Here is a 57,671-nt window from a genome sequence, read left to right on the forward strand (position 1 = left end):
TAGTTCTGCATTATCATGTCCACGCCTCTTCCTGTGGTGCGGGGTCTGCTTGGAACAGCCCCGTGCAACTGTTCAGGTTGATGGTTCACCGGTGGGAAGGGACCGAGCCATGCCACGGCCTGTCCGAGAGGACGACCAGGATTCATTCGGTCTCCTTCCCACTTCAACCATACACCAGAACCAACACACAGGATGTTCCGGTCTTGTCCAGATAAGGTGGCTGCTCCTGTTCTGAGCCCCCGAAGTGGATTACATGCGCGAGCGCCGAAACTCCGCCTCGGGTGAGTGATCGCTCATTGGTAAATGGCGGGCCTCGGATCATTCGATGGAAGCGCTACACGGCTGGCGGTCGCTCGAAGAAATGGCCGCAAAGGGTTTATAGGGAAGTTCTCAACCGACAGCAGTCTGCATGGCTGCTCCAAAGAAGTGGTGGATTGGACGAATAGACACGGTTCGGGGCCATTGAACTCGCCCGGCGATCTGTTAAAATTTTTCGACTGCCCGTCGAAGAGAGGAACTTACAGAAGCGCCATTCGAATTTGCCGGATTTTTAATCAGTTGAAGTTGAGGGATTCAACATATGAGCACCGCAGAGATTGCTCTTGGCTTTTCGCTCAGCGAGGCCCGGATCGGAACGGTTGATGGCGGAGAATCTGGACTTTTAGTGTGGAAATTCGGCCAGTTGGTCGCAGTTCTTACTCAGCTCGATGAGGAAGTCTACTCCACGAAGGGAAAGTGGTTTCTCGAGACAGGTTTCGGGCTGCTGACCGGGCAGCACAGGAGTTTCGACACAATCGACGAAGCCGTGCGTTGGGTGGCCGAGCACACGTTCTCGAACCACGATCGCACTGCAGATCGATCGGTCGTGTTTGCGGCCGGAAGGTAGTCGGATTGAGATCCCACGAAGGCGGCTCGTCGAAAACCCGTTATGGTCGCCCTCTTCTTATTGGTTTCGCTCTTCAGCCAGATTTCCTTCTGCGAAAAGATCGTTAACCTTGTATGCGACTTCGGTGCGATTGGTCGCCTTCAGCTTTCTCATGATGTTTCGGATGTGTACCTTTACCGTGCTTTCGCGCAGGTTGAGTTCGTAAGCTATGATCTTGTTCGCTTTGCCACGACGGAGCGCCTCGGCGACCTCGGCCTGCCTGAGGGTGAACATGTCCGTCAAAGGTTGGGCGTCGCGGCTGCCTGGATTTGTCACTGGATTGATCAGGTGCCGAATTGACAGGATGCTGCTCGCCGGGACGAACGTGCCTCCCGCCGCTGCAAGGTTGACAGCCTCGACACAGACATCGATCCCGACCGATGTCGGAATATACCCGCGCGCGCCGCACTCGACAGCCGCCATTATCTGCGCAAGATCTTCGGTGTCGGCCAGGATCACCACAGGGACCGAGTTGAATTCGGACGAAATACGCTTGATCTCGTCTGCGACACGATTATCGGTGACCTTCTGGCCACCAAGGTTGAAGAGAATAGCCACGAGGGGAGAAGCTGATCGCTTCTTGAAGTGCCATTCTTCGATCGAACGCATGGCGATTATCGCCATGCCGATTTCGTGGTCCAGGAGGGCTGATGCCAGGCACTCGCGGTCTAGTGCCCTTTCGTCCAGGACAAGGAGGCATCCCCTTCCTTCATTTTCGTGAAGCGCTCCCATCTCCCAGGATGTAGCGACTGATCGATCAGCAGCAGTGTCACTATGCAGTCCTATCATAGAGTTCATGACGCATCCCCAACTTTTGCCTCGCAGTCCGCCTTCGCGGCGGCCAAATACGGCACCTCGTTCCAATTTTTTGACAGTGGTTTTTCCCTCGTAAAGGATTCAGGCCCGACTGCTCCAACATTTTAGTTTTCGAGCTGTTTCTTCACCCGGCCCCTAACGAGAACAGCCTGCACAGCTTACGACTTTCATATAAGCAGGCGCTAACATGGATCAATTTGGCACATAATTTCTAAGCCACTGCCTGCGGTGGCCAAAGTCGCTATGCGCCTCCAGCCTCCCGGATGGTGGCTAACCGAATGCGTCCGAATTTCCAAATGGACGTTTTCATGACCACGAGCGAGGCTCTTAGCGAAACCCCTGATTCCCGCTCGGGAAGACCCAGTTCCTTACCATTGGCTGAGGATCATAACGCGAACGAAATGAATAAGTTAAGCCAGAACTATAAACCATACCTGAGATACTCGTTGTCGAATCCAGCCATTTTGACCAGTTTCTTGCGGTCGATCAGTTGCACATGGCCAGCCTTGAAAGAGAGGAGGTCGTCGGCGCGGAGTTCCCGCAGTGTGCGGTTAACATGAACAGCGGTTAGCCCGAGAATGTCGGCCAGATCATGCTGGGTGAGGGGACAATCGTATCGTCCCTGGGCAGACATGCCAGCAATGGAGAGTCTCTCCTCCAGTTCAAGAAAGAAGTGGGCTGTGCGGGTCATCGCATTTCGCCGCCCGATATTCGCTAGATGCTCTGCCAAGATCGCGTTCAGGCGGCCTAAGGAACAAGCAATCTCTTTCGCCAACAAGCCTCCCGCAAAGATCGCGTCAGTCAGTTCCTTCCTGGAAACGTCAAAAACGGCTAACTCGGTTATGGCCGATAGTGAAGCGTAGCGGGGGCCTTCTACGAAACGGAAGCCGACAATGTCCCCCCGAACTGGAGTGTCAACGATCTGCCGTCCACCATTAGGCAGATCGCGATAGAGCAGTGCCCAACCCGATTTTACGATGAATAGTCTGTCGTCTTCGTCGCCTTGGTGGCATACAATTGAATGAGGTTTGTAGCTTTTTGCGACAACGCCAAGAAAGCCGTTCCTTTCCGGTCCCGCCCGAACGGGATGCGAATGCATGAACTGCAGCAGCGTCTGCATGTAAGGCCGAGCTCTCCTCCCGTTCCCTTACGCGACATCATCTGCGTCTGGGCGAGACAACACTTCGACAAGCAGGGAGCAATCAAGTTCGTCAGCGGACAAAGCTTGCCGCCCAGCTTTAAGCAAATTAGCCATGCGAAGCGACTTCAACCTAGCCGTTTTAGCGGCGCGGTCGGCGCTCAGCCTCTGTGATCTCCTTTACGAACCGATCGGTTCGTTCATATGCCAATACATCAGTCAGATCTCGTTGAGTTGTTCAGAGAAACGTGTCGCAGTTCCCCCTCGCTCGAGGGCAGGGTTCAACAGGCGCCAGCAAATGTCGCCCTTCATTGTGATGAAGGTGGGCAAACGCAACGGCGCTGACCCGACTTGCTATGGCACGCTTTCCCCCCTTCTCGCGTCACCTCTTGATCTCCATCCTTTTCGGCAAAGCATCTGCTTTGCAGCTCCTGGTCGTTGACCGCGACGATTGATGCTGTCGCCTCTAGCTCGGCCGATCTGGGCGATAGACGGTCGCTCTGATGCCAGGCGCAGTGGTGCGGCGGCCGGTCGGATGATGCCGCCGAGGATTTGGCGCCGCTCCTCCGTGTCGACACCGCGCACATCGTGCCCGTCAAGTTAGAGTGTCCAAGGCGACGGAATATTGATCTTACGGACGCCTGTTGATGGCGATCTCAGAGCTCGGCCGGTCGCGATCGCCCTCGCCCCGTGTGTCGTATGCAGCAGTGCAGTTTCGCTCATTGAATGAGTTTGCGTCCATGAGCGATAATCCAAAAGGAGTGCCTACAAAGGGATCATTGTGCCGTTAGCGGTCAAGGCTCAAGGTGGCGTCTTGCTCGCTGCCCTATCAATCCGGGACCGGGTGGCCGCCAAAGTGAAAGCCACACGCCATGGCCATCGATGCAAAACGTAATTCCGAACCCGTCGCACCTCAGGCGTCTCGCGGTAAGGGGCAGGGAGCGAACGCGATCCTTCTTGTTGTCTTTGGGCTCTGCGGGCTCGCCGTGTTGGTCGGTGCAGCGCTCAGAAACTTGGATGCCGGCGAGGCCGTCTCCGCAGCCGTGGTGAAGAAAGCGGAGGCTGTCTCCATTGCCGTGGTGCAGACGACCGAGGCCGCCTCCGCAGCCGTGGCGCAGAAAGCGGAGGCTGTCTCCATAGCCGTGGTGCAGTGGACCGAGGCCGCCTCCGCAGCCGTGGCGCAGAAAGCGGAGGCTGTCTCGGCAGCCATGGCGCAGAAGGCCGAGCCTATCTCCGAAGCCGTGGTGCAGAAGGTATTTTCCGTTATCGATAGCTGGCAAGATCAACCGGCTCAAGCCACGACTGAACCGTCCCCTGCCGCTGCCGCGCCCAGGCCCGATACGCCGGCCGCGGTGTTAGTCGAACGGGGCATCGTCTCTACCCCCACAGCTACTAGAGCCGTCTCTAGCGCCCGCGCAGCTGCCGATTCAGGTGCCGAGCGCCCCAATACCGTCAGCACGGCGCGAGACGTGCCGACCGGAGGTCTGTTCGCCGTCGGCGACCGGCTCAAGATCGCGTTTTACGAGCGCGTAGACGTCGAGGAAGACAAGTGGGGGCGTGCGGCCTCGGCCTCGGCCCTGCGCGGCATCCTGCAGCGTCCGGAACTGAGCGGCGAATATACCGTCCAGGAAGACGGCACGATTTCTGTACCTTTGCTCGGCTCCATTTCAGTCGCCAACCGGTCGGCGCAACAAGTACAGGCCGACCTGCTGGAAACCTTCGATCAATTGCTGGGCCGCAAGGGGCTGGTCAACATCCTGTCACTGGAGCGCTCGCCCATTTACGTCCTGGGGCCGGTCAAGAATTCGGGCTCGTTCAAGTATGCGCCCGGCATGACAATCCTGCACGCCATCGCGCTGGCCGGCGGCCTCGACCCGGGCGCGAGCGAGCCGTGGCAGAAGATCGAAGCCGTGCGTGAAACCCAGAAGCGAAGCGGGGTGATCGATGTCATGGCGAAGTTGCTCGCACGCTCGGCGGTGCTGAAGGCCGAGCGCGACAGCACGCAGCCCAAAATCCCGGCCCAGTTGCTGGAACTGGTCGGCGTGACCGAGGCTGCCAACCTCGTTCAAGAGCAGAGTGACCGGCGCGAAGCCGCCGCCATGGCCCGCAAGAACCGCGAACGCGCGATCCTGAGCGAACTTGAGTCGGCCAAGCAGGACATAGTCGGTTACGGGCACATGGAGTCGCTCGACGAACTCGTCAAGCTGCGCCAGGAACGCGTCAACGCCATGCGTTCGCTCGTGGACCGCAATGTTCTTAGTCAGACAATGCTGGATCAGGTTCAAAGCGAGTTGTCCGACGCGGAGCAGCGTCAGCGGGACGCCCTCAACCAGTATGCGACGGCCAAGCGACGCCTCGCCTCGCTGAAATCTCAGGCATTGCAGATCCAGGCCGACATTAGGAACGATCTGGAAACCGAGATCGAGACCAACGAGAACCAGATCGCGGCCAATGAGAGCGAGTTGAAGGTCAGCGAAGGTGTGCTTGACACGTTGCCGGTGACTCGGGCCCAATTTGCGAAGGACCCGAACAAGGTAACCTATAAAATCGTGCGGCAATCGGCGGCCGGGCCCGTCAGCCTCGAGTCCGTCGGGATGACCCTCTTACAGCCGGGGGATCTCGTCAACATCATCGTCGACGGGAGCGAACCAGAAGAGCAGGCCGGTTCGCCGATCCCGACCTCGTCGCCGGGAGAGAGGTTGCCGGCTCGGTGCACCGTCAGCCAGATCGAGACTGGCTGCGTTGTGGCGGAGCAGGGGATCGATTCAAAGTGATGCCTGGCAGGGGATTGGTCACCGCGGGTTTGGTCTGATGGGTAAACTCGTTCGCGATGAAGTGGGAAGCGCGAAACCACCGCTCGCAGATAGCTTGATTGGGCCGCCCAGCGCCGCTCTGCGGGCGAGACGCGATGGCGCGTACTCGACAGGCAGGGGGCTCAGCCATGACGGATCGTTATACGAAGTTTGTCCTTACCGTAATCGCCGTGTGTTTGGCCGTAATTGCCTTTCGTGAAGTTGCCTCGAGCGGCCAAGTTCATATCGCCGTCGATTGGGTTGACCCAACTGCGTTCCATGAGCCTATTAAGGTCAGGGTGCAGCAATAAACGACGGCTACCCTGCCGGCGAGGTCGAGGGCCGGAGGCTAGTCATTGTGATTTTCACGACTTGACGAGACTGGTGCTGCATCTGCTGCAAGGCTGTGACCGACCGGAATCGTGGCGCTGCGTTGCCAGCGCTTGACGGGCAAGCACATCGTGCTCACCGTCGCCATTTCGCCGGCGACGTTGAGCCGGATGCTCGCACGGGCCAGACTGTCGCTGCTGAGGACCTTGAGCCGGACGAGCCGGTGCGTCGCTACGAGCGCGACGAGCCGGGCGACATGATCCACATCTCGGCCGTTTCGATTGTGTCGGCCATCACCGGCAGCCATAAGGGACAAAGCAACGCGCGAGGCATCGGCTGGGAATACGTCCACGTCTGAATAGACGACGCTTCGCCCGTCGCCTTCTCGCAGATATTGCCGGACGAAAGAAAAGAATGCGCCGTCGCCTTTCTCAAGGCAGCGGCGCACGCCTACCACGCAAGCCTTGGCGTCACCGTCAGCCGCGTAATGACCGACAACGGCCCCTGCTGCAGGTCTAAGGCTTTCGCCAATGGATGCATCGCTACAATTGGCATCGCCCACACGGCAGCTTAAGTCCAAAACACTCATCAATCGACTCGGACTGATCAGCGACAACCAGTTGAGGCTCCACAGCTAGCCGACGCCGCTAGGGGCTTGCGAGGTTTTGTCGGGCGGTGGTACCCGAACAACAACGGCGTCGCGTCCTTCCAGCACCCGCTCCTTCAGTTTGAGCAGCGGGGACTCCATCAGGAACCACGACACAGTCGGAACGCAAAGGCTTAGCACGATGGCGATCAATGCTTGAGCCCAAGGGGGGATGGTTCCGAACCGCTCGACCACCGCGCTCGACTGAAAAATCTTGAGGAAAAACACGTGCGTCAGGTAGATGCTATAAGAGATCTTGCCGACGAAGCGAACGAACCTGAAGCCGCTGAACCATGCGAGCGTGCCTGGCAGCTCTGCATCGGCCTTTACCACTAGCCATGCGAAAAAAATTCCGACCGTTAGATTGAAAGTGAGGTGACGCAGGACGCCATTGCCCGCGACGTACCAAGCGACGCACTGGAACGCGAGGCACATCAAGCCAGCCCACCACCAGTCGGGACCGGCTCGGAGCCGGCGCCCTTCCCTCGATGCGGCATAGGACAGGGCACCGATCAGCACACCAACCCCGAGGATCTCGAATTTGCCGAAGATCGAGAGTTCGAAGGCAAACCGGTCGACCGGGGTGGCCAGAACCAATATACGCAGCAGGAACCCGGTGCAGACGAAGAATACCGCCACGCGCATGGCATTGCGACCGGACAGCAGAATCAGCATCGGCAGCAACATGTAGAATTGCTCCTCCACGGCGAGGGACCAGAACACCAGGAGTGGGCCTCCGGTCGCGGCGAGGTAATTGCTCGTGTAGGTGAGATGCCAGAGAAAGAAGTCGTGAACGTCTGGCACGCTCAGCATGAACAGTACCAGCAGGGTCAGATAGTAGGCCGGCATCAACCGAACCGCCCGGCCAATGTAGAACCGGCGGAGGACTTCGCCCGCAGGCGCTTGCTCCAATCTGAACAGCAAGTTCCGCGTGATCAGGAAGCCGCTAAGAACGAAGAACAATTGGACCCCCAGGGCTCCCGCTCCGATGGGGAAATGCGCTCTGACCCACGGGCCGCCGAAGTGCTCTATGCCAACAAGGCCGATCGCGATGGCGCGCAGGCCATCGAGTTGCGGTCGATAACCTTGGGCCATGACCAGTATCTCCTCAAGTCTGGAGCGGCGAGGCGGACGGCTCTTCGTGCACAGGGCCGGTGGCAAAATCCTGTTTCATCGCCAAGGCCAAGCTCAGGGTCGCACACACGCCCTCGATACTGAGGGCGAGCGTCCAACCCACGACCAGGCCTTGAAGTCCATCAAGCCTCGCGCCCATGACCACGAAGCACAGCTCCAGCAGACCGCCAAGCGCGAACCAGCGAGATGCCTTGCGCATCCTGTCACCCAGCCGCGCCAAGGTGCAGGCATGAAATTTGAGCGTTGATCCCAGCAAGCTAAAGCCTAGGAAGCGCAGGCTCGAACTGGCGATTTTCGGATAGGCCGGATTGAAGAGCGCAAGGATCTCCTGCGAATAGGTAAAGACGAAGGCGGCGCAGACGAGCGAGAAGAGCAATGACGTCGTGAGCGATACAGTGATGTTGTGCCTGAATTGTTTCGGGCTTGCTCTGATCACTGGGAACAGGACCGTGGTCATGGTTGCGGGCAGCAACGAGGCCATGGAGACCAGCATCCACAACGGCACGAAGGCGGCATTGATGGACGGCGACAGCAGAACCAGTACGAGGTAGGGCATGATGACGCTCGGGGCTTGCACGGTCACATCTAGCGCGTAGTGGTCGAAGACCTTGCGTCGGAGGGTATGGAGCAGCTGGAAATCGGGGGGGCCAACGAGGCGACGCGCACCCCCACGGGTCAAGAGATCGGCGCCGATCCAGGACGCCAGCAGGCCGGCCACCCAGGTCATAAGAATCGTGGCATTGGAGGCGTAGCCGGCGGCGGCCGCGGCGCCGATCAGCATCAGCTTGAACGTTGAGAACAGCACTTGCCGGATCATTCTCCCGGTGCTGCGCAGGCTGCCTAGGAACGCCTGATCGCCCACGAAGCTGAGTACGGTCAGGGCGCAGCCGAGGACGAACGCAGCGTCAATCGGCCTTGTCGGGCTGTTGCGGGACGCCTCCCCCAAGACAAACAGCAAGGCCAAGCCGACCGCCAGCGCTACCCCAACGCACGCTGCCGCGGCCACGAGGCCGCGCTCCCTGCCGGGATGCCGGACGATTTCGCCTATCAGCAGCGTCCCGAGCCCGGCCTCCCCCAGCAGACCGACGAACCCCATCACGGACAGGAGGGCGGCGGCGTTGCCGATCACCTCCGGCGGAAACAGCCGGGCGGCGAGCCACCAATAGACAAACCCAAGACCTGCCATTGCTATCGTTCCGATCGCCAGAGCGCCGGAATTCGTGACGAGCGTGGTGCTGTCCTGAAGCGCCCGTCGCACGCTGATGATCGCTGTCTCGGCGAGGTCTACCGGCATGATTTCTCTCCTGAATCTTGATGCGCCGGCACCGCGGACCTGCGGGCGGCTGGGCGCATGACATCCCGGTAGACCTGCTCGATCAGGGTAACGACCGCTCCGGCCTTGAGGCGCTCAACCCTGGCGAGGCTTGTCGTCTCAAGGCGGGCCAGCAAAACACGGTCCTCCAGAAGTGTCTGCATCGCTTGGGCGAGGGCGCAAGCGTCACCAGGCGGCACCAGAAGCCCTGTTTCGCCATGATCGACGAGATCCGGCATGCCTCCGACGTCGGCTGCGACGACTGCCTTGCCGGACGCCATCGCTTCCATGACAACCGTCGCGCAGGCTTCGGGCCCCACCGATGGCAGCACGCCGAACAGTGAACGCCGCCACGCATGCATGATGGCCGAATGCGGCCACGTGTTGAAGACGCGGACGTTGGGCGGAAACTGGGTTGGCGTGTCGGCGACCCGGCGTCCAATCAGGACCAGCAGGGGTGCCCTCTCCAGGCCGGCATAGGCTTGCAGGAGAACGTCGATACCCTTGAGGCGCATCATGTCGCCGACGAACAGGATGAATCCATCTCCGGGTAGCTCTCGCAGGCAGGGATCCTCCGGGCCAAGCACCCCGACATCATCGGGCACGAAGTTGGGAATGACCTCGTAGAGAGCGCCGCCTTGGCTAAGTCCGGTGTGATGCGCCACCGCGTGGCTCACCGCAATAAAGCGGTCCACCACGCGCCGAGCGGCGAAGCTCGACGCCCAATTGCCCAACGTGGTCACGGTCGCCTTCACGGCCCCGTAATGGCTTGTGGCGCAGGGCGGACACTTCGCCGGCGTCGGGCCACTGCATAGATTGACGCCCAAGTGCATGAAATTCTTTTTGGCGCAGACAAGGCCGTAGTCGTGGAGCGTTACCACTAGACGTGCCCCACTCAGAACCTTGAGCGGCAGGAAGGACGCGTAGATCCAGTTATGGGCATGGACGATGTCCGGCCTCTCCTCGGCGACCAGCCGCCTCAGAGCCAGCACGAGTTCAGGATCCGGGAAGGGCGGTGCATGGCGGCGCTCGGGGTCGGTGTGGAGGCCTGACAGACGCTGGAGCGTGCCACGCAGGCGATGCACGCGGACCGCACCGTCCAGCTCTGTTTCGGGTGCTCCTGGATGCGTCAGGGTCCCGACGCTGACATGATGGCCCAGCTGCGCCAATGCGGCGCCGAGGTTGCGGACGTGACGCTCCTCGCCCCCGATCACCGGAGGATAAAACTGCGACAGCAGCAGGATGCGCATGGTCGAGCCTCGTTTCAGATGGGCGGCACCAGTGTCGCAACGCTGCGATAGAGTCGGTTGTCTACCGGCCGATAAAGCCGGGCCTCGGCCCTCTGGCGAACCGCCAAGACGGGCACCGGGATTTGCCGCGTCCAAGTGTCGCCTGGCGCGATGGTGAGCGATCGGAAAACGGCGAGCGGTTGCCCGTCGACAATGATTTCCAGGTCGAATTGCTGAGCTTGGGTCTCAGCGCTCCGGATGCCGACGGTGAGCCGGCCCGATTCGCCATTGGCCGATGGCAATATCCAGAACTCGGTGTATTTGAATTCGCGGTAGGCCGCTTCATCCCGGACAGCTAGCGCATAGGCTCCGGTCGCCACAAGGACCGCTAGCATCATTATAGCTCCCTGCCAGAGCCGGAGCTTCGCCGGAGCCGGCCAGGCTGGCAAATCGGGAGCGTCGCGGCGGCGGACGGCCACCAGCGCCGCGGCGGTCGTCACTGCCCAGAACCAAACCGCCCAGCCGAGCGGCGTGAGGAAGCCTGCAGCGTTCAGGGCGAAGCCCCCGCCGATGCCGGCAGCGAGGCTTGCTCCGACCGTGTAGGCCAGGTGTTCCAACGCGGAGGCGGTCCTGACGCCCAGAGCCCGCAGCACCGCGTGGCCAGAGACGAGGAATACCATGGGTGCCCCCAGCGCAGTGCGGAGAACCAAGCTGTCGTTGACAGCAACGACCATCACCGTCGTCCCTGCCCACAGGCAGGCGACCAGAAGGTCCCGGTTGCTAGGAATTCCCATGCAAACCCCTCATGTCGTAGATGATGATCCACCCGTTGTCGTAGATGCGGGTGATGCCCTGGATGTCATCGAACTTGAGCAACTCTGCGCCCGAGATCGGCGTTCCCGCCTGCGGTTGCCACGGCTCAAAATAGAAGCCGAGCACCGGGGGGGCTGTGGACAGGCGCAGATCCACCAAAAGGAAATCGATGTTACTCCTCGCCAGAGCGTAAAGCTCGTCGGGCCCGAGTTCCTCGCCCTCGAATATGCGCGCGCTATAGATGCCTTCGGCGATCTTGATCCTGGCGTCCTGCCGCCCGTAGGAAGCGAGCAGCAGGCGATTGATGCGGTCGGCAGTGAAGCGGTTGCCAGCTCCGAGCCATTCCTTGGTCCAGCGTGCGGTTTCTATCCCCATGGGTTCGATTGATTCCTGATCGGCCGCCACCCTGTAGCGCCCATGGATCGGATTAAGCGAAGAGGTTGTGACGCCGCCTAGAACGATGACCGTCAGAGCAACGGCCGGTGCGATGCGGCGCCACCCGCGCGGCGTGCGGCCCTGCCAGAAGTGGACGACGCCCACCGCGACGACCAGCCCGACAGCGATGAACACGAACGTTCCCATGCGGTTGCCGATTTCCCATCCGGCGTTGGTCAGACGGAAGGCCACCGAGACCGGGAATCCGAAGGCCAGCAAGGTTAGGAGTACGATCCGGCTGTCGCGCCAGTTCCGACTGAGGATGTCCTGGATCGCGCGCCAACCTGCCCGTGCGCCACTTGGCGAGGCCATGGCCAGCGAGCGAAAGAAGCCCGTCGCCAGTCCGAGTGACAACAGCAGGATCGCGAGCAAGGTGGTCAGCCGCATGCCGACGGGCTGGGTCAGCGCTCCGAGGTGCTCCGACCGTGGGGTGGGTGCGCCCACGATCTTTCCAATCAATGTCTTGAAGCCGGTTTCGACCACCGGGCCAAGATAGCCTGTGAGAGTGTTGCCATGAGCCCGTACCCATAGGAGTGGAAGGGCTATGGCCAGGAGCGCCGTGAGCCCCACCACGGTCCTCGCATGAGTCCTCAGGCGGCCGTGCCGGCGCAGAGCCTCGAGTGCCGCCAGCGCCCCGAAATAGATGGCGGCGAAGGCGGCCGAGAGATGATGCGTGACCGCGAGGCTCGCCAACAGCAAGGCAATCAGCCCGAGCGCCTTCAGCCTGGGTCGCCGGGCGAGATCCTTGGACGCTGCTTCAACCGCGAAAGCCAGCACGCACAGCACGATGCCGAGGCTCTCGTACGAGAACATCGACTCGAAGATGACGAAGGTCGAGCAGCCCATATAGGCAAGACAGGCGATAGCCGAGATGCGCGGCGATCCGGTGACGCTTTCGAAGAACAGAAACAGGGCGCCGATGAAGGTGCCCTTGAGGATGGCTAGCAAAAGCGTCCCGGCCACAAACAATGGCAATCCTGTCAGATCGACGATCGCCATCGCCAGGATTTCGAGGCCGGGATAGGTAGGCCCGATCGGGAGAAGGGAGTTGGACAGGAACAGCCGGCGGGCCGTGATCAGGTCATCGGCTGCGATCCCATGCAAGAACTCGTCGAAGGCAATGAAGCCTGTCGGGGAATAGACCACCTTGCAGTAGAACAGGGCTTCGGCAAGCAGGAAAAGGAGGAAGAGGCGCTCACCCCGCGCGAGCATCGGCTGAGCAGCGCGAAGGGTGGTCGGGACGACCAGGAGGACGACACCGGACCAGAAGAACAGTGGTGCCACCTCATAGTCCCGGCGCCCGGCCGCGTGCCCGGCCACGACCAGGAGCAGAGCCGTGGCGACTGTCAGACACAGAACCGCAACCCATCCGGAGTTCGCCTGCTGCGACGGGGCATCGGCACTGCCGCTGCTCAGGTCGGGACCAATAACGGCCGAGGCGAATCGTATTGCTGCCTGAAGCGGGTTGATCTTAGTTCGCGCAATGAAATGAGCCGGCATCATCAGCCTCATGCCTCCGTGGCAGGGGGCCACGACATCGCGGCGTCGGGCGATAAATTGATCGTGGATCGGCTACCCAGGACATCACGGTAAACGTCGCTCAGCGCTTGCGCGCAGGCATCCCAGTCCGGTAGCGCTAAATCTGGGATTTCCCGATGGGCCTCCAGTTCCTCGGCCATGGCAGCGGCCAGCTCTTCCCGCCGTGCATCGCGCGCAATCGCCCGGCAGAGGCCGTTGGCGGCCAGCTCCCGGAGACCGGACGTGTCGCTGACGAGGACCGGACGGCGCAGCGACAGGGCCTCCATCACTGCAACCGGATGGGCTTCGTACTCACTGAACAGCACAAATAGCGCGGCGCTTGCCAGGAGGTCCGCCATTTTCTGCCGCTCGGATCCGGGAATGCCCGCAATAGTGACCCGCTGCTCGAGGCCGAACCTCGCGACGAGGCGCCGCAGTTCTCCCTCGTACGGACCTTTGCCGACGATCTGCAGCCGCGCATCCGGCACCCTGCGGATCAGTTCGGGCAAGGCCGCAATTGCGTGGTGATGGCCCTTGTAGCGCTCCAGCCTGCCGCCCGAGACGATCAGATGTGGATCGACCTTGACGCCGGGGCTCGCGGCGGGCATTGCGGCACCGTTGGGGATGACGACAAACCGCTCGCGAGGCACGCGCATCCTTGCGCTGAAGAAGTCAGCCTCGAATTCGGAGACGCCAATCAGCCTCGCGGCCCGCGCCACCAGGGGCCGCAGTAGCGTGTGCTGGGTGCCGCGCACGGCGTTGCGCAGCCGGGAAGAATGCCCGCCGCTGTGGAACGTGAGGACGAATGGCAGGTCGCCATGGACGGCAGCCAGCAGCCCGACCGGCACCACGAAGGTGTTATAACCTTGGAAGTGGATCAGATCCCAGACCCCGCGACGGATCGCGGTAAAGATGCTCGGCGCTATATAGAAATCCAATTCCCTCGGCCAAGCCGGCACGCGCTGCACGTGCATGCCATGGACTTCCTCCTCAACCGGCAACTCGCCTGAGGGATCGGTGGTGAGCACGTCGACCGCGTGGCCACGCGCCACCAATCGGGGGCCGACTTCCTGGATGTGAGTCTCAATGCCCCCCATGAAGGGATGGCAGCGAGCGGCAACCATCAGGATTCGCATCGGGCCTATCCAGCACAATAAGCTTTCGCATTCTGCCTGTGCCGTTCGCCCAGCCTCTCGCACAGCATGGTCTTGAGAAGGCGCAAGATGTCCGGGATAGCGCGCAGATGGCACACACCGCTGATGCGCGGAAGAAGCCACGGCAGGTTCTCGGCCCCGTTGAGCGCCCGGATGACAAAGCTGACTCTCGGCAGAGTCAGCGACCGCCGCAGCCCAAAGTCGATTGGTCCAGGCGCCGACACGACGTTGTGGCGCGCGACAATTCCGGAGACCGGGGCATTCACGGCAACACCGCGCGGTCGAGCGGTTGGGTCCGGAACTCGGGTTGTAGGCGCTCCAGGCCCGACGACAGGTATCGGGCGAGATGCCGGGCCGGGTGATAGGTCCCGTACACGAACCGACACACCGGACCGAAGCTGTTCGCGGCGGCGGGACCGATGAAATGCAGGCCCGGCACCGAGGTCTCGTAATGGGCCGACAGCTGCGGCGCGCCTTCGACCAATCGGATCTGGCGCAACAGCGTTGGGTTCAGGAAAGCGAGCCGGCCCACATCGATCTTGTACCCGGTTGCGAAGATGACGTGGTCGGCCCGCATCGAATGCCGCGCGCCACTGGCGTCCATCAAATCAACCAGCACCTTGCCGTCGCGCGTCTCGATGCCCTGAAGCGCGCGCCCGAGCAACACCGAGACCTTCCCGACAACGCGGTTCTTCACGAAAGCGCCGCCAAGAGGGCCCAGCGCCCTTATGTTGGCGAGTTGGACTCGCAAATCCTTCGACAGAAGCCGGATCAGTTGCGGATATTTGGCGCAGGCCGCCAAGGTCCAGCCGTGGCCGATGCCGCTCATCGGGGCGGTCGCGCGCTCGAAAAGGGTGCGGGGGCGAGGCTGGTCAGCGAAATGCAGTTGCGGTTGGCGCGCAACCAGAGAAACCGATATCCCCCGCTCATGGAGCGCCGCTGCCAGATCAGTCGCGGACGATCCGCATCCGACCACGATGACGTCCTTGCCGTCCAACGGCTCCAGTGCGCCGTATTCGCAACTATGCGAGCACAACTCGGCGGGCAGATGCGCGGCCTCTTGCGGCAGGCGCTTGAACGGATGCAGGCCGACCGCCACGACCACGCGGCGCGCACGGACGATCTCGCCGTCATCGAAAGTGGCGCGGAAGCACCCGGCGCTGGGCTCCAGCGCCACCAGGGCCTTGCGCTCCACTTCGGGCACGTAACGCCTCTGAAAGGCTTTGCCGTATTCGATAAACCGGCCGAGCGGAAGCGGCATCAGAGTGTCATCATAGGGCAGGGCGCATTCGGCGCAGAAGCTCTTGAGTGCGAATTCAGATCCCGGATCGGACAGACTCGATGCCCAGGGATAGGATTTGAGCAGCATACCGGGGGGCATGTTGTGCCTCCATGACCCCATGAGCTCCCCGAAAATCCGGTGCTCCACACCGCCCGCATGCAAATGCGCGGCCAGCGACAGGCCGTAGGGGCCAGCTCCAATGACCGCCACGTCCACGGATGTGCTTGATCTAACCATACGCTGACTCCGGGCACGCCGAATGAATATCAGGTGAGTATATTTAGATATTGAAACCCGTGGGTTCCTCGAAACCTGAATTACGAAAGCATTACTGATACGGCCGTACAATGGAATGGCGATAGATGATTAGGAATTATGATAGGTGATTAGCTCTTTGTGGGTATCTCTTCGGGTTAGTTCCGGTCCAAACGTCCGGCAGGGGACCGCTCGCCTGCTTTGGCAGCGCCGCCGAATCGTTGCTTAAAAGCACAGGAACGTCCGGCTGTGGCATGAATCTAATGCGGGTAGCAGAACGGCTTTCGCACAGTGAGCACACTGCCTGAGGCACCGGGTCGCGTGGTCTGCTCCGAGGGAGAGCTAGGCCACTGAGAAGGCTTGCCATCACTGAAGCCGCTCCCGTCGGGTCGGTCAACCTGGATTCAAGATCGCCGTGCAGCTCTCCGACTCCGCTGCGATCGGCGCCGAGCCTGATCTGGACTCGCCCGCCTTTATCCTGCAGACGTCGGGCACACCGCGCAACCAAAGCTCATTTCATTCAGTCACAGCAATATGCCGGTGGCGGCCGCACGGCTTCAGGCGTGGCTCGGTCTCACGCCCGGGAACCGTTGCCTGAGGTGTCATCCCGTTAGCCCCATGCAGAACCGAGACGTTCCGCCCTACCTCGTAGGCAGTTGTTCCCGCGTTGCTGAAGAACTGGGGCACTGTATTTCTTTGGGATTCCAGATGTTTATCCTGGATATTCCCCAAGCCGCGAGGAACTCGCCCATTTGACCGAGGCCTTCCGTCGGGTACAGATCTCTGAAATCGCGCCGATCAGGCCCAAACTATTCGAACGACCGGCACGGTTTGAGCGGGCGGAGCGCCACTGTTAAGGAAACTGAACGGGGCAGCAGAATAGCGCCGTTACCGTGGTTTGACCATGCCGCAGCGCTTGCCAAGAGGCTATCGCCTCCGGATCAACCCCGGCCTTGCACCGTGGTGAAGAAGGTGGCGACGGCGGTGTTGAAGACGCCATGATGGGCTGTTTCGGTGAGCCACACCACCACGGCGACCAAGATCAGCTGTGAAGTAACACCCAGAGGGAATGCCTTGCTGATCCGCTTATCAGCGTGGATCCAGCCATGAAAGCGTTGTAGCATCCGTAGTGGCCCGTGCGGGAAGCGGGCGTGCACGACCTGCAACGGGTCGGGAAGCATGGCCCCGAAGGCGCCGAGCAGAATCGCCCATTGGTTTTCTGGCGATCCGAAGAAGAGGACGGCCACGAGGATGCCGAGAAGCGCATCAGCACCGAGGATCATAACATCCAGCAGCAGCGCTCTATCAAGCTGAACAGGTGCGTCGATCCTGAGGCTCAACGACGAGGAACGGATCGGATAATCCCAATGGGGGATCGCATCGAGGACGAAATGGCTCCCAAACCCCAAGGCTAGAGCTGCAGCCGGATTCGCGGGCAGGAAGCTACCGAGCGCCGCCCCGACCAACGCATGCGTGCTGAGGATCATTGTCGGTCCTTTGTGGTGCACTGCACCAACCGATGCGTGGCGCTCTCCTTAGACTAGCGGTCGAGCGATTTGATAACTTCGACTCTCGGAGGAAGCAAGATCGTTCGACCGTTGGAGTCGGCCGGTCCGGTTCCGTGGTTCAGCACTGAATATAAGCGAAATCGCCACGTTGCTGAGCGGTACCCGCCTGAGCCGTCTCAACGCCGCCGCTCTCGGCCGCCATTCCGAGATGATCCGGCCATTCTGTTCCGATTTCAGCGACATTTTTCGCGGGTCAGCAACCACGGGGTTCCCGACCTTACCAGTAAAGAGGGCAAGGGGTGCCGGTTAGGAAGGACGGAGCATGCGCCAACTGTCGCAAGGCGTCAGCGAAAGCGTGTCAACGCTCTTATTCTTGGCCTAAACGCAGATTTTTGGCGCCGTGGCAGGTTCGCGACAATCTCCAGCTTGCCAATGATGAAGCCGCCGATCGAACAGGCGAGGCCTGCCGTGATTGCGAAAGCGCGTCCCAACCCTTCTGCATCGGCTCGCAAAATGGCGTCACCGAAACCGCGAACGATGCCGCGTGAAAGCACACGCAAAACGTAGGTCCGTTCAGCGGACAGGGCCTGCCGTGAGTGCAGGAGAGCGGATATGTGGGCTTTCGAAAGACCCTCGGCATAGCAGCGCAGCCAAAAATACCTCTGGGTCACCCGCTTTGTTGGAATTCTGTGTTGGACAACAGCGCGTGGCTCGAAGATGAACTCGCCAGATGGGATTGCCTTTCGGGCGCGGATGCAGAGTTCGGTCTCCTCGCCGCTCATAGGCAGGCGCTTTTGGGTTCGGCCCAATGCATCATTGAAGTCCCCCACTTTTTCAAAGACCTCCCGCCGTAGGCACATGCCGCAGCCGAGCAGGCTTCGCACGGGGCCAACCTTTTCCAGATGGCCCCGATACGTGCAGCCCACGACCCAAAGGAATTCGTCCGGGAACCAGCGCGGCCGAGGCCCCAGCCAAAGCGGCTCGATGCGGCCCATTGCACCAAGCACTCCAGGCCGATCGCAATGGCTCGTCATATACCCAAGCCATTGCGGTTCCGCGATGGCATCGTCGTCGAGAAACGCGATCAACGAACCGCGTGACGCCACAATCCCCGAGTTGCGCGCCCCCGAGAGCCCCCTGCGGTTTCGGTTTTCAATAACGAGGAGGTCAACGAACTGAGCTTCGGCGCGCGCTTTCAGCTCCGCATTGTGATCGATGACGACGACTATCTCATCGGGCGGGGGCTCCAGTCGACGCACAGATGCCACCGACTCCAACAGATCCTGCCACCGCTCCATGGTATGCGCGCAAATGATCAGCGAGGTGTTAGCCGAACTGACGTTCATGATTTCGATCTCTTCTTTGAATCCGCACCGGCGGGCAAAGGCTTCTCCGGCTCCGGAAGTGATTCCATGACAGCAGCGCCGTGCTGGCTTGAAGATCAGATTGAGCGCCTGTAAGCCTATACGGTCAACAGAGGAAATGTTGCGATGAAGTGGTACTCATAATGGATAATTTGATCGAAGATAAACCGCGATCTTCTAGTTGGAGCTGGCGCATCTAATCTAAAACAGTATCGGAGATCTCCGGTTTTCCCGGGTGGCAAATAGCATTTTGACGTTTCCGGGAGTCCACCGCGACCTTCGCCTTCGTGAGCCTCCACGTACGTCTGGGGTCAAATCACGTGGACGGGTTTGAGAGTTCAAGTCGCACGAGGCGCCATCCATTTTGGCTCCGGTTTTTGGAGAGCGGTGTCGGAACTTCGAGGGCAGCACTTTTGGGGCCGAGCGCTTGGCGTTGCACGACGCCATTGGAGGTCGCTCGCGGTTGGATGATCGAGGCTCTCTCCACTTGAACGTCAAGTAGTACCTCCAGAGAGCCACCGCCAAGCCTATTGAGCGCTTCGCCGAGCGAGCTGTGCCATGACAGTATGCACGGAAGGGCTGCGCTAACAGCGAGCAAGGCGATATCGGAATGTCTATTCATGTCATCTTAGCGACCGCGTACAGGATTGACCTCGGTCGCCTCAGTTTTCTCAATTCGCTACTCTTGGTGGGAATCCGTTGCGAAAATAACATGCCGATCTTCCAGCGGATGATGAAGCGCCCATGCCGGGGTCTGTATTTCGTCGGGCCGGCGTCTGCGAACGCCTATGGCCGTGTCGCCCGGCTCCTCTTCGGGGCGAAACACCCGAACCGCTATTTGGCGCGCCATCTGGCGAGAACGCTTGGCCGCAAAATGGCGACTGGATCCGAGTCCCTCCCGTCGCATCTTGGGTATCGCTATGAGCGCTCTTGATCCCCTGACACCAGCCGCAAATACGCGGTCAAGCTCCGATGGATCGTTGCCAGCGGCTTCAGCGGCACGGCCGCAGTCTTTAGGAACTCGCGCCTCCCGGGTCCACTTTCTCGTGCCCGACAGCAGTACCTATCAAGGGCAATCCGGCGAAATGAGTTTATTCGCCCAATACCGAATTGCCGTCCTCGTACCCTGCTACAACGAGGCAGCGACGGTTGCCTCTGTCGTCGCCCAGTTCCAAGCGGCACTACCCGGGGCAAGTGTCTATGTCTACGACAACAACTCAACTGACCGCACTGCTGAATTAGCCAGATCCGCAGGCGCCGAAGTCCGTCGTGAGTCGCGCCAGGGCAAGGGCATCGTTGTGAGGCGTATGTTTTCGGACATTGATGCCGATATTTATGTCCTGGTTGATGGCGATGCGACCTATGATGCGCTGAGCGCCCGCGACATGATCGCACGCCTCGTCCAAGATCGTCTGGACATGGTGGTGGCGGCGCGGGTCGAAGTGGAGGCAACTGCCTATCGGGCGGGTCATCGCCTCGGCAACCTCCTACTGACGACCTTGGTTGCGTCGGTATTTGGCCGCACCTTTACCGATATGTTGTCGGGATATCGTGTGTTTACACGGCGCTTCGTCAAGTCGATTCCGCTGCTCGCGCGAGGGTTTGAGATCGAAACCGAACTGACCGTCCACGCCCTTGAACTCGGTCTGCCGGTGGCCGAGATAGCAACACCGTACTACGCACGGCCCACGGGTTCTGCCTCGAAACTTAATACGTGGCGCGACGGCCTGCGAATTCTATGGACTATCGCGGGTCTGCAGAGATCGGAACGCCCATTACTGTTCTTTACTAGCGTTGGCGGCTTATTGCTGGTGCCTGCCATCCTGCTTGCCGTGTCGATCTTCACTGCCTACGAGAGAGAGGGGGTATTTCCGGGACTGCCGGCCGCAACTCTGACGATCGCTTTGACATTTCTAGCTGTTCTGTCGGTTACTTGTGGGCTCGTGCTTACTACCGTTACGCGTGGGCGCCGCGAGGCCAAATTACTTGCCTATCTCCAGCAAATGGCGCCGGGTGCGAGAGAAGAGTTGAGAGTGCGCTCTCTCAATGTAACTGGGCAGGGCGGTGAGCGCGACCTTGCGTTAGTCCCAGAGATCAGGGCGAGTTCGCAGGAGGCGTGAGGTGGGTGCTCCGGCAGTTCGCACAACGTCCGGATCCTAGGCAAGAGCGAATATGATCGCTTCTAGAAAGGGGAGCCGGGGAAATACCTATGCGTAGGCGGCTTCCGTATCTGGCGGTCTGGGTTGCCATCGCCATGGCTGCTGAAGTGGCCGGTCCTATTTTATCGATCGCCATGCATACCAAACCGACCAAGCCGGCCCGGCCATCTCCCACTCATGCGATATCGACATACTATCCAACGGAACGCACGGACGTCATTAAGAACCCGGGCATCGGATATGAGACCTTCTATCGATCGGCAGCGCGAGACGCCCAGCTTCCGTCCTCGACTATGTATTTCCGGATCAACTGGAGTGCCATTGAAGCACGACCAGGCACGTTCGATTTCGCTAAGCTCGACAGCGCCCTTTCGCAAGCGCAAGCATCGGGACAAAGGCTTGCGTTTCGCATTATGGCCTACGAGGAAGGTAACCCCGGGCCGGTGGGGTTGAGAGATGCCGGCTTCCCAGGCTTTGCCTTTGCGTTTGACGGGTCCCAGGTATGGTTTCCCAACCTGGATGAAAGCGTGGTCAAGCAGGATATAGGGAAGCTTATTGCCGCTCTTGGACAACGTTACGGCCACAGCCTAGCGATCGACTCGATTGACATCGGACTTATTGGCGATTGGGGTGAGCAACACTTTTGGAATACCCAACCTACCCCTCCTTATCCAACAACAGATACTTTGAAATGGCTGTTCGACGAGTTCAGAACGCATATCAAGGGCCTCCTGGTAGTCAATGACGGAGTTTGGTGGAACGATAAAGAGGCATTTCATTACGCGATTAGCAAAGGTCTCGGTTGGAGGGCCGATTGCTGGGGAGGGCAGCCTGAGATGCAACTCAAATACCCGCTTATCGTAGCGGATGTACCAAATGCTTGGAAGTCCGGGCCTGTTGTTATGGAACCGTGCGGAGTTATGTCGGACTGGGTTTCGCGGAACTCTCAATGGCAACGAAGCCTCCAGTGGGCGGTCAATAACCATGTCTCGAAGATCAGCAACAAGAGTGCTCCGATTCCCGCCGAGATGCTTCCAGCCGTACGGGACATGCTGACAAAGCTCGGTTATCGCATTGTTCTGAGGCGAGCGGCGTTCCCAACGTCAATACATTCAGGGAGCAACTTTGCCGTGCAACTAAATTGGGCGAATAAGGGAAACGCTCCAATGTACTTTGATCGCCACGTGCTGGTAAGAATCGGAACTCTCGTCAAGGACTCCCGGGTTTCAATGCGGGGATTCCTTCCGGGCGACCGTGCAGACACCGCCACAATCGGAACGGCGGGGCTCGCTGCTGGAACCTATCCAGTGCAAATAGGTTTGGCGCCGCCAGGCAGCGAGACACCGGACATCACGCTCGCCATACGGGGGGAGGGGCCATGGTACACGCTTGGAAAATTGGTCGTTCGGCACTGACTCGGCGGACCGGATGCAGAAGAGACGTGCGTGACCATTACGACAGGCAAGCCCGATGCGCGTCGTGAGCTCAAGGGTTACATTACCCGCAAGCCCTCACTTCTACCTGCTGCTGAAATCGCCGCAGGGTGCCAGGCTTGTCGTGACATTGCAGCACCAGGGGCCTTCGTCTGCGCGCAGAAGAATATGCTTGCGATATGGCGCACCCTGTTTCGGCCCAAGGCTTGCTAAATGTTTGCGCCGTGCAACTGGCCAATACGGCTACTCAAGGGTGGGGTCAAAGGTCGCTAACTGGTTATCCCGCGGGTTGGAACGGTAGGTCGATAAGGGGTGTAGGCCGACGAAAGTCGAAACGCGCCTGGCCGACGTCTAGCCGCGCAATTGGCCCCGATCTCGGCGAACCAGCGGAAAGCTCGGGCTCGAACAGGTCCGGCGATCAAAAAAGCCATCTCTTTGCTGGTGCCCTGGCGCGTGCCCGCCATGTCTTGGAAGTGCAGTCGGTTCTACCGTCAATTCGAGCGCGCTCTCGGCCAGCACGATTATCACGGCGGCAATGGGCTTTTGTACTGGTGGCTTGCGCCGCATGTCTCGCCTCATTCCGTCGGTCCATCTTGGCGGCTATCTGCGCTTCGGGGCAATCAGCCCATAACAGGTCGTGACCTCTCGCAACCCCCGGACATGACCGAACAGGTCGATCACCTCAAGGCCGGACTGGCGGTTGTAGGTGTGGCACCCGAACGGTCCGGACCGAATGCGACCAACTGGGGTCTGGGCAAAATCGCACTCGCCGAGCGCATCGATCTCGCAGAACGTCACTGCACCGCCATAGCCGAGCGCGCAGTCCTGGACCGGGCGTAGCGTGCGTCCGCCGTATCGGAGCACGGCGCCTGCGGGGCGGCTGAGCGTGGCATCGATCAGGACGGGGTTTGCGGCGTGGGGCGTCCAAAAATCGGTCAGGCTCTCGGAGCGGTAGAGGCTGAGGACATCCCAGGACGTCGACCTCCACAGCCTGGGGCTGACGAAGAACCAGAAGCCACCTTCGTGGCGCAGCAGCGTGGTGTCGTAAGCCTCGATGCCGTCGATGAGGCAGGCCTCCCGCGTCCACCGATACGGGAATTCCACGGCCCTGTAGAGGCTGACATTCCTGGCAGCCCCGGATTCGGGGATCATCCAAATCTGCCCGTTATGCTCGAACACGAACGGGTACGAGAGATGATGCGGCTCCTCCACGACGATCCGGGGTGCGCCGGCGGTCCCGTTCCGGCCCACTGGCACGACCGCAATGCACCCCCGGTTCTTCGAGTAAAGATACTTTTCGGCAAAGATGAAATCCTGCCCTCGGTGCCGGAACGGGAACGGGTCGGCAAGGTAGCTGTCGGTACCTTCGGCGAGGACCCGAAAGACTGCTTCGCCCTTGTCGAGCAGGCTCGCTGATTCATCGAAGCGCCAGCCAATACCCCACGCCCTGCCGCCTCTGGCCAGGTTATCCAAGAACCTGACCGCCTTCGATGCCACCGCGCTGGTCGCCCACGCAAGGGCCGGCAGCGCGCCGAGCAAAGGCACGGTGGTCCGTGGACCGTCCACACTGGACGCAGAGCCAGCGTCTTCGCGCAAGGCTTTGAGGATCACCATCACAGCGCAGGATAAGGCGCTGTCGAGACTCGCCGCGAACACTTCACGGTCTGTACTAGCCGGACGCGCCGTCCACGGCTGCGACGGGCACGCCGTATCGTGTAGGTCGACCTGAAGGTCATGGTCATTCGCCACGGCCGCCATGACGCCGATCTCGCTGGGTATGCCGTTGAAGAGCGGCGTCAGCACGCGCCGTCCCGCCGGGAGTGGGTCCTCTCCGGTCAAATCGATCACCACGTCGACTTGATCGGCAGGACACGGCGGCAGGGATCGCAGCGCCGCCTCGACGGGATCGGTGGCTCCGTTCTCGCGAAAGCCATAGACTAGTCGTTCGAGGTCGAGCAGCAAACGGCAGATCAACGGCAGCGGACGGCTACCCGCCGCGAAAGCGCAGAAGACCTGGTTGCCGGGCACTTCAGCGAGCGCTTCCGCCAGCCACAGATGCCAGCGCAGCAGCCGCGATGGATCGAGACACAAGCAAATGCGCATCATTGTCCTTCACGGCTTATTTCAAAGAGGACGCAGGTTCACAGCTTTGACGACGACCACGTCGGGTAATCCGCCTTATCAAGTCTCCGGGGCTGGCCCGCGAGCCAGCGCCGCAGATAAGAAGCCACAGCGTGCGCCACATTGTGAGGATAATGCACCAGGGCCGGCAGCGGATCGTCTCGGCGCCAGTAGCCATCCACTACGACGGACAGAGGTGGGATCGGTTTTGCGCCAAAGCGGATCCGCTCGATCCATGAATCCTGCCAGACCACGCCACCGTCAACCGGGCCTGCGGGCAACGGCTGCAGGTCGAGTTCGTGGCGATAGGCTGTCAGCGGGATATTGACGCCGGCGAGTGTCGCCGCCTCCTCCTGCCAGTCGGTGCGCCCGACCGTCGGCTCGATGATCAGAAAGCGACCACTCCTAGGGTCCCGCTTGTACTCAACGCCACCGAATCCGAAGTAGTTCACCTGATCAAGGAAGTCTTTCGTGGTTCGCCCCAACTCCTCGTTTACTGCGGCGGTGCAGAATGCAGTGCTCCCGGTTCCTGGCGGCGTGCTGGCGAGCTTTTGTCCGGTGAACGCGCCGAGCGTTTCGCCGTTGCGTCCCCTGTAGAACAGGCAGAAATAGATGTTGTCGTCCGGTCCCTCGATGGTCTCCTGCACCAGAACCTCACCGGCCTGAGCCAACAGTTTCCCTGCGGCTGAGAGGGCGTCAGCGTAGTTGTCTGCTGTGATTAGGCGTGGAGCATGCCCTTCGTGGAAGTGGCGCTTGTCGGCGGGTTTCAGAATCATCGGCAGCCTGAGCGAGGTGATCTTGCGAATGTCCGCAAGGTTCCGCACGACGACGCCATTCGGCACGGGCCAGCCATGCTCCCAGGCGCTCTCGTGGAACCTGGCTTTGTCGTGCAGCATCAGAACCGTATCGTGGGCCGGGAGGCGGAAGTGGTAAAGTCCCTCCAGTTCCGTGCGGTGCTCCGAGATCGTAAGGAGTGCCAACTCATCCGTGATGACCAGGAATGGCTGCTCGCCGATCCGGCTCTGGAGATCGCGCAGGAAGCCCATGAAGCTGGGACCACGCAGGGTGTCAGCGAGGACGGGGTGGGCGTAGCGCGACCACAGCGCCGGGTTCCAGCGCTTGCGGTCGACCACCCAAACGGGCATTGCGCCCTTGGCGAGGCTGCGGCACACCCCGAGCCCGTTTAGTTCCCCACCTACTACTACGGCAGGGACTCGCCGATCCGAGGAGCGGCATACTTGGCTGGGAGCGATGTCTGACAACACGGTTCCATACTCTAGCGACCGGTATCGGCCAAACACCACTATGCCCGATCGAAGCCGGGCTGTGCGAGGCCAGAGGGGGTAATCCTTAGGGGACATTGCACTCGGTGTCGGGCGAGGGTCATGCAGGGATGACTATCGGGTGGCAACGGACAAAACTCACGCTGCGCCGCCCGGCAGGCCGGACGATCGTGGCGGCTTCATCCTTATTGGGTTTGCCGATGCCACGACACGCCTCGGCGGTGTGCCGCCGAAACTTTGTCACAGCATCTGCTATTGCGAGTCCGCATCTGGAGGGCATAGCCGACGCGTCAATGCAGGCATTGCACAGGAGCCGGTTGGGTCAATTCGGAAGTGTCCGAAACGGTCTTGTTGACTGGATGCGTTGCCTACACCGGGTCCCGTGCGACCCGGGCCTTCGATCCCGGCGTCGGGGTGGAGGCGGACGAGGCGTGCGATGGGAGATCGAGAAGCTGCATGCCATACAACAAGCTTCGCTTGCACAGAGATCGGCCGGCTGACGACCGAGAACGATCTTTTCGCCAGGAGGTTCGGATCGCGCTTTTCCGCGTCGGGCCTCGACAATAGCTGCGCCGTCCGACGTGAGCCCAGGAACAGCTCGCCGATCTCAAGGCGAATGCGGACCATTCGTACTTCGCCGCATCAGCGGCAGATCGTCGTCGTTCGCCGTCTCTGCCGATACACGCCGGAATCTCACACTATACCCGCAATAGCCGGATCGATAGCTTCGGCTCAGCCCGCTCGAGCGTCGCTCTGCGGTCCCCTGTGCTCATCTCAGCGTTTTCCGCCAACGGCGCCGGATGGGCAGCGCAGCGCTGGGGCCGAAGCAGAACACGTCGAACCCGGAGCCGGGCCCCAAGATACTCCTCTATCTGCAGCGCGGGATGACGACTGATCGGGCGTCGGTGCGATTCACGAACGGTGCTTCGAAAGCTCCGGCGCGCTCGTCGGAGCAACCTTCGCATCAACGAGATTTGGCGCATTCTTGCCCGTCTGAACGGAGCAGACTCCGAGCAGCGAGAGACTGGTGGCTCGATGCAGTTGTTAGACACAGCCTTCCGTTAGAGAGATGTTGATATGGTTAACTCGGTCTCATTCTCGCCGCAAAAGGCATTAAGGTCCGCCAAACAGCGTATATGGTATTGCAATCGGGAGTTTACGCAGAAAATAACTGCACGCAAGCGAAAGTGGAAGCGGAAATGCCTGCGTTTAACTTAGTGAAGCTGGGTGCAATTGACAACAACACTCCATAAGTGAGGGGTCTACCGTGCTAATTCTATTCGGCAAGCCTGGCGGAGCGCCCGCCGGGCGGGTTGCGCCTGAAATGGATCAGGCCGCGGCGCGAACCGTCCAACGCCTTGCGTGCGTCGGCAACGACGACTTCTATGTCTCCACTGCCTTGAGATCTGTTCGCGGTTCGTAGCTACGAGCGTGCGGTATGTAGCGCGCCCTGGTGATGCGGGGTGGGGGATCCCCTGTTTTCAATGTCAAAAAGGATCATGGAATGGCTCTTTCCACACCTGCGGGCTTTGCCTCTGGCGACCTCGTCTTCGAGGAAAACTTCTCCGGTACGACACTCGACAGCGATTGGCATACCTACATTACAAGCAATGCCGCCAACGGCTGGGCCTGGAATAGCAACGGATTGGGCGGCAGCACTGCCGGCGGCCCGTACAATGCAGACTACGATATGCCAAGCCAGGTGTCGGTGAGCAACGGGCTGTTGGATCTCACGGCAATCAAGCAGCCGATCACCGCTCCTAATCAGGGTACGACAACGAACTTCCCGGTCACATCCGGTGCGGTCAGCAGCTACGGCAATTTCGAGCTCAATGGCGGCTATCTTCAGATCAGCATGAAGGCGCCGAGCGGCGACGGCGCATGGCCAGCCCTCTGGCTGATGCCGGGGGGAGGCGCGGGCGGCAGCGGCGATAATTTCGAAATCGATATGCAGGAAGGCGGATTTACCGGTTCCGGGCCGGCGAACCAGGCATTCTCGTACCATCTTCACACGCCATCAGGTACGTTTGGCGGTGTCGTCGACAGCGGCGTCGACCTCACGGCCGGCTTCCACACATACGCGATCGACTGGGACCCCGGTCAGTCGATCACCTGGTATCTCGACGGGAAGCAGATGGCGCAGGTGACCAGCGCGCAGGCGCCGATCCCGAATGAGCCGATGGAATTGATCATGAACAATGGGGTCGCGAATTCGAACGCGACCGGATGGCATACGGCTCTGGACAGTTCGACCCCGTCGTCGATGCAGATGCAGGTCGACGAGGTGCAGCTCTATCAAAAGGCAGGTAGCGGCGACACTGTCACGGGCGCGAACGTCCTCAACAGTGCTGGGACTGCCCCTTCCGACACTACCACCACCAGCAGTACTGGGACTGCCCCTTCCGGCACTACCAGCCCCACCAGCGATGGTGTTTTTTATGGTACCAGCGGCGCCGACGTGATTCACGGAACCGCCGGCGCTGACACGATGGTCGGCTATGGTGGCAACGACACCTACTATGTCGACAATGTCGGCGACAAGGTGACGGAGGCGGTGGGGGGCGGCACCGACAAGATTCTCGCCTCGGTGAGCCATGCGCTTGCGGTCGGCTCGGAGGTCGAGCTTCTCGCCACCACGAACCCCTCCAACACGACTGCAATCAATCTGACCGGCAACGAGTTCGCCCAGACTATTCAGGGTAACGCCGGCGCCAACATCATCAACGGTGGCGGCGGCAGCGATGTGCTGACGGGTTCTGGGGGTAGGGACACCTTCGTTTTCAATACAGCGCTTGGCACTGGGAATGTCGACAAGATTACCGATTTCACAGTCTCCAAAGACAAGATTCAACTTGACCACACCGTGTTTGCGGAGCTCCATACGGGCAAACTGCCAGCCGCGGCTTTCTCCACTGGCACGGCCGCGCATGATACTTCCGACCATATCATCTACGACAGCTCGACCGGTGCGCTCTATTACGACAGTGATGGCCACGGAGGCGCATCCCAGGTTCAGTTCGCCACCCTTTCTCCGGGCCTCTCGATATCGTCGTCCTCATTCTTTGTGACCTGAAACGGCTATGTGGATAACTACATCCCACGAGAGCCTGCTGGCGCCAACAAGACAGGCGGATAAACTGCACCTTCAGGGCTGCTTCATCGGTCGAGCACGCGTGCGCCGGCGTTGAAGGGGTCGTTGGCGCGGCGTAGCCTTTGAGCGCCAACGTCTGGCCGAGGTTGTAAACTCATAGGCGTTGGACGGTTGCATCTAACCGATGGGTCGCTACCGCCATTCGGGGGAGGCCATGCGGACGGTCTCGGCGCCCGATCGGCGGCGGTATGGTCGAGCTCGGAGCTATTTTACCGGCCTCGAAAATCGATGTGGTGGCGAGCATTGCCGCCGATCTGACCCTGAGCATCGCCAAGGCGGGCAGGCGGCGATGCTCGAAGACGATCCATTACCTGCTTGGCATTGAGCTGATCGATTCCTGTATCGACAATCGCGTCGAAGCCGGGCCATTCGGACCGCTGGCCGATCTGTGGCCGGCGGCTGTGTGCGCACAAGGGTGACCATGCCGCTGCCGCCGCCGATCGGCGTCCTGCCGATCGGCGCCACCCCGGACGGGCGAATCGCTCTGCCGCGCGTGGACGCGAATGCATTCTGTTTAGCAGCAGAATCTCACTTCATGGGTTCTCGCGCAAATCTCAACTTGGGTGGTCATGCGGTTGGCCACCTCGACCACGACACGCTCACAGTTTCCAGCCTGCGGAGCTTGATTTCAGTTGCGCGGCTTGGTTTGGAATTGGCGACATCGCTTTGGATCTGTCGGTAAGGCGCTCATGCTAGAAATCGCCCTGACCCCAGAGCCCGGTCTGTGGACTCTTAATTGCGGTCACGTCGGAAAACCCGAGCAGCACTACCGGACCGCCGGTTTACGATTTTTGGTTCCCTCAACTAAACAACACCTCGCTGTAATGCGTGATGTGCGCGTCCAGGCAGGCGCGTGAGAACTTTTGGCTCGCTATCTACTCCTAATGAGGTAGTTTCGAATTCTGCATTTGCGGCGTAAGGTGATACCGCCAAATACCATTTATTGCCTTTTACGGAGTCGCGTGGAAAACCATACAAGAATACCCATAGGTGTCATGGGTTGTTGATTCGCGACCAGGGGAGGCTGCCGATGGCAAGACAATTTTGTTCAACGGTACTTGTCGGACCGAGTGGATTACTCCGAGACAGCCTAATCCGGATCCTAGATACATCGAAGTTTCGTATTGCTTTCTCCGCAGATTCTGTTCGCGACCTCATTCTCAAACCCCTCCCGCAATGCCGACCTATCTTGCTTATAATTGAGGTCGACTACTCCGATGCCAGTCGTGTATTTGAACAAATTGCAGATTTTAAGGAAAAGTACCCCGATAGCCATGTGGTTGCGTTGGCAGATCACTATCAATTTGACGATGTAGTCGCAGCTTTTCGTTCCGGTGCAAACGCCTATTTGAATAAATGCACCGCTTACGACACATTTATCAAGTCGCTTGAATTGGTTTTGCTTGGACAATCGATACTGCCTGCGGAGGCATTGCCATTTGCACCCTCTGTAAAGCCAAATCTTGAACCTAAACTCAAACAAAATCCAAGCAACCCTGACGTTATCCCGGAGAATGAGGAGCGCGTCCTCTCGATGCTATCGCCTCGCGAAATATGTATTCTCGCTTGCTTAACTGAAGGTAAGTCTAATAAAGTCATCGCGCGCAAGTTTCACATCGCCGACGCAACGGTGAAGGTGCACGTGAAGACGATTCTTCGAAAGATTCGGGTTAGCAACCGGACTCAAGCCGCAGTTTGGGCAATGAACAACGGGTTGCTAACCACTGTGTCTGGCCACGCCTGGGCAAGCGATCGATATATGACGGCCGACCCTCACGATACACGAGATCAAGTTGAAAGACATGCTGACGGCCATCTCGAAAGTACGCATCCCATTTGATTCAGCTCCCTTGTTGAGCGACAGTCGAGGAATTGGTCAGCGAGCTCGCCATCTCAGTGCCGCGCGATTCGAGAGGGAGAGCGCATCTCGACCAGGTTGATGTCGAGTTCGATGCGACGGTCGTGCGCAGGAAACGGCCAAGGCCATTCCAGCGCGGGAGCACGTATTGGACTGACTCGGCGAGCGTGCTGGGTCCTGACAATTCCTCTCCACTGTGGAGAAGCTAGTAGCCAGAGACCGGAACACGGGAGGATGAAATGACTTTCAATCATTGTCTGCTGGTCGTTGTTTTCACGTCGCTCTGCCTCGGATCGGCTCAGGCCCAGTCTGCGAAAGAAGCCATTGATGCCGCTAATGCAGAGTTCGTGAAGGCGTACAACAGCAAGGATGCGGCCGGGGTCGCGTCGAAGTACGCGGACGATGCGGCCGCATTCCCGCCAGATATGGCGCGAGTCGACGGTCGCCAGAACATCCAAAAACTGTGGCAGGGCGCGATCGATATGGGCATATCGGATCTCAAGCTCACCACGCTTGAGGTCCAGGAAAGCGGAGATCTTGCATACGAGTCCGGGACTTTCTCGCTCAAGGTCCCGGGCAAGGATACGAAGCTGGTGGAAACCACCGGGAAGTATGTGGTGGTCTGGAAGAAAGGACAAGACGGCGGCTGGAAGCTCTACCGAGACATATGGAACTCCGATCCCGGGAAATGAAGGTTAAATTAGCGTTGTGGCGAAGCGAGTCACTTGCCGGAGGAGCACATGGCGAAACTCACCGTTGATCAATACTTGGTGGCGGCGGCTGCGCCGGTCTCCCTATTGAGCTCTATGAGGATCGAGTTTGACAGTCGAAGGATTGCGACGAGAAGGTTGCGGACCTGCCGGCATCCGGCTGATGATCTGAAAAGCGAAGTTGCGCCAGTCGCGTATCTCACTAGACGGTTTCGAGCCGGCTGAACCGAACTGGGATGAGTTTCCGTGCCTCGACTTGCCCAGCAGCATCCTTGTTGATGATAGTCAGAAACTGTGCTTCTTCAGAGAACAAAGGCAGAACAAAGCGTCCCCCTGGCTTGAGCTGATTCAGCAAAGCCGGCGGCGGCCGCTCAGCCGCCACGCTAACTAGGACCTTGTCGTATGGCGCGTGCTCGGGCCAGCCACGAGACCCGTCTCCGACACGTATGGCGACATTCGAGAAGCCAAGGCTCTGCAACAGAGCCTCGGCATGGGTTGCGAATTCCTCGATGATTTCGACACTCCAAACTTGTCCGGCGACTTCCGCCGGGATCGCAGTTTGATAGCCTAAGCCAGTGCCGATCTCGAGCACAGCCTCATGCGGTTGGAGAGCAAGGAGATCGGTCATCAGAGCGACAATGAAGGGTTGTGAGACGGTCTTATTGAAACCGATCGGCAGCGGCATGTCCTGGTAGGCATAAGGCGCGACCGCAGCGGGCACGAAGAGATGTCGCGGGACCCGCCGCATCGATGCCATCACCCGCTCATCGAGCGTCGCCTTGCCGAGTTCTTCGCTTGCAAGGTCGGCATGGATCGCAATCATCTCGACCATGTGCCTGCGTAGAACCGCAAGATGCTCTTCGTTCATCGGTTTCATGACGGTGAGGCTTTCCTCGACCAGCTGCTGCCAAATAGCTTTATATCCTGTTCGCCTCGTCACAGTAACCGACAACGCCGATGCGCCGGGCATTGCCAAACCACCTCTTCGCGGGCAGCGAGGGCGGTGGCCAAGCTGCGGGAGTACGTGGCTCAGAAGCGGTTTGGCATCGCTCAGGAGTTCATCGACGTCGAGAGTGCCAAAAGCAGCGGGCGGACCAACTTCAACGATGGTCAAATATCTGCGCAAACACCCCGGCGTGTGAGTCGTTTCGGTCGAGAAGACCGATCGTGGGTCACACTCGACGAACTTAACGTCGAAATCCACTTGGCTAGGGAGGGCGCCTCAGCCCGAATTGCGGGTGCTTACGGATAAAGGGGGACAGTAGAGTCGGTTTTCCGCAGAGTGTGAAGGTACCCCCGCCAGCGAAATCAATGAAGACGTTGAGGACGCATTCGAGATTATCTTCGAGGCGCTGGATTAGCGTGGAGGCAGCTTACCCGAGAGTGACCATCCCGCGCCGTTAGCGGCACGGCTGGCCAAGGAGGCCGGCTTCACGGAGGACCAAGCGTGCGAATTGATCAAGAGCATCGGCACGGACTGGAACTCGCTTCTCAATGAAGAACATTTCGTAAAAGAGCTTGAAGGTAGGTTGGGGCAGGAATAATTACCTATCCGGTGCGGCGACCCATTCACGAGGATCGCCAATGTCGAACAAATATCCCTTCGTTGAAGACACTCTCGGCAAGAAGCTGGAAGCAGACACCGCCTGTCAGTCTACTGCCTCACCTGTAAGCGAACCGGGCCCTAAACGTCGCCGAGTGGGTGAATCGGCTCGGGCCGGATCACTCCTGTATGCACTGGGCTTATCAAGGTCGTCTATTGCAGCGAGTGCCGCGCCGCCGGCCGAGACGACCGAAACCTCCAGTTCACGAGCCTTGCGATGAGGCTGGAGCTTGCCCATAAGCTGGCGGGCATAATTGCAGGCCCTCATTTGGAACGCTTCGTGCACTCGAGGACAAAACCGACCATCAATGCTCTCCCTCGTCGGCTAGATATTCCCTCACATTTCCGAAGTCGCGGTACATCCCGCCGTCGGGATGCTTTTTCTCGTGCCAGGAGATCGACCAATAACCAGTGTCCTCAAGATCTTCCATAGCGCGGATTCGATCGGCATCGGCCGGAAATTGCTGCTTGAGGAATGAGTTGACTGCGTCCACCCCGCCCAGACGATAGGCTTGCAGGCAAATGTCGTGAAACATTGTCTATCCCCGAAAAGACTCGCATGAGCAGAATTGCGCAACTGGAGGGTGCAACGCAAGCGGGCTCTCTCGCCTTAGTTCACCCCGAGTCGTGTGTCATCCCGCGACGCAAGCTTAGGACCGGGCCCAGGCAATATCCTGATCGAACAAGTGCTTCTCCTGCCAGATGAAGGGAAATCCACTCACCAAAATGTTGGACTACTTCTTTGGCCGTTGCATGGTCGTCGGCGGCGCAAGCCAGATAGAGGTAGATGTTCCAATCCTCGTTGGAAAAGCCGTACACCCTTTCGCGCAGCTCAAATCCTGCTTTCACATCCGGCCAATTCAATCCGGACTTCTTGAACAACTCGACGAACGCATATGCGTTGAATTGTTGGACCGCGACAAGCAAATAGGCAACCTGGCCCAAATCACCGCCTGGTTCTCGCAGCAGCGAGTCCGCGTATTCCTTCAATTCTCCGGCTACCCCGTACCATTTCGGTTGCAGTACGTTGGCACGCAAAACGTAAATCGGGAGGTATCTCGGATACTTTGCAATCGACTCGCGATAGAGAGCATCGAGCTGGGCCGTGGCGTGCCGAGGCCGCGTGCCAGGCCCAGCAGCGGCCTCGTTGCGAATCGCGGAATTGATGAGGCCAAGGCGATCGAGGCCGACGCTTCATCATCGAGGGCGAGACCATCGTTACCAACGAAGCGGGCCTGACCAACTTCGGCGCTCTGCGCTCGGCGATCACCTGCCGGCCCAAGACCTCTATTTCGTAACTTTCGATCTTCTGCACCTGAACGGTTACGATCTTCGCGACATGCCGCTCGAGGACCGGCGCGAGATCCTGCACGAGATGATTCCCGCCGGCGGCCGTATCCAATTCTCTGAGGTCCTGCCAGGCACCGGCGCGGCGGTCTATCACCTCGTGGACAAGGCCGGCCTTGAAGGCATGGTGTCGAAGCGTAAGCTCAGCCGCTACCGCAGCGGGCCGACGATGGACTGGCGCAAGATCATGTGCTTCACCGAAAAGGATCTGGAGATCATCGGTGTGAAGCGCGAGACCGGCAAGCCGGCGATGGCGCTGATGGCCGACAAGGGCCGCTATATCGGCGGCGCCTTCATTACGATGAACCGGGAATCCGCCAGCGGCTATGGGACCGCGTGCAGGGCAAGACTGGTGCGCCGGCCTCGCCAAGGAAAAGGCCGAGTGGCTGAAGCCGGGGCTCATTGGCCGGGTGAAGTTTCTGAAAGGCGAGGAGATGCTGCGCCATGCCTCGCTCCGGGATTTTCGCGAAGAGAATTGATCGCCGACCGCATCAGCGGATGATCGCAGAAGCTCCATTCTACCTGTAGCTGGTCAAATCCGGCGCGACATGCTGCTACAATCCTGTATGGCAGTCCGAATAACGGTTGTCCTGGCGCTTCTCTTCGCCTTCGCCTACGGATTCGCAAAACTCGTGGAACGTTATGGCGGCGTGGGCGATAGGCCCTCACCGTGTGAATCGTCAAACCCTGCTTGCACAAACCCGAACGTGCCGCCGCCTGCAAAGGAGCTTGGTGGCAAAGTGCCAATCGAGCAAATCACGCCGCAGCCGAAGAAGCGCTGAGAGGAAATGGCCAGGCGCTCGCTAGCCGATCGCGCCTATGTAGATCGGAACTGCCATTTCCATCAAAGTTGCCTGCCGGCCCGGATCATCGCCCGAGCAATGGCAGCTCTGCCTCGACCCTGGCGTTTTCCTTCTGGGTCATATTGTCGGCCGCAATCAGCCGACGCAGCGAGCGCAGGACTTCGCCGCGCGCCCCTCCTGCTTCAAGCATGCAGTCCACGATTGCCTGAAAGCCGGGCTCCACTGCTTCCTGGCAGTCGACCTCTCGGTCGGGGTAGTCGCCTTCGCGCCTCGGTCCGCTGATCATCCGTTGCCGTCCACCGTGCTTTCTTCGTCCATCTGTCGCGGCACCGGCAGATAGGCGTTGGAGACGAGCCATTCGCCGACGATCGTTTCCACCAGATCCGGCTTGGCAGTGCCCATCTCGGCCGTCAGGCTGGTCAGCGCGTCGTCGGTGCGGGGATCAAGCTGACCCCACCGACGTTTCTGATCAGCAGCGCGGCCCGCCGCAACAGCACCTGCAGGTCTGCCCGAGAAGTGGCCGAGAGGCGCCCGTTGACGCATGCTCACGACGCCGGGCAGGTGGCCGGCATCCGCTGCGGCAAATGCAACATCACTCGCTACTATAAGCCGCTCGAGTTACGGGAGGTCATCGGCAACGTCACGATCGATGAGGTGAGGGACAAGGCGCGCTGTCAAAAGTGCGGCAGCCGCGAATGGATGAGCGCCCAGCTATTCCACGCGACCGGCGGGCAGGCCCACACGATCCGCTTTCGGCGATTGGTTGAAATCCGATGGGGGAAGCGGGTTGTCTGGCGCGATGAGTAGGCCTTTTATTGCGACACGACATATTGGTACGATGAATGAAATAGGCAGCGACCCAGTTGGTGATCCTGCGGACCTCGGCTTGCTTACGACGGTTATCGCTGTTGAACGATCGGCACCGTTTGCGCTCGACGCGGCCAGAGACCACCAGAGAGCGGCAATAGCGTGAAACACCCATTTCACACTGAAGCAGTTCTTGGGCGGATGTCACCAATTGGGCCGCTTTGCATCGCCGCTGCTTGCCGACCACCGCTATGTTCGCTGGCTGTTTTGGTCTACATCGTTCCGCATTGAACGCCTGCTTTCCCTTCGTAGCCCACAGGTCGCGCGTATGTTCGCCTTCATGGCTCTGGAGCTTGGCGGCAATCCAGAGAAGCGCGCCGTATATGGTGGCGCGGTCATCGGCGGTCAGATCGACAATGCCTGCTTTGACGACGAGACCGCCAAGTTCGATAAGGTGTCGGGTGCGTTTGCGTCGCTCGACCTGCCAGGTGCGCATGTCATGCCGAGCCCGTACCGCTTGCCGGCGATTGTGAGCTGCCAGGTTGCGCTGAAGCGCTACGAGAGTTGTGTCCAGATGCCGGAGTAGTTCGCCGTGATCCGCTCTCGAAAAACATCGCCCCGCGCTTGGCCCATGCCTCACGCTTTGCGGCGTCTTTCGTTTCCGCAATTGCGACCGCCGGCCAGTTCGTCGGTGCCGAGTTGATCCGCGCCGGTGGCGATCACTACGTCGCCGAGCTGTTGCACCTTTCGCGTTTTGAGCTCGCGCGCCTTCACTTCCAGCGCCTCCAGTTCTGCGTCGAAGTCTCGTGGTTTACGCATGGCTGTCTCCATCGGTTGTCTAAGGGGCAATGATAGGCGAGCCTCTGCCGGAAGCTTCAGGGTTGCCGAGACAGTCCGGGACGGGTTGGTCCATCCCGAGATTCTTTCGAGGGAGGGCGCGCTTAACAATGCAGCGCGCGAGCGCATGCGCGCTGCGGGAGATCTCGGCGACGATGTTCAGATGGATGTCGAGCGCGGTGCAAGACACTTCGCACGCGGCGACCGGGTCATGTTCCTGCGCAACGAGCGCGGGCTCGGTGTTAAGAACGGCACGCTCGGCGTGATCGAAGAGGTCAGCACACAACGCATGTCCGTGCGCACCGACGACGGCAGGTCGGTGCGCTTCGACCTGAAAGACTATGCCCACATCGACCACGGCTATGCCGCGACCATCCACAAGGCTCAGGGCATGACCGTCGACCGGACCCATGTGCTGGCAACGCCGGGCATGGATGCCCATGGCAGCTACGTTGCCCTGTCGCGGCATCGCGACGGAATGGAACTGCACGATGGCGACATTGCAGAAAAGGAATGGGCGGCGACGATCCTCGTTGCGGCATTTCAGGCCGGAGCGCGAGACGAAGCCTCTCTGCTGTGGAAGATGATGGGCAAGATCAAGTCTGTGTGAAATCGGCTTTATTCGGCGCAGGATCCATGCTGGCGAGTAGGATCTTGGGCTCGCGGCACAGCGAGCTCCAGTCCGTCCCCGACATTGCGACAAGCTGCCTGGCCTGCGCCTCCGTAATGCCGATCTCTCGGACCAGGCGCTGGACGGCCCCGAGAGAGGTGGGATCGTTTGTCTCTAATTGCACAGCGGCCTCCTGCTCGTAGGTACGTACCGCCGCGCGCGTCGTCTGGACCGACGCAGAGCGCCTCGGCGCTTCTTACGTCGCCCGCGGCACGGCGGATCACATGTCGCGTGGCGCGATAGCGCCGTGAAATCGAGCAGGGTCATTGACACCGGACCGCGGATGTCCCTTAACTCCTGGTCTCGGCTCAGCGGATGGCGGCGCCATGCATGGAGATACCTTCACGCCCTCTTGGGTCGTGTATTCGACCGCTGCAGATCTCGCGAGGCTTCAAAGACGGAACTCGAGGACCAAGCCCTCCGCATTCTGTTGCGGTATCGGACAGGGGTGACGGATGAGACGAGCTTGACCGAAATCTGCCGCAAAGCCGAGCAACGCGAGTTGCATTGAGACCGTGCTCGACAGAAGCACGGAATAGATGGCTCTGTCCTCCCCCAAAAAAGTCAGCAAACCACAACTGTAGGTCTCTCGACGCTTAAATTAGCGAGGTTTAATACTCGACGAAATCAAGGCTGACGGCATGACGTGAAGTCTTAGAGACCCTGCAAAAGCGGGCGTGGTTCAGCGGTTGATCAAGGAATTCGGGCTTTCCGAGACGGAGGCTTGGGAATTCGTATCCCTTATGGGATCCGCCTGGGGTTCACTCGTTCGTGAAGTGAAGATCCTCTCGCGAAGCGCCAGGCGAAGCCCGTCAGTCATCAGTTGAGATGCCGCCTCATGATCCCGTGGAGCCACTGGTAGAGACTGAGATCAGGGGGCCGACTTTCCTCCTCTGACACCGCCGTCTCCAGGGTCAAGAGGACCAGATCATCCCCGGCTTCGGCCGAGTCCCCTCGGTAACGTGCGGCTCGCCGGCGCAGAGGACCAAGGAGGCGCTCTACGGTTTGCCCTGTCGTTTCAGGCCGGTTTTTCATTGGGAAAGGGTAGCAGCTGGTGTCCACAAGGCCGATTACATTTGACATATTCCGCCCGGGGGCCGGACCGGCCGGCTGAGACAGCCGCAGCTTGTGCTGATTTCCGCGAAGAACTAGCGTTCTCTGGCCAGGACTGCTGAGGATCACATCATGCTCGAAGCGCTTTACCTTCAGCTTTCCACCCATGACGACCTTTCGGATAGCGAACGGTCATTGTTGGCCAAGACGATCGGCAGCCAGCGAGAATTCGCCGAAGGCGAAGATCTGGTGTCAGAAGGATCCCAACCGGCCTTCAGCACCTTGCTGCTCGATGGCTTTGCGGCGCGCTACAAATACCTCGAGAACGGCAGCAGGCAATTTACCGCGCTCCACATCGCCGGCGACTTCGTGGACCTTCACGCGTTCCTCCTGAAGACACTGGATCATGGGATTCTGGCGTTGTCCCCCTGCAAAGTTGCCTTGGCGGATCACGCGAAGCTCAAGCACATAACCGAGATCGAGGCCCATCTGACCCGGCTGCTCTGGCTGGATACACTGGTCGATGGGGCCATTCACCGCGAATGGATCGTCTCGATGGGTCGACGGAGCAAGCTTGCTCACCTTGCGTATCTCTTTTGCGAACTGTTCACCCGCCTTAAGGTCGTACAGCGTACAGAAGGTATGAGCTTCCACCTGCCGCTGACCCAAGCCGAACTCGCCGATGTGCTGGGGCTTTCCACCGTGCACATGAACCGGGTGATGCAGAGCTTGCGCCGCTCGGGGGCGGCGGATTGGGTCCAGCACACCGTCCATATCCTCGATTGGAATAAACTTGTGGACTTGGCGGACTTCGACCCGACTTACCTGTCGCTGTTCAGGGAAGCCCGCTAGGCCGGGATCAGGTGATCTCAATGACCGCTTTGACCTTTGTCACGATCTTCCCGCCTTCATCGCGCACGTCCACGAACATCTCGACGCGCTGACCCTCAAAAGGTGTTTCGCTCAGCATATCTCGAAGCGCCCGCATTGCTTGATTGCGAACGGCTTCCATATCTCGCAACTCGGTGCCTTCGTCGTCGCGGACGAAAATACCGCTGTCGAAACTGTCGAAATAGTATCTCGCCATGTCACCGAACTGTGCAGGCGTTTTGATGTTCCGTCCTCGGCCGCAAGCTGCGTCAGCCTGATATATGCCTGTCCTGCTGCGCTCGGACTGGTTCAAGGGCAGCGATGCAGCGCTCCAATTTCTGTAGCCGGGACTTGGAAGCTTGTAACTGGTAACCGACCGCCATGAACTTTGCTCGCTTATGAGCATCAGGGAGGCCAAGAAGCTCCTCTTCCAGTCGGGCTATTTCCTCCCGGACTCGTTGCGCGTCAGTGACTCGCAGCTTCCAGACCCAGCTTCGGCCGCGCATACCCCGCGATCGCCCGGCTGTACCGACTGGGGTTTCCGATTTTGCAGCTGCTGGGAGAGAATTGGCGGGGCGCAGTTCGGAGTCTCGCAAGTTACGTCACCTGTGTCAGTCTTGCCGGTCGCGGGCCCAACGCGACCTGTTTGCCAACCCCGGCCGGAATATGTCGCTGGAGGCCGGCTTGGCAACCCCTGTGCCCAACCCTTTCGATCTTCTCACGTCCGTCGCCAGCAGGCCGGCGGGGCCGCCTTGCCAAAAGGCGTTAGCGAACCCACGAGGAGGCGTTGACGGACACCATATTTGATCGTTGAATGTAGGCGAGGGGATGGGCTGGCGGAGGTCACAATGCCCCTTGGAAGAAACGTCTTCACCCCGAACGAGTTGGCCCTGCTTGGCAGGATCTTCGACCGGCGCAAGGATGTGCCCGAGACAGCTGACGAGCGGGAGCGGAGAGCCTCCCGGATTATCGCCTACTATCAGGCCGGAATCCACGATGAGGCCGAACTCGACGAGCTTTCCTGCAAGCCCCTCGGTTCGGCACGCGGACCGCTCTCTTCTTCCCGGGCGAGATCGCCGTCGAGGTCCTCCAGTCCGAGCGCAAGTTGATCAGGATCGAGCCGCTCGGAACGGCGGCCGAACTGCGCGCGCTGCAGCTGTTTGATGATGGATTTGAGGCGCTCGATCTCACCGTCGCGATGCCCGACGAGCGCCGCAATGTCGCGCACGAGATGTTGCAGGAGAGCCGGTTCGCGGGGCAGATTGTCGAGGTCGAGCCGCCTGTCCAATTCTACTCGAATTGGCGGATTCGAAGAAGCAACTTCGCTCGATTTGCCGCGATTTCGCCGCGCTTTTCAGCCGGCCGGGAGCGGGCGCCAGAAGCGCTCCGGCGTACGCCAGTCGATGCCTTCGATGAGCATCGCCAGCTGCGCCGGCGACAACGTCACCGGGCCGCCAGGCTCAGCCAGGCGCGGCCACATGAGCTGTCCGTGATCCATGCGTTTGGTGAACAGACACAGTCCTGTTCCATCCCAAAAAAGGACCTTCAGGAGCGAGGCATTCTTGCCGCGGAAGACGAACAGATGACCCGAGAAGGGATCTTTCTTCAGATGCTCCTGGATCAGCGTGGAGAGCCCATCGAGACCTTTGCGCATGTCGGTGTGACCCAACGCCAGATGCACTTTCACGCCGACCGGAACGACGATCATGATGCCTTCTCCTTGCCGGCCAAGTGCCGCTTGACCGCGGCCGCGGACGCGCCCGCCGGTGCGAACACGCGTCGTCCCATCATCCAGTTCGATCGCAACCATTCCGTCCGGCGGCCGCACGAGATCGCGCAAGGCGGCGAGCGCCGGCGGCTCGCTTTCTGCTCCGTCGGCGATGTCGACCAGAGCCAGTTCAGGCGCCTTGCGGGCGGTCAGGCCGAAATCTTCTCGCCAGCGGAAGGCCATGCTCATGGCAATGCCGTGGCGGCGGCAGACCTGCGCCACGGCAACGCCGGGCTTCTGCGTCTCCTGCACGGTCGCCCGCTTCTGTTCGTCGCTGAACCGGCGCCGGCTCGAGCGCCCGTTCACCGCGTCGGGTGTCAAGCGATTTTGGCGCCGCGTGCAATTAGCAGCGCTGCTTAATTGGGCCCGGGCACTCGGATGAAGAAGCGATCGCCAGTCCATTTCGTCGCCAGATTCTTCCAGGCGATCGCGCCAGATCCGCAGCGCATGTCGCGAAAGTCCGAGCGCGGCGGCGTACTCGCCATGGAATCGCCTCGACATGCATGCTCCAGAACGCCCGGAGCGCAATCGGACCGCTGTCCGTGCGCTTGCTGTAGCGATACCGCGGCCGCCTTTGGGAACACTTCGGCTGCGGCGTCTTGCGCTGCCGTCGGGTCTTCTTCCGACGCAGATTCTGCAGCTTTTCCGCACGTTTGCACGGGTCTTCGCTGCTCACCAGACGGTGCATCCACAGATCGAAAGTTCTGATCGAGAGATCACGCTGGCGGCAGAATTCCTGCTACTGAGATTGCTGCTGAGCCAGCTCGCGACCTGCGACGACCAGTAGGGGCTGTTGGCCTTGGCCCAGGAGCGGCGGGGGCGCCATCCGAATATCCTCCACAGATCGAAGGCTGCTCGTTCCGTTCTAAAATGAAAACCAAAGTGCAGGGCCTGTCTGGTGCGGCACCCCAAGGAGCTTACGCGGGAAAGGCTAGGCCAAAACTGCCTGTTCGGTAGGGTCGAATCCGGAAGGGCGAGAAGACCCTGCACGAGGGGTAGCTGAAACGCCTATGGAAGAAACCGCAGATGGAGATGCCCCGGTCGGGCGATCCCGCCGGGGCATTCAGGAACCGATCGTCAGTTGGCGCCGCCGAGTTCCTTGGTCATCTTGCAGAAATTGTCGTGCTGTTTGGCGATGGTATCATCGCCGCAGTCCTTCTTGATCGATGTCCGATCCTCTTCGCTCATAGCTAGCCATGCCTTCTTGAACTCATCGCCAGATCTCATCGTCTTCATGCCGGCGTCAGTGAAGAACGGCGACATCTTGGCGGGATCGTCGAGAGCCGAGGTTCCGGTGTTGGAGCCCGCAAAGGCAGACGCGGCTGAGAGGGAAAGCGACAAAGCAGTCATGCAGATGCTATGGATTTTCACGGAAAAGTCCTCCTTTGGCCGATCGTGTTCAGTTGATGGCCACTTCCGAGAACGAACCTGCGACTTTTAGGTTTCGCACCGACAGCGATTTTGCTGGAGCAGCACCTAGGCGGTCTTCTGCCGAACCATTTGCGTGCATCTATCAAAGACAATTGCCGAAGGCGCTTGAATTCGCCAAACCGGCGCAATGTGCATTAGCGATATTGAAAATACCGCGTCTCAAGCATGCTCCACCTGTCAGGGAGGTCGATATTCGTCTGCGGTAGGTGGCATGCGTCAGCAGGCACCTGTTGCCCGGCAGGAACCCACAGAAGACGGTGTCCCGGCAAGACAGCAGATTGGGACCGCTGCCAGGGAGAGTTGCGCCACAGATCTTGCTTGCAATCGACTACATGACTGTTGAGGATGCCAACCTCCTCGGCATCGCCGCAGTCCTCTTTACCCTGAGGCCATGACGTTGGGGACTTCAGCTACGATCCTCACCCCTTGCTCCGACCAATCGCGTTGCAGCGATCCCTGAAGCTGTTTCCGAATTGTTGCATCACCGATCAGCGTTCCAAATCCTTTTCGTCGACGCGTTGGTGGAGGTGGTCCTCCGATCTCCTCCCAAATGAGGATGAAGCCGCCATTCTGCGGTCTGTCGTGCCAATTGACTTGCACTCGACCTATCGCTGTCGAGAGCGAACCGTGGGAAGCCGCGTTGACTGCCAGTTCATGAATGAACAGCGACAACGGCTGGACAGAATGTGCTGCGAGAGCAACGTCGGGTCCGTCCAGCAGAGCGCGAGTGGCTCCGTACGGCTCGAGCTGTGACAAGATTGTTTCCCGCAATGGAATCTGGTGCCAGGCCCGCTTCGACAGCAAGCTATGCGCTCGAGCCAAAGCCTGTATGCGCCGCTGGACCGATGCTGCATATAGAGCAGCATCGTCAGATCGCGTCAGGCGAACAATGCTGTCGACCAGAGCAAGCACATTGTTGGCTCGATGGTCCACCTCCAGGAGCAAGCGATGCTCCGACGCCTCCAGGTTCTCGATCCTGCGATAATCTGTGCGGTCAATTTGCGACGCGAAATGATAGACTAGACGGCCACCCTCGTCATGGATTGGACTGAGGTACAGCTGATTCCAGAAAGCCGAACCATCCTTTCGATAGTTGAGCAATTCGACGTTGATCTCACGTTCCTCCAGCAATCCCGCTCGGATCTCAGCGATTGCCGCCGGGGAGGTCGCGGGACCTTGAAGAAACCGGCAGTTGCGTCCGAGGACCTCATTTGCTTGGTAGCCCGTGAGGTTCAGAAACGCCCGGTTCGCCAGCACGATTGGATGGCCTTTCTGAGTGGCATCAGTCACCACCATCGGCATTCGCGTGCGTTGGAAAGCTATTGCAGCCAGTTCCTTGCGGTCAGCCATGGTGCGATCGGTGATCGCGGCTGGGCTATCACCGTGCAGGCTGGAGGCGCCTTCCTTGTCCATCGTCACGTTTCCTTCGGCTGACGGCTCAGGAAAAACGTTGATGAAGCTAAAACGTTTCCCATCAGCTTGTTCAGCACACCTCCAAGTCGGTCTAAGCTGCGGTGGCTGATCAAGGCAAAGCGTGCACGACAGCGGACCATTAGCACTCATCAGCCCAGCATCGCCCATAACCAAGCGGTGTTCCCAGGCCAATGCCGCCAGCGACTGCCCGGAGCATAGGCCGGGAGCATCTGGCTTGAGATGATGCGGTGCAACCTGGGTCAGTTGATGACCTTTCGACATGCCGCCGTCGCGCTCGGCCTCGCTGAATGCAAGCATCTTTGTCGAAGTGGCCCGAAGGGATGTTCTTCCGTCACGGGCAGCGATTGTTTTCCCTGCATCTTTTTAGAGTGGTCCACAACAGGACTCGAACCCCTTATCGCGAGTGCTGAACTTGAGCCACATATCGGCACTTCAAGCTGGCCGGTGCATCACCTGGAAGCGGGCGTTCGTGCAGTGACATTGTTGGTAGGTTATGAGGATTCACTGAGAGGGGGCTTCAGAAGAGTTGCGCATGCTGCAACCGGTTGACCAGGCGCTCGCCATGAAATTCAGCTGTCTATCGCCTCGCGGCCCGTAACTTCCGCGATAAAGATTCTAAAGAACACGTGGGGAAGGCGTCCCATGTTCGAGGACGTGCCTGGCTTGAGTGCGCCTGGCTCCCACCAGTCGGCGTGCTTGCTCAAGACGGACCATGCATGATCGATCTCGATCTTGTGCCCGATCCGGTCAGGGAGTTCCTCATAGCGGCCGCTGACAACCACACTTTTCCAGCCACGGCCCATATTGCGTTCATCGACCTGCACTGAGACGAGCGGATTGGAGCGCATCCACTCGATCTTCTTGCCCAGCATGGAGAAGGCATAAAGATGATTGTCCGCGTGGGCGTAATAAAAAGGCACGACGTAAGGTTGCCCGTGTTGGGCGCAGGCTAGGCGGCCGATGCGATTGGCTGTGAGTAGCTTTGTGCATTCCAAAGCGGAAAGTGTACGGATCTGCATGGCAAGCTCCTAAATGCGGGCTTCGTGCTGCGATTTCCTCGGAACGCGTGCAGCGGCCCGCTGTCCAACCTGTGTACATCTTGGGATCGTCGGCATCTTTCGCGTGTTGCGATAAATCAGGGTTCGCCGGCTCTACCTGTCAACCGCCCGATCGTTGGGCGAGCAGCGGAATGATCCGGTCGCTCTTGGCGACGGCGGGGCGGCCGGAGCTGGCATAGGGAATGCCCAGCGCATCCCAGGTCTCGACCAGCGCATCCTGCAATTGGGCGATCAGCGCGTCCGAATGGAAGGGTGTGGGCGTGATGCGCAGCCGTTCGGTGCCGCGCGGCACCGTCGGATAGTTGATCGGCTGGATGTAGACGCCGTGCACGCCAAGCAGCCGGTCGCTGGCCATCTTGCAAAGCTCGGGGTCGCCGACCAGCACCGGCACGATATGCGTGGCCGATTCCATCACCGGCAGCCCGGCCGCGGCAAGCACCTGCTTGGTGCGCGCCGCCTGGCGCTGCTGCGCGTCGCGCTCGGCCTGCGAGCGCTTGAGATGCCGGATCGAGGTGGTGGCGGCGGCGGCGATCGCCGGCGGCAGCGCGGTGGTGAAGATGAAGCCCGGCGCATAGGAACGCACCGCGTCGATGACGGCGCTGGTGCCGGCGATGTAGCCGCCAAGCGTGCCGAAGGCCTTGGCCAGCGTGCCCTCGATGATGTCGATGCGCTCGGCCAAGCCTTCGCGCTCGGTGATGCCGCCGCCGCGCGGGCCGTACATGCCCACCGCATGGACCTCGTCGATATAGGTCATGGCGTTGTAGCGTTCGGCGAGTTCAACGATCTGCCTGATCGGCGCGATGTCGCCGTCCATCGAATAGACGCTTTCGAAGACGATCAGCTTGGCGCGCTCGCGCCCCGCGGCCTGAAGCAGGCTTTCCAGATGCGCGACGTCGTTGTGGCGGAAGATCTTCTTTTCGGCGCCCGAGCGCCGCACGCCTTCGATCATCGAGGCATGGTTGAGCTCGTCCGAGATGATCAGGCAGTTGGGCAGGAGCCTGGCGATGGTCGAGATCGAGGCCTCGTTGGAGACGAAGCCGGAGGTGAAGACCAGCGCTGCCTCCTTGTCATGCAGATCGGCGAGCTCCTGCTCAAGCTCGACCAGCGGGTTGGAGGTGCCGGAAATGTTGCGGGTGCCGCCGGCGCCCGAGCCCATCTTGGCGGCCGCGTTCTGGAAGGCGGCAATCACATCCTCGTTCTGGCCCATGCCGAGATAGTCGTTGGAGCACCATACGGTGATTTCCTGGGCGCGGCCGTTGGAACGCCAGATGGCGCGCGGGAACTTGCCCACAATGCGCTCCAGGTCGGCGAAAACGCGATAGCGACGCTCGGCGTGGAGCTGGTCGATCGCATCCTCGAAGAACCGCTGATAGTTCATGTCGAAATGTCCTTTGCAAGAAGCGGCGCCGTGAGTCGCTACGGTTCGGGCTAAACTACGAACAGGAAGCGGGCTCCGCTTTGAGCTATGTCAAATTACGGGCATGCTCGGGACGGGGAGATATCCTCGATCCAAACAGAACTGATTTAAATCAAAGCGTGGAATCCCAATTCGGCGCACGTTGGCCGGATGTGGAATCCGATCGCAAGCGCTCCGTTTGGTTGCAGCCTGGAACTGGCCGTCATTGACGAGGAAGGCCTGCACCCGCTCATATTCCCTTGCGAAAAGGGACGCGAAGGCTGGAGGAACGCCGTTACCGGTGCACGCGTGGATATCCGTCCAACGCACTGGCGCGACTGGCAACCGAAAACCGCGCAGGCGAGTTCACTTCAAGGCTCGCCCTAAATTTAAAGTGTGGAGTCCGCGATCAAGGCCATACGAACGAGGTGCGAGAGGCTGCCAGCACCCATTTTGCTCATGACATTTGCGCGATGGATCTCGACCGTTCGTGGGCTGATCCCGAGATCGTAGGCTATTGTCTTGTTCGGCAGCCCCGACACCAGCCCGTCAAGCACTTGGCGCTCCCGTTCGGACAAGGCCGCGAGATTCTTTCGGATTTCGGCCGATTGCGGATGTGTCGCGAGCGGCCGACTGTGGTGGTCCAAGGCGGAATGAATCGCGTCGATCATGACCTGATCGTCGAACGGTTTTTCGATGAAATCCACTGCGCCTTCCTTCATGGCCTGAACGGCCAAGGCAACATCCGCGTGGCCCGTCATCACGATCACTGGCACGCTCTGACCACGGGCTTTCAATTGCCGCAGAAATTCGATGCCATCGATCCCCGGCATGCGCACGTCGGTCACGATGCAACCATCGATCTTCTGTGGCTCCGTCCCCAGGAATGCGGTTGCCGATTCATAGAGGCGCACGGCAAAGTCGGCCGTTGCGAGAAGGAAGCCCAGGGACTTGCGAACGTCAACATCGTCGTCGACTACATGAACAATATCACTGGCCACTGGCGACCTCTTCCTTCTCTACAGCGCGCAGAGTGAACCGAAACGCGGTTCCTCCGCCAGCCATCGGCTCAGCCCAGATATGGCCACCGTGAGATTCGACGATGGTGCGACAAATGGACAGGCCGACACCCATTCCGTGCTTCTTGGTGGTGACGAAAGGCTGGAAGAGCTGGGCTGAAACCTCGGGAGCCAACCCAGGGCCGGTATCGATGACACTTACCTCTGCCATGCCATCGTGTCGGGCTTCGGTGACGACACGCAGTTCCCGCCGCGGAGCGCCATGCATGGCTTCTACGGCGTTTCTCATCAGGTTCAGCAGAACCTGCTGGATTTGGATGCGATCGGTCAAAACGAGCTCGGCCGTCGGATCGAGTTCGTAAGTGACGCGCACGTCGGCTTCCCTGGCGCCCACCAGAGCCAGCGACGAGGCGTCCTCGATGAGTGCCGGCAGACGTTCGACCTGGCGCTCGCTTTCGCCCCTTGCGACGAAATCCCGGAGACGCCGAATGACATCGCCGGCTCGCAAAGCCTGTTCAGCGGCCTTCTCGACGGCCTCTCGCAACATCGGGGCGCTCTCATCCTTGCTCCTGTCGAGGATGCGACGGCTGCCTTTGAGGTAGTTCGTAATGGCCGTCAGAGGTTGGTTGATCTCATGCGCCAGCGTCGACGCCATTTCGCCGAGCGCGGTGAACCGTGCCATGTGAAGCAACTCCTGCTGCTGCTCCTGGATTCTAGCTTCTGTTCTGTGTCGCTCCGTCAGGTCGCGGCAGAAACCGGTGAAGAAACGCCCCGTTCCCGGATGCATTTCGCCCACGGCAAGCTCCATCGGAAATGTCGATCCATCCTTGCGCATCCCGGTTACGGTCCGGCCAAGCCCAATTATGCGGCGCTCTCCCGTCGTGAGGTAACGCTGCATATAGGCGTCGTGCTCTTCCCGGTAGGGCGAGGGCATCAGCAACTTGACATTTTGACCGATCACCTCGCTGGCCTTGTAACCAAACAACGTTTCGGCCGCGGTGCTGAAGGATTGAATATTGGCGCTTTCGTCAATGACGATCATCGCATCCGGCACGGTCGCCAGGATGGAACGCAGGTGGTCCTCGCGCAATTGCAGCGAAGCGTTGGCAAATGAAAGGTCGCTGACGTCCGTGCCCTGAACGAAGATCGCTGTGATCCGCCCGTCTTGGGCCCTGATTGGCTGATAGACGAAATCCAGGATACGCTCCTCCGCAAGGCCGGTTTGAGCGTTGCGGAGCACGACCTTGATGCCACGCCCGACATAAGGCTCGCCGGTGGTGCCGACACGATCGAGCAATTCGAAGAATTCCTGTCCTTCAAGCTCAGGCAGGGCCTCCCGAACCGACTTGCCGATGACCTGCCGATGACCGATCAGACGTTGGTAAGCCGCATTGGTCAGCTGGAAAATGTGGCCGGGCTCGCTGAGCAGCGTCATGAAACCTGGGGCCTGATCGAACATCAGCGCAAGAAGCTCGTGTTCCGGCAAATTGTCTTGCTCCGAGGGCCTGTCCACGCGCGGAGCCGATTTGGCAGCGGTTTCGGGCGAAGCTTGCCCCTTGTTGCTCACAAGCAGTCTCCGGATCGAGAAACGGCAGCACTCCCTGATCTAGCATTGATCCGCCGGCACGCCAAACAGCTGCGCCGGGATCTTGGTCGCGATCAAAGCGCCTTGGACTGTTTGTTCTGGCCGGTCATCAGGCTCGATCAGTATCCGCTCGGCAGCTCCGTCGAGATCCTCGTACTGGCCGCTGCGCAAAGCCCACAGGAAGCCAGACAAACCAAGCGCTCCCAGAAACAGAGCCACCGGAATGAGATAGGTGAGCGTGGTCATGGACGGGCCGCTTCGATGACATCGGTGCGGCGTCGGGCCGGCGCAGCTTCAGGCGCCGCTTTCGCCGTTGCGTGAAGCCGCATCGCGTTTGCAATCACGATCAGCGAAGAGGCGCTCATTGCGACCGCCGCGATGAGCGGCGTCACGTGACCCAGAACGGCGATCGGAACGGCAAAGGCGTTGTACACGATCGCGATGCCGATGTTCTGGCGAATGAGCCGGCCGGCCTTGCGCGAGACATCCATCGCCAGAGGGACCGCAAGCAGGCTTTCGCGCAGGAAGACGAAATCCGCGGCCTGCCGGCCAATGTCGGCCGCGGTTGCCGGAGCTATCGAAACATGCGCCGCCCGCAAGGCCGGCGTGTCGTTGAGGCCGTCGCCCACCATCAGCACCTTGTGTCCGGCGCGGGTCAGCGCCTCGATCCACTCGACCTTTCCCGAAGGCAGCAGCGCCGGCGCGAAACTGTCGACACCCAGTGATTTGGCAACCTCCCCGCAGTCCTTCGCGGTATCTCCGGACAGCATCTCGACCGACACGCCGGCGTCCTCCAACTGCCGGATCGCTGCGCTGGCGTCTTCTCGCAGCGCGTCCTCGAAAGCAAAACACGCAACGATGTTTCCATTCTTTGAGAGCACCGTGCCGCCATGGCCGCCGGGTTTGCCTTCCCCGCCGGTGCGAGCCTTCCAACCCGCCCATCCGCGTCTTCCTAGCCGCCACGTATTCCCTTCCGTTATGGCTTCAATGCCGAAGCCCGGATGCTCGCTGACGGTTTCGACGACGGGCCGGCCGGAATACCCTGCATAACTGGCGATTGCCCTCGAGAACGGATGGCGGGAATGAGCCGCCATGTCCGCCGCAATTGCAAGCATGATCGGACCGATTGATGACGCATTCACCAGCTTTGGGCGCCCGAGCGTCAGCGTCCCGGTCTTGTCGAAGACAGCCGTGTCGATCGTCGCGAGACGCTCCATGGCCGAACCGTCCTTGACCATGACGCCGTCCTCGAACAGACGTCGGGCCGCAACGACCTGGACGATCGGCACCGCGAGGCCGAGCGCGCAGGGACAGGTGATGATGAGCACGGCGATGGCGATAGTCATGGCGCGGTGCCAGTCGCCGGATGCGGTCACCCAGCCGAGGAATGTCACGAAGGCCGCCAGATGGACCACGGGCGCGTAGAGCGCCGACACGCGATCGGCGATGCGTCGATAGCGTGAGCGGCCACCTTCGGCGGCCTCCATCAGTCGAACCATTTCAGCCAGGAAGGAATCCTTGGCGGCGGCGGTCGCCTGCATCGTCAGCGGACCCGTCAGGTTGAGCGTACCAGCCTGCACATGAGCGCCGGCAGTCACGGCTTTGGGTTCGGTTTCACCGGAGACGATCGAGCAATCGAGATCGGAATTGCCGCTGACGATATCGCCGTCGACCGGTACCCGTTCTCCGGCCGCGATGAGAAGGCGCATCCCAGGCACAAGTTCGGTGATTGGCAGGTACTCGCGTGTTCCATCGTCACGCAGGACAAGCGAACCCCTTGATGCGAGCATTGAGAGGCCATTGACGGCGGTTCGCGCCCGCTCCCGCATGACGTGGTCGAGCATGCGGCCGATCAGCAGGAAGAAGAGCAGCGACACGGAGGCATCGAAATAGGCGTGCTCGCCGTGATTGATTGTCTCGTAAAGACTCATCGCGTAGGCGAGCGACACGCCCACCGCGATCGGCACATCCATGTTCATGCGACCGTGACGCAGCGCATTCGTCGCGGAGCGGAAGAAAATTCCGCCGGCGAAGGCGAGAGCCGGGATGGCGATCAGCGCGGACAGCCAGTGGAACAGATCGCGTGTCGCGCCCTCGGCGCCGGACCAGACCGATACCGACAGCAGCATGATGTTGCCTGCTGCGAAACCTGCCACGGCGACAGCGCGGATCAGTTCCGAGAGCGTCCTGTCCTTCACGTGATTTTCGGTGTCGAACAGATGCGCCTGATAGCCGAGACGGCCGAGCACGGCGAAGAATGGCGGGACGCCGTCGCCATGCCAGCGTATCGACACTCGTTTCGTCGACAGGTTGACGCGCGCGGACTCGATGTTCTCGACCCTGCCGAGCGCGGTCTCGATCGCTCGTATGCAGGCTCCGCAATGAACCGTCGGCACCGACAGGTCGGTCTGGTGCATGTCGCCACCCAGAGAGCGGCTGGCCAGCTTGATCTCCTCGCTCGAGGGCGGTGCCGACGCCGAGGCGGCCATCTCCAATGCCATCTCAGCTCCTGGCGCGCAGCAGCTCATTGCAGGGCTCCGTTTGAAATCATGATGCGGCGAACATCGCGAAACGGCGACGCAAGCCCGGCGTCCGCATCGATCTCCACGATCCAGACGCCATCCTTTGGGGTGTGGCGAACAGCGAACGTGTCCGTGCTTCCGGGAATATCTCGGGACACCGCGGCAAGTGTCAGGGCCTCGTCCTCGGCCTCGTAGGCCGGGTGCCGGAACAGCATCTTGACGCCGCGCAGCGGCACCGGTTTGCCCTGGCTGTCGACAAGACTGTAACGGACTTCGCCGGAAGCGACGTTCAGCGTGCCCGTCCAGCCTAACGCCGCCTGCGCCCTTCCGTTCCTCGCTTCTTCGTTGAACTGCTGGCTGGCAACGTAGGTGTTTTCGACGACGAGGCCGGTCCAGCTCTTCTGGGCGAGCGTGGCCATGGTGAGATTGACCCCGATCACCACCGCGAAGAACGCAAGAATGGAGATCAACATATGCTTGCCGGTGAACTCTCGCGGCTTCCGCGTTTCGACGCTCATCTGCTGATCTCCGGGGCATTGAAAGTGGCCGTGTATTCGGCGGTTTCGGAACTTGCCTTATCGGCGATGCGGAATTCGAAACTCTGGGCCGGCTTCCTGATCTGATCGGCCGGTTGCCTGACAAAGATTTTGAGTGTCTTCAGCCGGTCGGGCTCGACGGCAATGGAGAACGAGCGGCTTGGGGGCGGGTCGATGCCGACAGTGCTCATCTCGCCGCCATCGAGGCCGTCCAGCGTGACCTCGATCGTCCTCGGCTCGGGTATCATGTTGAGCAGCTTGACCGTGTAGCCGTTGCGGATCGAGCCGTCCGAGAGCGTCACGAACTGAGGGTTGCGGTCATGCAGGACATTAAGCTCCAGCCGTTCGCGCGTCACCAGCGAATAGACGAGCACCAGGCCGATCGCCGACCATGCGCCGAGATAGATGTAGGTGCGCAACCGGAAGATCTTGCCCAGATGGAAGTGTGCCAAGCCGTAGGCGAAGCTGCCGCTCGGCGTCCTCACCAGCGCCGGATTGACCGGGCCGGTGCCCCCGGAGGTGGCCATCGCCATGTTGGCGTTGTAGTCCGCCAGTGTTGCATAGGAGATCAGTCCGCGCTCGCGACCGAGCTTGTCCATAACACTGTCGCAGGCATCGATGCAGAGCGCGCAGGTGATGCATTCGAGCTGCTGCCCGTCGCGGATGTCGATTCCCATCGGGCAGACGGCAACGCAGGCGTTGCAGTCGACGCAATCGCCGGCCGGCAAACCGGCGGCGAGAGCCTTCTTTGCATGGCGCGAACGCGGCTCACCGCGCCAGTCATTGTATGTGACGGTCAGCGAATTTTCGTCGAGCATGGCGGCCTGGATGCGCGGCCAGGGGCACATGTAGGTGCAGACCTGCTCCCGCATCAGCCCGCCGAACACGTAGGTTGTGCCGGTGAGCACGGCGATCGTGGCATAGGCGACGGGCGCCGCCGTGCCAGTGACGACTTCGCCCAGCAGCTTGGACGCATCCGCGAAGTAGAAAATCCAGGCGCCGCCGGTGGCGACCGCGATGACGAGCCAGATGGCGTGCTTGGTCATGCGCAGGAACAGCTTGCGAGCGCTCCACGGCGCAGCGTCCAGCTTCATGCGGGCATTGCGATCGCCTTCGATCGCCCGTTCCACGACAAGGAACAGGTCGACCCATACGGTCTGCGGACAGGTGTATCCGCACCAAGCGCGCCCTACCGTCGATGTGACCAGGAAAAGACCGACGCCCGCCATCATGAGAAGGCCTGCGACGTAGTAGAATTCCTGCGGCCAAATCTCGATGAAGAAGAAGTAGAAACGGCGGTTGGCCAGGTCGACGAGAACGGCCTGATCGGGCGCGAAGGGGCCTCGATCCCAGCGCAGCCAGGGCGTCAGATAATAGATGCCGAGCGTGATCGCCATCACCAGCCATTTGAACCGGCGGAAACGACCGGAGGCCCGCTTCGGAAAGATCTTCTTGCGCGCGGCATAAAGCGGCTGCCGCGTCTTTGCGGAGTTAACCGCTTCGGCCTCGAGCCGTTCTACCTGCGCCTGATCCAGCACGACGATCTCCAAATCGCGGCGAATGACGCCGCCTGTCTCCACCAATGTTGCAATCGCTCGCGCGGCGCGTTGATACAGGTCAAACTGAGTCAGCAAAAAGCAGGGCGAGGCCCGGCATGGCCGGGCCTCCCCGCTTGAACGGCTGAGGCCGAGAATAGGTCCTGCTCCTATTCTCCGCCGCCAAGCGAATGGACATAGACAGCCAGTTCCTTGACCGTCGTTTCGCCGAGACGATCGACCCAGGCAGGCATCACGCCGTTCTTTGGGGCTCGCACCTGAGAAGCAATCGCGGCTTCACCGGAACCGTGAAGCCAGATCGCATCCGTCAGATCGGGCGCTCCGAGATCCCTGTTGCCCTTTGCGTTCTCGCCATGGCAGGCGGCGCAATTGTCAGCGAAAACCCTGGTGCCGGGCTCGATCAGGTTCTTGTCTCGCACCGGCCCCGAAAGGCTGGCCACGAAAGCGCTGACCTGAGCGACCTGCTCCGGCTTGAGCACATCGGCAAAGGCAGGCATCTCCGACTGGCGAGTATCCGCGTCCGGGGCGAAACGAATGCCGTGCGTGATCGTCTGCTGGATCTGCTCCGTCTTGCCGCTCCAGAGCCAATCGTCATCGTTGAGGTTCGGAAAGTCTGTCGACCCTTGCGCGCCGGAGCCGTGGCACTGCACGCAGTTGACCTTGAATGCCGCGCCGCCGGCCGCGACGGCGAACTCGCGCAAGGCGTCGTCGGCAGCAATTTCCGAAACGGTTTTGGACTGTATCGCCGCGACGTATTTGGCCTTGCCGGCCTCAGCCGCGGCCATTTCGTTCTTGACCTCGTTGCGGCTGGAAAAGCCCAGGATACCTTTGGTGGCGAAACTCAGCATCGGCCAAGCCGGGTAGGCAATCGTGTAGGCGAGGGCCCAGGCGATGGTGATGTAAAATGCCGTCACCCACCAGCGGGGCAGGGGATTGTTGAGTTCCTTAATGCCGTCCCACTCATGGCCGGTCGTCGTCACGCCGGAGATTTCGTCGACATGCTCGCTGCTCATGATCAATCGTCCTTGAGAGGTATCTGTGCAGCGCGGTCGGCGTGCGCCTTGCCACCGGGGCGAAGCGCAAAGGCGATGCAGCCTACAAAGAACAGGGCCATCGCAAGCAGGCCCCAACTGTCAGCGAACTCCCGCATCAAATTGTATTCCATTGATTGCGCTCCTCAGCGGTAGCCGGCGGCTTCGTCGTAGTTCTTGAAATCGACCAGAGTGCCGAGCATCTGGAGGTAAGCCACCAGGGCGTCCATCTCGGTGACCTGCTGCGGGTTGCCGTCGAAGTCGCCGATCTTGGCCTTCGGGTATCTCTTTTCCAGGCCGGACGTGTCGGCGTTGGGCTCGGCCTGCGCCAGCAAATCCGCATTGGCATTGGCGACCATGTCATCGGAGTAGGGGACACCGACACGCCGGTTGGCGACGAGATGAGTCGAGAAGTCCTTCACCTCGATCGGCGTATCCTTCAGGAACGCGTAGCTCGGCATGATCGACTCGGGCACGACGGATCGCGGATCGGTGAGGTGCTGGACGTGCCAGCTGTTGGAGTAGCGGTCGCCGACGCGAGCAAGATCCGGTCCGGTTCGCTTGGATCCCCATTGGAACGGATGATCGTACATCGACTCGGCCGCCAGGCTGTAATGGCCGTAGCGTTCCACTTCGTCGCGGAACGGCCTGATCATCTGGCTGTGGCAAAGGTAGCAGCCCTCGCGCACATAGATATCGCGACCGGCAAGCTCGAGCGGCGAGTAGGGTCGCATCCCTTCTACCTTCTCGATCGTATTGTCGAGATAGAAGAGCGGAGCGATTTCGACGATACCGCCGACAGTCACCACCAGCAGGGATCCGACCAGAAGCAGCGTGGCGTTCTTCTCGATCAGTGCATGTTTATCCATCAAGCCCATGTCTGGTTCCTTATTCGGCAGGCTGGAGGGCGGGAACGGAACCCGGCAAAAACTGCTCTTTGCGCTGGTAGCCACGAATGGTCATGGTGACGTTCCAGGCCATGACCAGCATGCCGGCGAGGTACATGGCGCCGCCCGCGGCGCGCATGACATAATAAGGATGCATGGCGGCGACGGTCTCGGCGAAGGAGTAGACGAGGAATCCCTGCTCGTCGTACTCGCGCCACATGAGCCCTTGCATGATGCCTGAGACCCACATCACAGCCGCGTAGACGACGATGCCAAGCGTCGCCAGCCAGAAGTGCCAGGTGACGAGCCGCAGCGAGTAGAGCCGTTCGCGGTTCCAGAGCTTGGGCACCATGTAGTAGATCGCGCCGAAGGTGATCAGCCCGACCCAGCCGAGCGCGCCCGAATGGACATGACCGATTGTCCAATCCGTGTAGTGCGACAGCGAGTTGACGGTCTTTATCGACATCATCGGCCCCTCGAAGGTCGACATGCCGTAGAAGGCGATTGCCGCAACCATCATGCGCACGATCGGGTCCGTCCGGATCTTGTCCCAGGCTCCCGAAAGCGTCATGAGACCGTTGATCATGCCGCCCCAGGACGGCATCCACAGCATGATCGAGAACACCATGCCGAGCGTTTGCGCCCAATCGGGCAGCGCGGTGTAGTGGAGGTGATGCGGCCCCGCCCAGATGTACAGGAAGATCAGGGCCCAGAAGTGGATGATCGAAAGGCGGTAGGAATAGACCGGCCGGTTAACCTGCTTGGGCACGAAATAATACATCATGCCCAGGAAGCCGGCTGTCAGGAAGAACCCGACGGCATTGTGCCCGTACCACCACTGCGTCAGCGCATCCTGGACGCCCGAGAAGGCCGAATAGCTCTTGGAGCCAAGAAATGAGGCGGGCATCGACAGGTTGTTGACCACATGCAGCATCGCGATGGTCACGATGAAGGAGAGGTAGAACCAGTTGGCGACGTAGATATGCGGTTCCTTGCGCTTCAGAATGGTCCCCAGGAAGAGCAGGAGATAGGCGACCCAGACGATCGTCAGCCAGATGTCGACATACCATTCAGGCTCTGCGTATTCGCGGCTTTCGGTGATGCCCAGCAGATAGCCGGTCGCGGCCATGACGATGAAAAGCTGATAGCCCCAGAAGACGAACCAGGCCAGATTGCCGCCGAACAGCCGCGCCCGGCAGGTGCGCTGAACGACGTAGAGCGAGGTGCAAATCAGCGCGTTGCCGCCAAAGGCGAAGACGACGCCGGATGTGTGCAGCGGACGCAGGCGGCCGAAATTGAACCAGGGTGGGATGTTGAGATCAGGGAAGGCGAGCTGAAGCGCGATAACGACGCCGACCAGCATGCCGACGACACCCCAGAACACCGTCGCGATTGCCCCGTAGCGGATTGGACCGTCCATGTAGGCGGACGGGTCGATCGGCGCCGCGGGCTTGAAATCCGATTTGCGCAGCAAGATCGCGGTCAAGCCAGCCACCGCGAAGAACAAAACCCACATGTGCTGGCGAAAGGGTTCATCCACGCCGAAGCCGGCGGCCACTAGGGCACCAAAAGCAAACAGGCTTAAAAGGACGATCTCAGTGCCAAATTTCATCGCAAGTCCCCGATCTCGTATCGAAAGTTCCGGCGGAAATGCCCGCTCGCGGTACCATTTCGGGATTTTCCGTCGCCGGGCCTTGATCCAGGTCAAACGCGGATTGCTTTTGTCTTTGGGAGTTTGCTCGTCAGCTTGACCACCCCCGACAGCAGGCTCGAGTAGGGTTCCATCTTCAGGCGGTCCGTCCCTGCCAAAATGTCTTGCCTGGAGGAAGCTCTGGTCAAAACGCCAACTCGGCGGGCGTTGAGCGCACCGCATCTTCCGGCCGCCGCGCTTCTCAGGATCTACAAATACCGGGTACCTCAGTTTGTTGAGCATCCAGTCTGCCGGCCGCAGCGAAGCGCATGGTCAAATAGGGGCGGCTATTTGCGCCGTTTTGGCTTGAGTGGCCTTGATTGAAATCAAGGTTTTGCCTGTGCCGTGCAGATAGTTTGGCCGCCATGACCGCTCCCGCCGCCATCATCCAGCCCCCGCACC

The 57,671-nt window shown here is 60.2% G+C and carries 47 protein-coding genes and 6 pseudogenes (1 of these 53 running past the window's edge); 16 read left to right on the forward strand and 37 right to left on the reverse strand.

Annotated elements, in window-relative coordinates:
- The first annotated feature begins 580 nt into the window (after positions 1-580).
- Entirely contained in the window at positions 581-886 is a 306-nt protein-coding gene (locus CK219_RS26745) for a hypothetical protein (protein WP_095769622.1), read from the forward strand.
- 57 nt (positions 887-943) lie between these two features.
- On the opposite strand, the gene CK219_RS26750 is transcribed toward CK219_RS26745, so the two are convergent.
- Both CK219_RS26750 and CK219_RS26755 read right to left on the reverse strand, forming a co-directional pair.
- Positions 944-1,723 carry a response regulator transcription factor gene (locus CK219_RS26750; RefSeq protein ID WP_095769623.1) on the reverse strand — a complete coding sequence of 260 codons (780 nt, stop codon included), beginning with the start codon at positions 1,721-1,723 and terminating at the stop codon, positions 944-946.
- Positions 1,724-2,162: 439 nt separating this feature from the next.
- Entirely contained in the window at positions 2,163-2,861 is a 699-nt protein-coding gene (locus tag CK219_RS26755; RefSeq protein WP_095769624.1) for a Crp/Fnr family transcriptional regulator, read from the reverse strand.
- An 890-nt stretch (positions 2,862-3,751) separates the two neighbouring features.
- On the opposite strand from CK219_RS26755, the gene CK219_RS26760 reads away from it, so the two are divergent.
- Together CK219_RS26760 and CK219_RS32375 are read left to right on the forward strand one after the other, a co-directional pair.
- Positions 3,752-5,653, forward strand: coding sequence for a polysaccharide biosynthesis/export family protein (locus CK219_RS26760; protein WP_095769625.1), 1,902 nt, complete (start codon positions 3,752-3,754; stop codon positions 5,651-5,653).
- 437 nt (positions 5,654-6,090) lie between these two features.
- Positions 6,091-6,639, forward strand: a pseudogene (locus tag CK219_RS32375) (IS481 family transposase); the annotation flags it as partial.
- Here the strand turns inward: CK219_RS32375 and CK219_RS26775 are convergent.
- From CK219_RS26775 to CK219_RS26825, 9 genes are all read right to left on the reverse strand, one after another.
- On the reverse strand, positions 6,636-7,742 hold the full coding sequence (locus CK219_RS26775) for an acyltransferase (protein WP_095769628.1): 1,107 nt from the start codon (positions 7,740-7,742) through the stop codon (positions 6,636-6,638). The pseudogene CK219_RS32375 and the gene CK219_RS26775 overlap by 4 nt on opposite strands.
- A 13-nt stretch (positions 7,743-7,755) precedes the next feature.
- The gene (locus CK219_RS26780) at positions 7,756-9,075 is read right to left on the reverse strand and encodes an oligosaccharide flippase family protein (protein WP_095769629.1); all 1,320 of its coding nucleotides are present in this window, start codon (positions 9,073-9,075) and stop codon (positions 7,756-7,758) included.
- On the reverse strand, positions 9,066-10,343 hold the full coding sequence (locus CK219_RS26785; RefSeq protein ID WP_095769630.1) for a glycosyltransferase family 4 protein: 1,278 nt from the start codon (positions 10,341-10,343) through the stop codon (positions 9,066-9,068). Before CK219_RS26785 ends, CK219_RS26780 begins: the two co-directional genes overlap by 10 nt.
- Before the next feature lie 14 nt (positions 10,344-10,357).
- Positions 10,358-11,002 (reverse strand): hypothetical protein, encoded by a 645-nt coding sequence (locus CK219_RS26790; RefSeq protein ID WP_141245409.1) that lies wholly within the window; start codon positions 11,000-11,002, stop codon positions 10,358-10,360.
- Positions 11,003-11,102: 100 nt separating this feature from the next.
- A complete protein-coding gene (locus tag CK219_RS26795; protein WP_095769632.1) occupies positions 11,103-13,082 on the reverse strand; it encodes a hypothetical protein in 1,980 nt (659 codons plus the stop codon).
- Positions 13,079-14,224 carry a glycosyltransferase family 4 protein gene (locus CK219_RS26800; protein WP_095769633.1) on the reverse strand — a complete coding sequence of 382 codons (1,146 nt, stop codon included), beginning with the start codon at positions 14,222-14,224 and terminating at the stop codon, positions 13,079-13,081. The genes CK219_RS26795 and CK219_RS26800 overlap by 4 nt, the downstream gene beginning before the upstream one ends.
- 280 nt (positions 14,225-14,504) lie before the next feature.
- Complete coding sequence (locus tag CK219_RS26810) at positions 14,505-15,761, reverse strand: NAD(P)-binding domain-containing protein (RefSeq protein WP_095769635.1); 1,257 nt, start codon at positions 15,759-15,761, stop codon at positions 14,505-14,507.
- 959 nt (positions 15,762-16,720) lie between these two features.
- Positions 16,721-17,266 carry a hypothetical protein gene (locus tag CK219_RS26820; RefSeq protein WP_176477168.1) on the reverse strand — a complete coding sequence of 182 codons (546 nt, stop codon included), beginning with the start codon at positions 17,264-17,266 and terminating at the stop codon, positions 16,721-16,723.
- 365 nt (positions 17,267-17,631) lie between these two features.
- Complete coding sequence (locus CK219_RS26825; protein ID WP_095769636.1) at positions 17,632-18,633, reverse strand: glycosyltransferase family 2 protein; 1,002 nt, start codon at positions 18,631-18,633, stop codon at positions 17,632-17,634.
- Positions 18,634-19,736: 1,103 nt separating this feature from the next.
- Between CK219_RS26825 and CK219_RS26835 the strand changes: the two genes are divergently transcribed.
- Complete coding sequence (locus tag CK219_RS26835; protein ID WP_095769696.1) at positions 19,737-20,771, forward strand: glycosyltransferase family 2 protein; 1,035 nt, start codon at positions 19,737-19,739, stop codon at positions 20,769-20,771.
- Positions 20,772-20,860: 89 nt separating this feature from the next.
- On the forward strand, positions 20,861-22,225 hold the full coding sequence (locus CK219_RS26840) for a DUF4832 domain-containing protein (RefSeq protein ID WP_095769638.1): 1,365 nt from the start codon (positions 20,861-20,863) through the stop codon (positions 22,223-22,225).
- 618 nt (positions 22,226-22,843) lie between these two features.
- On the opposite strand, the gene CK219_RS26845 is transcribed toward CK219_RS26840, so the two are convergent.
- Together CK219_RS26845 and CK219_RS26850 are read right to left on the reverse strand one after the other, a co-directional pair.
- Positions 22,844-24,349, reverse strand: a complete 1,506-nt coding sequence (locus CK219_RS26845; RefSeq protein WP_095769639.1) for a hypothetical protein — start codon at positions 24,347-24,349, stop codon at positions 22,844-22,846.
- Between the two features lie 35 nt (positions 24,350-24,384).
- Positions 24,385-25,509: a carboxylate--amine ligase gene (locus tag CK219_RS26850; protein ID WP_095769640.1), complete on the reverse strand. Its 1,125-nt coding sequence runs from the start codon at positions 25,507-25,509 to the stop codon at positions 24,385-24,387.
- Between the two features lie 1,642 nt (positions 25,510-27,151).
- Here CK219_RS26850 and CK219_RS32380 point away from each other — a divergent pair.
- The 5 genes from CK219_RS32380 (at position 27,152) to CK219_RS26870 (ending at position 31,348) form a co-directional block, all read left to right on the forward strand.
- Positions 27,152-28,720 (forward strand): family 16 glycosylhydrolase, encoded by a 1,569-nt coding sequence (locus CK219_RS32380; protein ID WP_245340630.1) that lies wholly within the window; start codon positions 27,152-27,154, stop codon positions 28,718-28,720.
- Between the two features lie 266 nt (positions 28,721-28,986).
- Positions 28,987-29,217 carry a hypothetical protein gene (locus CK219_RS26860; protein WP_095769642.1) on the forward strand — a complete coding sequence of 77 codons (231 nt, stop codon included), beginning with the start codon at positions 28,987-28,989 and terminating at the stop codon, positions 29,215-29,217.
- 2 nt (positions 29,218-29,219) lie between these two features.
- Positions 29,220-29,480 (forward strand): hypothetical protein, encoded by a 261-nt coding sequence (locus tag CK219_RS31450; RefSeq protein ID WP_141245411.1) that lies wholly within the window; start codon positions 29,220-29,222, stop codon positions 29,478-29,480.
- A gap of 348 nt (positions 29,481-29,828) precedes the next feature.
- A complete protein-coding gene (locus CK219_RS26865) occupies positions 29,829-30,638 on the forward strand; it encodes a response regulator transcription factor (RefSeq protein WP_095769643.1) in 810 nt (269 codons plus the stop codon).
- A 257-nt stretch (positions 30,639-30,895) separates the two neighbouring features.
- Positions 30,896-31,348 carry a DUF4440 domain-containing protein gene (locus tag CK219_RS26870; protein WP_095769644.1) on the forward strand — a complete coding sequence of 151 codons (453 nt, stop codon included), beginning with the start codon at positions 30,896-30,898 and terminating at the stop codon, positions 31,346-31,348.
- Between the two features lie 220 nt (positions 31,349-31,568).
- On the opposite strand, the gene CK219_RS26875 is transcribed toward CK219_RS26870, so the two are convergent.
- The 3 genes from CK219_RS26875 to CK219_RS31455 all read right to left on the reverse strand — a co-directional run bounded on the left by CK219_RS26875 (position 31,569) and on the right by CK219_RS31455 (position 33,959).
- The gene (locus tag CK219_RS26875; protein WP_095769697.1) at positions 31,569-32,243 is read right to left on the reverse strand and encodes a protein-L-isoaspartate(D-aspartate) O-methyltransferase; all 675 of its coding nucleotides are present in this window, start codon (positions 32,241-32,243) and stop codon (positions 31,569-31,571) included.
- Between the two features lie 1,031 nt (positions 32,244-33,274).
- Entirely contained in the window at positions 33,275-33,505 is a 231-nt protein-coding gene (locus tag CK219_RS26885) for a hypothetical protein (RefSeq protein ID WP_095769646.1), read from the reverse strand.
- 79 nt (positions 33,506-33,584) lie between these two features.
- A complete protein-coding gene (locus tag CK219_RS31455) occupies positions 33,585-33,959 on the reverse strand; it encodes a hypothetical protein (protein WP_141245412.1) in 375 nt (124 codons plus the stop codon).
- A 175-nt stretch (positions 33,960-34,134) separates the two neighbouring features.
- Between CK219_RS31455 and CK219_RS26895 the strand changes: the two genes are divergently transcribed.
- Positions 34,135-34,818, forward strand: coding sequence for a hypothetical protein (locus CK219_RS26895; protein WP_245340631.1), 684 nt, complete (start codon positions 34,135-34,137; stop codon positions 34,816-34,818).
- A gap of 365 nt (positions 34,819-35,183) precedes the next feature.
- On the opposite strand, the gene CK219_RS26900 is transcribed toward CK219_RS26895, so the two are convergent.
- Both CK219_RS26900 and CK219_RS26905 read right to left on the reverse strand, forming a co-directional pair.
- Positions 35,184-35,405: a hypothetical protein gene (locus CK219_RS26900; protein WP_245340632.1), complete on the reverse strand. Its 222-nt coding sequence runs from the start codon at positions 35,403-35,405 to the stop codon at positions 35,184-35,186.
- Positions 35,402-35,662, reverse strand: coding sequence for a CopG family transcriptional regulator (locus CK219_RS26905; RefSeq protein ID WP_348628350.1), 261 nt, complete (start codon positions 35,660-35,662; stop codon positions 35,402-35,404). The genes CK219_RS26900 and CK219_RS26905 overlap by 4 nt, the downstream gene beginning before the upstream one ends.
- On the opposite strand from CK219_RS26905, the gene CK219_RS31860 reads away from it, so the two are divergent.
- Positions 35,654-35,926 carry a hypothetical protein gene (locus CK219_RS31860; RefSeq protein ID WP_176477166.1) on the forward strand — a complete coding sequence of 91 codons (273 nt, stop codon included), beginning with the start codon at positions 35,654-35,656 and terminating at the stop codon, positions 35,924-35,926. The genes CK219_RS26905 and CK219_RS31860 overlap by 9 nt on opposite strands.
- Before the next feature lie 346 nt (positions 35,927-36,272).
- Here the strand turns inward: CK219_RS31860 and CK219_RS26910 are convergent.
- Together CK219_RS26910 and CK219_RS26915 are read right to left on the reverse strand one after the other, a co-directional pair.
- Positions 36,273-36,422 (reverse strand): annotated as a pseudogene (locus tag CK219_RS26910) (conjugal transfer protein TraD); the annotation flags it as partial.
- 1 nt (position 36,423) lies between these two features.
- Positions 36,424-36,745 (reverse strand): annotated as a pseudogene (locus CK219_RS26915) (conjugal transfer protein TraD).
- A 118-nt stretch (positions 36,746-36,863) separates the two neighbouring features.
- Between CK219_RS26915 and CK219_RS26920 the strand changes: the two are divergent.
- Positions 36,864-37,271: pseudogene (locus CK219_RS26920) on the forward strand (Ti-type conjugative transfer relaxase TraA); the annotation flags it as partial.
- 1,347 nt (positions 37,272-38,618) lie between these two features.
- Positions 38,619-39,338 (forward strand): Crp/Fnr family transcriptional regulator, encoded by a 720-nt coding sequence (locus CK219_RS26935; protein ID WP_095769650.1) that lies wholly within the window; start codon positions 38,619-38,621, stop codon positions 39,336-39,338.
- 7 nt (positions 39,339-39,345) lie between these two features.
- Here CK219_RS26935 and CK219_RS31470 read toward each other — a convergent pair whose 3' ends face one another.
- The 3 genes and pseudogenes from CK219_RS31470 to tnpB all read right to left on the reverse strand — a co-directional run bounded on the left by CK219_RS31470 (position 39,346) and on the right by tnpB (position 41,625).
- Complete coding sequence (locus CK219_RS31470; RefSeq protein ID WP_141245414.1) at positions 39,346-39,774, reverse strand: hypothetical protein; 429 nt, start codon at positions 39,772-39,774, stop codon at positions 39,346-39,348.
- A gap of 639 nt (positions 39,775-40,413) precedes the next feature.
- Positions 40,414-40,596 (reverse strand): annotated as a pseudogene (locus CK219_RS26955) (transposase); the annotation flags it as partial.
- Positions 40,597-40,710: 114 nt separating this feature from the next.
- A complete protein-coding gene (tnpB, locus tag CK219_RS32745) occupies positions 40,711-41,625 on the reverse strand; it encodes an IS66 family insertion sequence element accessory protein TnpB (RefSeq protein WP_141245415.1) in 915 nt (304 codons plus the stop codon).
- On the opposite strand from tnpB, the gene CK219_RS31480 reads away from it, so the two are divergent.
- Positions 41,624-41,911, forward strand: coding sequence for a hypothetical protein (locus tag CK219_RS31480; RefSeq protein ID WP_141245416.1), 288 nt, complete (start codon positions 41,624-41,626; stop codon positions 41,909-41,911). The two genes, tnpB and CK219_RS31480, sit on opposite strands and share 2 nt — an antisense overlap.
- Before the next feature lie 290 nt (positions 41,912-42,201).
- Here the strand turns inward: CK219_RS31480 and CK219_RS26970 are convergent, their stop codons facing one another.
- From CK219_RS26970 to ccoN, 14 genes and pseudogenes are all read right to left on the reverse strand, one after another.
- Complete coding sequence (locus tag CK219_RS26970; protein ID WP_095769654.1) at positions 42,202-42,495, reverse strand: hypothetical protein; 294 nt, start codon at positions 42,493-42,495, stop codon at positions 42,202-42,204.
- Between the two features lie 438 nt (positions 42,496-42,933).
- Positions 42,934-43,968, reverse strand: coding sequence for a PAS domain-containing protein (locus CK219_RS26975; RefSeq protein ID WP_095769655.1), 1,035 nt, complete (start codon positions 43,966-43,968; stop codon positions 42,934-42,936).
- A 590-nt stretch (positions 43,969-44,558) separates the two neighbouring features.
- The gene (locus tag CK219_RS26980; protein ID WP_095769656.1) at positions 44,559-45,008 is read right to left on the reverse strand and encodes a pyridoxamine 5'-phosphate oxidase family protein; all 450 of its coding nucleotides are present in this window, start codon (positions 45,006-45,008) and stop codon (positions 44,559-44,561) included.
- Positions 45,009-45,147: 139 nt separating this feature from the next.
- Positions 45,148-46,425 carry a 5-aminolevulinate synthase gene (hemA, locus tag CK219_RS26985; protein ID WP_095769657.1) on the reverse strand — a complete coding sequence of 426 codons (1,278 nt, stop codon included), beginning with the start codon at positions 46,423-46,425 and terminating at the stop codon, positions 45,148-45,150.
- Positions 46,426-46,832: 407 nt separating this feature from the next.
- Complete coding sequence (gene fixJ, locus CK219_RS26995; RefSeq protein ID WP_095769659.1) at positions 46,833-47,444, reverse strand: response regulator FixJ; 612 nt, start codon at positions 47,442-47,444, stop codon at positions 46,833-46,835.
- Positions 47,434-48,921 (reverse strand): PAS domain-containing sensor histidine kinase, encoded by a 1,488-nt coding sequence (locus CK219_RS27000; RefSeq protein WP_095769698.1) that lies wholly within the window; start codon positions 48,919-48,921, stop codon positions 47,434-47,436. The genes fixJ and CK219_RS27000 overlap by 11 nt, the downstream gene beginning before the upstream one ends.
- 219 nt (positions 48,922-49,140) lie before the next feature.
- Positions 49,141-49,293: pseudogene (gene ccoS / locus CK219_RS27005) on the reverse strand (cbb3-type cytochrome oxidase assembly protein CcoS); the annotation flags it as partial.
- A complete protein-coding gene (locus CK219_RS27010; protein WP_095769661.1) occupies positions 49,290-51,575 on the reverse strand; it encodes a cation-translocating P-type ATPase in 2,286 nt (761 codons plus the stop codon). The pseudogene ccoS and the gene CK219_RS27010, both read right to left, overlap by 4 nt.
- Positions 51,572-52,087, reverse strand: a complete 516-nt coding sequence (locus CK219_RS27015) for a FixH family protein (protein ID WP_095769662.1) — start codon at positions 52,085-52,087, stop codon at positions 51,572-51,574. The genes CK219_RS27010 and CK219_RS27015 overlap by 4 nt, the downstream gene beginning before the upstream one ends.
- Entirely contained in the window at positions 52,084-53,643 is a 1,560-nt protein-coding gene (gene ccoG, locus CK219_RS27020; RefSeq protein ID WP_095769699.1) for a cytochrome c oxidase accessory protein CcoG, read from the reverse strand. The genes CK219_RS27015 and ccoG overlap by 4 nt, the downstream gene beginning before the upstream one ends.
- Before the next feature lie 167 nt (positions 53,644-53,810).
- On the reverse strand, positions 53,811-54,674 hold the full coding sequence (gene ccoP, locus CK219_RS27025) for a cytochrome-c oxidase, cbb3-type subunit III (RefSeq protein WP_095769663.1): 864 nt from the start codon (positions 54,672-54,674) through the stop codon (positions 53,811-53,813).
- A 2-nt stretch (positions 54,675-54,676) separates the two neighbouring features.
- On the reverse strand, positions 54,677-54,826 hold the full coding sequence (locus tag CK219_RS27030; protein WP_095769664.1) for a cbb3-type cytochrome c oxidase subunit 3: 150 nt from the start codon (positions 54,824-54,826) through the stop codon (positions 54,677-54,679).
- A 12-nt stretch (positions 54,827-54,838) separates the two neighbouring features.
- Positions 54,839-55,570: a cytochrome-c oxidase, cbb3-type subunit II gene (ccoO, locus tag CK219_RS27035; RefSeq protein ID WP_095769665.1), complete on the reverse strand. Its 732-nt coding sequence runs from the start codon at positions 55,568-55,570 to the stop codon at positions 54,839-54,841.
- A gap of 10 nt (positions 55,571-55,580) precedes the next feature.
- On the reverse strand, positions 55,581-57,191 hold the full coding sequence (gene ccoN, locus CK219_RS27040) for a cytochrome-c oxidase, cbb3-type subunit I (protein ID WP_095769666.1): 1,611 nt from the start codon (positions 57,189-57,191) through the stop codon (positions 55,581-55,583).
- A gap of 443 nt (positions 57,192-57,634) precedes the next feature.
- On the opposite strand from ccoN, the gene hemN reads away from it, so the two are divergent.
- A protein-coding gene (gene hemN, locus CK219_RS27045) for an oxygen-independent coproporphyrinogen III oxidase (protein WP_095769667.1) crosses the window boundary here: on the forward strand, positions 57,635-57,671 show its start. Its footprint extends 1,343 nt past the window's final position; 37 of the gene's 1,380 nt are visible here — the first part of the coding sequence; its start codon is at positions 57,635-57,637; the stop codon falls past the right edge of the window.

Origin of the sequence: Mesorhizobium sp. WSM4313, from assembly GCF_002294725.1 — a bacterium.
In the GTDB taxonomy this organism is placed as follows: Bacteria; Pseudomonadota; Alphaproteobacteria; order Rhizobiales; family Rhizobiaceae; genus Mesorhizobium.

Coding starts and splice junctions, on each gene's coding strand:
- CK219_RS26745 (WP_095769622.1), top strand. CDS start 581: ATGAGCACCGCAGAGATTGCTCTTGGCTTTTCGCTCAGCGAGGCCCGG.
- CK219_RS26750 (WP_095769623.1), bottom strand. CDS start 1,723: ATGAACTCTATGATAGGACTGCATAGTGACACTGCTGCTGATCGATCA.
- CK219_RS26755 (WP_095769624.1), bottom strand. CDS start 2,861: ATGCAGACGCTGCTGCAGTTCATGCATTCGCATCCCGTTCGGGCGGGA.
- CK219_RS26760 (WP_095769625.1), top strand. CDS start 3,752: ATGGCCATCGATGCAAAACGTAATTCCGAACCCGTCGCACCTCAGGCG.
- CK219_RS26775 (WP_095769628.1), bottom strand. CDS start 7,742: ATGGCCCAAGGTTATCGACCGCAACTCGATGGCCTGCGCGCCATCGCG.
- CK219_RS26780 (WP_095769629.1), bottom strand. CDS start 9,075: ATGCCGGTAGACCTCGCCGAGACAGCGATCATCAGCGTGCGACGGGCG.
- CK219_RS26785 (WP_095769630.1), bottom strand. CDS start 10,343: ATGCGCATCCTGCTGCTGTCGCAGTTTTATCCTCCGGTGATCGGGGGC.
- CK219_RS26790 (WP_141245409.1), bottom strand. CDS start 11,002: ATGGTATTCCTCGTCTCTGGCCACGCGGTGCTGCGGGCTCTGGGCGTC.
- CK219_RS26795 (WP_095769632.1), bottom strand. CDS start 13,082: ATGAGGCTGATGATGCCGGCTCATTTCATTGCGCGAACTAAGATCAAC.
- CK219_RS26800 (WP_095769633.1), bottom strand. CDS start 14,224: ATGCGAATCCTGATGGTTGCCGCTCGCTGCCATCCCTTCATGGGGGGC.
- CK219_RS26810 (WP_095769635.1), bottom strand. CDS start 15,761: ATGGTTAGATCAAGCACATCCGTGGACGTGGCGGTCATTGGAGCTGGC.
- CK219_RS26820 (WP_176477168.1), bottom strand. CDS start 17,266: ATGATCCTCAGCACGCATGCGTTGGTCGGGGCGGCGCTCGGTAGCTTC.
- CK219_RS26825 (WP_095769636.1), bottom strand. CDS start 18,633: ATGAACGTCAGTTCGGCTAACACCTCGCTGATCATTTGCGCGCATACC.
- CK219_RS26835 (WP_095769696.1), top strand. CDS start 19,737: ATGAGTTTATTCGCCCAATACCGAATTGCCGTCCTCGTACCCTGCTAC.
- CK219_RS26840 (WP_095769638.1), top strand. CDS start 20,861: ATGCGTAGGCGGCTTCCGTATCTGGCGGTCTGGGTTGCCATCGCCATG.
- CK219_RS26845 (WP_095769639.1), bottom strand. CDS start 24,349: ATGATGCGCATTTGCTTGTGTCTCGATCCATCGCGGCTGCTGCGCTGG.
- CK219_RS26850 (WP_095769640.1), bottom strand. CDS start 25,509: ATGCCCGTTTGGGTGGTCGACCGCAAGCGCTGGAACCCGGCGCTGTGG.
- CK219_RS32380 (WP_245340630.1), top strand. CDS start 27,152: ATGGCTCTTTCCACACCTGCGGGCTTTGCCTCTGGCGACCTCGTCTTC.
- CK219_RS26860 (WP_095769642.1), top strand. CDS start 28,987: ATGGTCGAGCTCGGAGCTATTTTACCGGCCTCGAAAATCGATGTGGTG.
- CK219_RS31450 (WP_141245411.1), top strand. CDS start 29,220: ATGCCGCTGCCGCCGCCGATCGGCGTCCTGCCGATCGGCGCCACCCCG.
- CK219_RS26865 (WP_095769643.1), top strand. CDS start 29,829: ATGGCAAGACAATTTTGTTCAACGGTACTTGTCGGACCGAGTGGATTA.
- CK219_RS26870 (WP_095769644.1), top strand. CDS start 30,896: ATGACTTTCAATCATTGTCTGCTGGTCGTTGTTTTCACGTCGCTCTGC.
- CK219_RS26875 (WP_095769697.1), bottom strand. CDS start 32,243: ATGAAACCGATGAACGAAGAGCATCTTGCGGTTCTACGCAGGCACATG.
- CK219_RS26885 (WP_095769646.1), bottom strand. CDS start 33,505: ATGTTTCACGACATTTGCCTGCAAGCCTATCGTCTGGGCGGGGTGGAC.
- CK219_RS26895 (WP_245340631.1), top strand. CDS start 34,135: ATGAGGCCAAGGCGATCGAGGCCGACGCTTCATCATCGAGGGCGAGAC.
- CK219_RS26900 (WP_245340632.1), bottom strand. CDS start 35,405: ATGATCAGCGGACCGAGGCGCGAAGGCGACTACCCCGACCGAGAGGTC.
- CK219_RS26905 (WP_348628350.1), bottom strand. CDS start 35,662: ATGCGTCAACGGGCGCCTCTCGGCCACTTCTCGGGCAGACCTGCAGGT.
- CK219_RS26935 (WP_095769650.1), top strand. CDS start 38,619: ATGCTCGAAGCGCTTTACCTTCAGCTTTCCACCCATGACGACCTTTCG.
- CK219_RS31480 (WP_141245416.1), top strand. CDS start 41,624: ATGCATGCTCCAGAACGCCCGGAGCGCAATCGGACCGCTGTCCGTGCG.
- tnpB (WP_141245415.1), bottom strand. CDS start 41,625: ATGTCGAGGCGATTCCATGGCGAGTACGCCGCCGCGCTCGGACTTTCG.
- CK219_RS26975 (WP_095769655.1), bottom strand. CDS start 43,968: ATGGACAAGGAAGGCGCCTCCAGCCTGCACGGTGATAGCCCAGCCGCG.
- CK219_RS26980 (WP_095769656.1), bottom strand. CDS start 45,008: ATGCAGATCCGTACACTTTCCGCTTTGGAATGCACAAAGCTACTCACA.
- hemA (WP_095769657.1), bottom strand. CDS start 46,425: ATGAACTATCAGCGGTTCTTCGAGGATGCGATCGACCAGCTCCACGCC.
- CK219_RS27000 (WP_095769698.1), bottom strand. CDS start 48,921: ATGTTCGATCAGGCCCCAGGTTTCATGACGCTGCTCAGCGAGCCCGGC.
- CK219_RS27010 (WP_095769661.1), bottom strand. CDS start 51,575: ATGAGCTGCTGCGCGCCAGGAGCTGAGATGGCATTGGAGATGGCCGCC.
- CK219_RS27015 (WP_095769662.1), bottom strand. CDS start 52,087: ATGAGCGTCGAAACGCGGAAGCCGCGAGAGTTCACCGGCAAGCATATG.
- ccoP (WP_095769663.1), bottom strand. CDS start 54,674: ATGAGCAGCGAGCATGTCGACGAAATCTCCGGCGTGACGACGACCGGC.
- CK219_RS27030 (WP_095769664.1), bottom strand. CDS start 54,826: ATGGAATACAATTTGATGCGGGAGTTCGCTGACAGTTGGGGCCTGCTT.
- ccoO (WP_095769665.1), bottom strand. CDS start 55,570: ATGGGCTTGATGGATAAACATGCACTGATCGAGAAGAACGCCACGCTG.
- ccoN (WP_095769666.1), bottom strand. CDS start 57,191: ATGAAATTTGGCACTGAGATCGTCCTTTTAAGCCTGTTTGCTTTTGGT.